Source organism: Vreelandella vilamensis (genome assembly GCF_031451755.1).
Taxonomy (GTDB): Bacteria; Pseudomonadota; Gammaproteobacteria; order Pseudomonadales; family Halomonadaceae; genus Vreelandella; species Vreelandella vilamensis.
This window is the reverse complement of sequence record NZ_JARWAN010000011.1, coordinates 1-55,595: the sequence shown is the minus strand read 5'-3', so window position 1 is coordinate 55,595 and position 55,595 is coordinate 1. Positions and strand designations below refer to the sequence as shown.

At 55.1% G+C, this 55,595-nt stretch carries 61 protein-coding genes, 4 tRNA genes, 1 pseudogene and 1 CRISPR repeat array; of the genes and pseudogenes, 57 read left to right on the top strand and 9 right to left on the bottom strand.

The window, feature by feature from the left end:
• Positions 1 to 270 precede the first annotated feature (270 nt).
• Positions 271 to 2,097, bottom strand: a complete 1,827-nt coding sequence (gene typA, locus QC823_RS08465; RefSeq protein ID WP_309655908.1) for a translational GTPase TypA — start codon at positions 2,095 to 2,097, stop codon at positions 271 to 273.
• A gap of 144 nt (positions 2,098 to 2,241) precedes the next feature.
• On the opposite strand from typA, the gene QC823_RS08460 reads away from it, so the two are divergent.
• From QC823_RS08460 to QC823_RS08225, 48 genes are all read left to right on the top strand, one after another.
• Entirely contained in the window at positions 2,242 to 3,228 is a 987-nt protein-coding gene (locus tag QC823_RS08460) for a biotin--[acetyl-CoA-carboxylase] ligase (protein WP_309655907.1), read from the top strand.
• The gene (locus QC823_RS08455; RefSeq protein ID WP_309655906.1) at positions 3,225 to 4,064 is read left to right on the top strand and encodes a type III pantothenate kinase; all 840 of its coding nucleotides are present in this window, start codon (positions 3,225 to 3,227) and stop codon (positions 4,062 to 4,064) included. The genes QC823_RS08460 and QC823_RS08455 overlap by 4 nt, the downstream gene beginning before the upstream one ends.
• A 129-nt stretch (positions 4,065 to 4,193) precedes the next feature.
• Positions 4,194 to 4,277, top strand: a tRNA-Tyr gene (locus QC823_RS08450).
• Positions 4,278 to 4,329: 52 nt separating this feature from the next.
• A tRNA-Gly gene (locus tag QC823_RS08445) sits at positions 4,330 to 4,403 on the top strand.
• A 94-nt stretch (positions 4,404 to 4,497) separates the two neighbouring features.
• Positions 4,498 to 4,572 (top strand) — tRNA-Thr (locus tag QC823_RS08440).
• Between the two features lie 174 nt (positions 4,573 to 4,746).
• A tRNA-Trp gene (locus tag QC823_RS08435) sits at positions 4,747 to 4,822 on the top strand.
• A 70-nt stretch (positions 4,823 to 4,892) separates the two neighbouring features.
• The gene (gene secE, locus QC823_RS08430; protein ID WP_309655905.1) at positions 4,893 to 5,276 is read left to right on the top strand and encodes a preprotein translocase subunit SecE; all 384 of its coding nucleotides are present in this window, start codon (positions 4,893 to 4,895) and stop codon (positions 5,274 to 5,276) included.
• Between the two features lie 8 nt (positions 5,277 to 5,284).
• Entirely contained in the window at positions 5,285 to 5,818 is a 534-nt protein-coding gene (gene nusG, locus QC823_RS08425) for a transcription termination/antitermination protein NusG (protein WP_309655904.1), read from the top strand.
• 111 nt (positions 5,819 to 5,929) lie between these two features.
• Positions 5,930 to 6,361 (top strand): 50S ribosomal protein L11, encoded by a 432-nt coding sequence (gene rplK / locus QC823_RS08420; RefSeq protein WP_309655903.1) that lies wholly within the window; start codon positions 5,930 to 5,932, stop codon positions 6,359 to 6,361.
• Between the two features lie 2 nt (positions 6,362 to 6,363).
• The gene (gene rplA, locus QC823_RS08415) at positions 6,364 to 7,056 is read left to right on the top strand and encodes a 50S ribosomal protein L1 (RefSeq protein WP_309655902.1); all 693 of its coding nucleotides are present in this window, start codon (positions 6,364 to 6,366) and stop codon (positions 7,054 to 7,056) included.
• 308 nt (positions 7,057 to 7,364) lie between these two features.
• Positions 7,365 to 7,868, top strand: coding sequence for a 50S ribosomal protein L10 (rplJ, locus tag QC823_RS08410; RefSeq protein WP_309655901.1), 504 nt, complete (start codon positions 7,365 to 7,367; stop codon positions 7,866 to 7,868).
• Positions 7,869 to 7,965: 97 nt separating this feature from the next.
• On the top strand, positions 7,966 to 8,337 hold the full coding sequence (gene rplL, locus QC823_RS08405; protein WP_309655900.1) for a 50S ribosomal protein L7/L12: 372 nt from the start codon (positions 7,966 to 7,968) through the stop codon (positions 8,335 to 8,337).
• Between the two features lie 205 nt (positions 8,338 to 8,542).
• Entirely contained in the window at positions 8,543 to 12,619 is a 4,077-nt protein-coding gene (gene rpoB / locus QC823_RS08400; protein WP_309655899.1) for a DNA-directed RNA polymerase subunit beta, read from the top strand.
• 10 nt (positions 12,620 to 12,629) lie between these two features.
• Positions 12,630 to 16,847: a DNA-directed RNA polymerase subunit beta' gene (gene rpoC, locus QC823_RS08395; RefSeq protein WP_309655898.1), complete on the top strand. Its 4,218-nt coding sequence runs from the start codon at positions 12,630 to 12,632 to the stop codon at positions 16,845 to 16,847.
• Between the two features lie 157 nt (positions 16,848 to 17,004).
• The gene (rpsL, locus tag QC823_RS08390) at positions 17,005 to 17,379 is read left to right on the top strand and encodes a 30S ribosomal protein S12 (protein WP_009098973.1); all 375 of its coding nucleotides are present in this window, start codon (positions 17,005 to 17,007) and stop codon (positions 17,377 to 17,379) included.
• Positions 17,380 to 17,534: 155 nt separating this feature from the next.
• On the top strand, positions 17,535 to 18,005 hold the full coding sequence (rpsG, locus tag QC823_RS08385; RefSeq protein ID WP_179929125.1) for a 30S ribosomal protein S7: 471 nt from the start codon (positions 17,535 to 17,537) through the stop codon (positions 18,003 to 18,005).
• Positions 18,006 to 18,128: 123 nt separating this feature from the next.
• Positions 18,129 to 20,252, top strand: coding sequence for an elongation factor G (gene fusA, locus QC823_RS08380; RefSeq protein ID WP_309655897.1), 2,124 nt, complete (start codon positions 18,129 to 18,131; stop codon positions 20,250 to 20,252).
• Between the two features lie 29 nt (positions 20,253 to 20,281).
• Positions 20,282 to 21,475, top strand: a complete 1,194-nt coding sequence (gene tuf, locus QC823_RS08375; RefSeq protein WP_309655896.1) for an elongation factor Tu — start codon at positions 20,282 to 20,284, stop codon at positions 21,473 to 21,475.
• Positions 21,476 to 21,646: 171 nt separating this feature from the next.
• Positions 21,647 to 21,958, top strand: coding sequence for a 30S ribosomal protein S10 (rpsJ, locus tag QC823_RS08370; protein ID WP_016419080.1), 312 nt, complete (start codon positions 21,647 to 21,649; stop codon positions 21,956 to 21,958).
• Between the two features lie 155 nt (positions 21,959 to 22,113).
• Positions 22,114 to 22,752 (top strand): 50S ribosomal protein L3, encoded by a 639-nt coding sequence (gene rplC, locus QC823_RS08365; protein ID WP_179929128.1) that lies wholly within the window; start codon positions 22,114 to 22,116, stop codon positions 22,750 to 22,752.
• Between the two features lie 14 nt (positions 22,753 to 22,766).
• On the top strand, positions 22,767 to 23,372 hold the full coding sequence (rplD, locus tag QC823_RS08360) for a 50S ribosomal protein L4 (protein ID WP_309655895.1): 606 nt from the start codon (positions 22,767 to 22,769) through the stop codon (positions 23,370 to 23,372).
• Positions 23,369 to 23,665 (top strand): 50S ribosomal protein L23, encoded by a 297-nt coding sequence (rplW, locus tag QC823_RS08355; protein WP_179929130.1) that lies wholly within the window; start codon positions 23,369 to 23,371, stop codon positions 23,663 to 23,665. The genes rplD and rplW overlap by 4 nt, the downstream gene beginning before the upstream one ends.
• A 17-nt stretch (positions 23,666 to 23,682) precedes the next feature.
• Positions 23,683 to 24,510: a 50S ribosomal protein L2 gene (gene rplB / locus QC823_RS08350; protein ID WP_309655894.1), complete on the top strand. Its 828-nt coding sequence runs from the start codon at positions 23,683 to 23,685 to the stop codon at positions 24,508 to 24,510.
• A 33-nt stretch (positions 24,511 to 24,543) separates the two neighbouring features.
• Positions 24,544 to 24,819 carry a 30S ribosomal protein S19 gene (rpsS, locus tag QC823_RS08345; RefSeq protein WP_013330996.1) on the top strand — a complete coding sequence of 92 codons (276 nt, stop codon included), beginning with the start codon at positions 24,544 to 24,546 and terminating at the stop codon, positions 24,817 to 24,819.
• A gap of 18 nt (positions 24,820 to 24,837) precedes the next feature.
• The gene (gene rplV / locus QC823_RS08340) at positions 24,838 to 25,170 is read left to right on the top strand and encodes a 50S ribosomal protein L22 (RefSeq protein ID WP_179929132.1); all 333 of its coding nucleotides are present in this window, start codon (positions 24,838 to 24,840) and stop codon (positions 25,168 to 25,170) included.
• Between the two features lie 11 nt (positions 25,171 to 25,181).
• Positions 25,182 to 25,880: a 30S ribosomal protein S3 gene (gene rpsC / locus QC823_RS08335; RefSeq protein WP_250081014.1), complete on the top strand. Its 699-nt coding sequence runs from the start codon at positions 25,182 to 25,184 to the stop codon at positions 25,878 to 25,880.
• 15 nt (positions 25,881 to 25,895) lie between these two features.
• Positions 25,896 to 26,309: a 50S ribosomal protein L16 gene (gene rplP / locus QC823_RS08330; protein ID WP_179929134.1), complete on the top strand. Its 414-nt coding sequence runs from the start codon at positions 25,896 to 25,898 to the stop codon at positions 26,307 to 26,309.
• Positions 26,309 to 26,500, top strand: a complete 192-nt coding sequence (gene rpmC / locus QC823_RS08325; protein ID WP_016915779.1) for a 50S ribosomal protein L29 — start codon at positions 26,309 to 26,311, stop codon at positions 26,498 to 26,500. The genes rplP and rpmC overlap by 1 nt, the downstream gene beginning before the upstream one ends.
• A 1-nt stretch (position 26,501) precedes the next feature.
• Positions 26,502 to 26,762: a 30S ribosomal protein S17 gene (gene rpsQ, locus QC823_RS08320; RefSeq protein WP_309655893.1), complete on the top strand. Its 261-nt coding sequence runs from the start codon at positions 26,502 to 26,504 to the stop codon at positions 26,760 to 26,762.
• Between the two features lie 51 nt (positions 26,763 to 26,813).
• Positions 26,814 to 27,185, top strand: coding sequence for a 50S ribosomal protein L14 (gene rplN / locus QC823_RS08315; protein WP_179929136.1), 372 nt, complete (start codon positions 26,814 to 26,816; stop codon positions 27,183 to 27,185).
• Between the two features lie 14 nt (positions 27,186 to 27,199).
• Positions 27,200 to 27,514: a 50S ribosomal protein L24 gene (gene rplX, locus QC823_RS08310; RefSeq protein WP_250081016.1), complete on the top strand. Its 315-nt coding sequence runs from the start codon at positions 27,200 to 27,202 to the stop codon at positions 27,512 to 27,514.
• Between the two features lie 18 nt (positions 27,515 to 27,532).
• Positions 27,533 to 28,072, top strand: a complete 540-nt coding sequence (rplE, locus tag QC823_RS08305) for a 50S ribosomal protein L5 (RefSeq protein WP_309655892.1) — start codon at positions 27,533 to 27,535, stop codon at positions 28,070 to 28,072.
• A 10-nt stretch (positions 28,073 to 28,082) separates the two neighbouring features.
• Entirely contained in the window at positions 28,083 to 28,388 is a 306-nt protein-coding gene (gene rpsN / locus QC823_RS08300) for a 30S ribosomal protein S14 (RefSeq protein ID WP_309655891.1), read from the top strand.
• A 33-nt stretch (positions 28,389 to 28,421) separates the two neighbouring features.
• Positions 28,422 to 28,814: a 30S ribosomal protein S8 gene (rpsH, locus tag QC823_RS08295; protein WP_309655890.1), complete on the top strand. Its 393-nt coding sequence runs from the start codon at positions 28,422 to 28,424 to the stop codon at positions 28,812 to 28,814.
• A gap of 9 nt (positions 28,815 to 28,823) precedes the next feature.
• Positions 28,824 to 29,354, top strand: coding sequence for a 50S ribosomal protein L6 (rplF, locus tag QC823_RS08290; RefSeq protein WP_309655889.1), 531 nt, complete (start codon positions 28,824 to 28,826; stop codon positions 29,352 to 29,354).
• 9 nt (positions 29,355 to 29,363) lie between these two features.
• Positions 29,364 to 29,714 (top strand): 50S ribosomal protein L18, encoded by a 351-nt coding sequence (gene rplR, locus QC823_RS08285; protein WP_309655888.1) that lies wholly within the window; start codon positions 29,364 to 29,366, stop codon positions 29,712 to 29,714.
• 12 nt (positions 29,715 to 29,726) lie between these two features.
• Entirely contained in the window at positions 29,727 to 30,227 is a 501-nt protein-coding gene (gene rpsE, locus QC823_RS08280; protein ID WP_250081026.1) for a 30S ribosomal protein S5, read from the top strand.
• A gap of 5 nt (positions 30,228 to 30,232) precedes the next feature.
• Positions 30,233 to 30,415, top strand: a complete 183-nt coding sequence (rpmD, locus tag QC823_RS08275) for a 50S ribosomal protein L30 (protein WP_179929144.1) — start codon at positions 30,233 to 30,235, stop codon at positions 30,413 to 30,415.
• 3 nt (positions 30,416 to 30,418) lie between these two features.
• Positions 30,419 to 30,853, top strand: coding sequence for a 50S ribosomal protein L15 (gene rplO, locus QC823_RS08270; RefSeq protein ID WP_309655887.1), 435 nt, complete (start codon positions 30,419 to 30,421; stop codon positions 30,851 to 30,853).
• Positions 30,854 to 32,185 carry a preprotein translocase subunit SecY gene (gene secY / locus QC823_RS08265; RefSeq protein WP_309655886.1) on the top strand — a complete coding sequence of 444 codons (1,332 nt, stop codon included), beginning with the start codon at positions 30,854 to 30,856 and terminating at the stop codon, positions 32,183 to 32,185.
• A 65-nt stretch (positions 32,186 to 32,250) separates the two neighbouring features.
• On the top strand, positions 32,251 to 32,364 hold the full coding sequence (gene rpmJ, locus QC823_RS08260; protein ID WP_009099023.1) for a 50S ribosomal protein L36: 114 nt from the start codon (positions 32,251 to 32,253) through the stop codon (positions 32,362 to 32,364).
• Positions 32,365 to 32,554: 190 nt separating this feature from the next.
• Positions 32,555 to 32,911 carry a 30S ribosomal protein S13 gene (rpsM, locus tag QC823_RS08255; protein WP_179929147.1) on the top strand — a complete coding sequence of 119 codons (357 nt, stop codon included), beginning with the start codon at positions 32,555 to 32,557 and terminating at the stop codon, positions 32,909 to 32,911.
• Positions 32,912 to 32,962: 51 nt separating this feature from the next.
• A complete protein-coding gene (gene rpsK / locus QC823_RS08250; RefSeq protein WP_009723883.1) occupies positions 32,963 to 33,349 on the top strand; it encodes a 30S ribosomal protein S11 in 387 nt (128 codons plus the stop codon).
• A 12-nt stretch (positions 33,350 to 33,361) separates the two neighbouring features.
• On the top strand, positions 33,362 to 33,982 hold the full coding sequence (gene rpsD / locus QC823_RS08245; RefSeq protein ID WP_250081034.1) for a 30S ribosomal protein S4: 621 nt from the start codon (positions 33,362 to 33,364) through the stop codon (positions 33,980 to 33,982).
• Between the two features lie 115 nt (positions 33,983 to 34,097).
• Positions 34,098 to 35,093 carry a DNA-directed RNA polymerase subunit alpha gene (locus QC823_RS08240; RefSeq protein ID WP_179929149.1) on the top strand — a complete coding sequence of 332 codons (996 nt, stop codon included), beginning with the start codon at positions 34,098 to 34,100 and terminating at the stop codon, positions 35,091 to 35,093.
• A 39-nt stretch (positions 35,094 to 35,132) separates the two neighbouring features.
• Positions 35,133 to 35,519: a 50S ribosomal protein L17 gene (rplQ, locus tag QC823_RS08235; RefSeq protein ID WP_309655885.1), complete on the top strand. Its 387-nt coding sequence runs from the start codon at positions 35,133 to 35,135 to the stop codon at positions 35,517 to 35,519.
• A gap of 335 nt (positions 35,520 to 35,854) precedes the next feature.
• The gene (locus QC823_RS08230; RefSeq protein WP_309655884.1) at positions 35,855 to 37,105 is read left to right on the top strand and encodes a D-alanyl-D-alanine carboxypeptidase; all 1,251 of its coding nucleotides are present in this window, start codon (positions 35,855 to 35,857) and stop codon (positions 37,103 to 37,105) included.
• Positions 37,106 to 37,179: 74 nt separating this feature from the next.
• Positions 37,180 to 38,055, top strand: coding sequence for a DMT family transporter (locus QC823_RS08225; RefSeq protein ID WP_309655883.1), 876 nt, complete (start codon positions 37,180 to 37,182; stop codon positions 38,053 to 38,055).
• Here the strand turns inward: QC823_RS08225 and thiE are convergent.
• Together thiE and QC823_RS08215 are read right to left on the bottom strand one after the other, a co-directional pair.
• Complete coding sequence (thiE, locus tag QC823_RS08220) at positions 38,033 to 38,683, bottom strand: thiamine phosphate synthase (RefSeq protein ID WP_309655882.1); 651 nt, start codon at positions 38,681 to 38,683, stop codon at positions 38,033 to 38,035. The genes QC823_RS08225 and thiE overlap by 23 nt on opposite strands.
• A 64-nt stretch (positions 38,684 to 38,747) precedes the next feature.
• Entirely contained in the window at positions 38,748 to 39,092 is a 345-nt protein-coding gene (locus QC823_RS08215; protein ID WP_309655881.1) for a hypothetical protein, read from the bottom strand.
• Positions 39,093 to 39,251: 159 nt separating this feature from the next.
• On the opposite strand from QC823_RS08215, the gene gloA reads away from it, so the two are divergent.
• Positions 39,252 to 39,785: a lactoylglutathione lyase gene (gloA, locus tag QC823_RS08210; RefSeq protein ID WP_309655880.1), complete on the top strand. Its 534-nt coding sequence runs from the start codon at positions 39,252 to 39,254 to the stop codon at positions 39,783 to 39,785.
• A 2-nt stretch (positions 39,786 to 39,787) separates the two neighbouring features.
• Positions 39,788 to 40,153 (top strand): DUF6164 family protein, encoded by a 366-nt coding sequence (locus QC823_RS08205; protein WP_309655879.1) that lies wholly within the window; start codon positions 39,788 to 39,790, stop codon positions 40,151 to 40,153.
• On the opposite strand, the gene QC823_RS08200 is transcribed toward QC823_RS08205, so the two are convergent.
• The 5 genes from QC823_RS08200 to QC823_RS08180 form a co-directional block, all read right to left on the bottom strand.
• On the bottom strand, positions 40,150 to 40,815 hold the full coding sequence (locus QC823_RS08200) for a cupin domain-containing protein (RefSeq protein ID WP_309655878.1): 666 nt from the start codon (positions 40,813 to 40,815) through the stop codon (positions 40,150 to 40,152). The genes QC823_RS08205 and QC823_RS08200 overlap by 4 nt on opposite strands.
• Before the next feature lie 213 nt (positions 40,816 to 41,028).
• Positions 41,029 to 42,054: a metal ABC transporter solute-binding protein, Zn/Mn family gene (locus tag QC823_RS08195; RefSeq protein WP_309655877.1), complete on the bottom strand. Its 1,026-nt coding sequence runs from the start codon at positions 42,052 to 42,054 to the stop codon at positions 41,029 to 41,031.
• 54 nt (positions 42,055 to 42,108) lie between these two features.
• Entirely contained in the window at positions 42,109 to 42,999 is an 891-nt protein-coding gene (locus QC823_RS08190) for a metal ABC transporter permease (protein ID WP_309655876.1), read from the bottom strand.
• Complete coding sequence (locus tag QC823_RS08185; protein ID WP_309655875.1) at positions 42,983 to 43,717, bottom strand: metal ABC transporter ATP-binding protein; 735 nt, start codon at positions 43,715 to 43,717, stop codon at positions 42,983 to 42,985. The genes QC823_RS08190 and QC823_RS08185 overlap by 17 nt, the downstream gene beginning before the upstream one ends.
• Entirely contained in the window at positions 43,714 to 43,863 is a 150-nt protein-coding gene (locus QC823_RS08180; RefSeq protein WP_309655874.1) for a hypothetical protein, read from the bottom strand. The genes QC823_RS08185 and QC823_RS08180 overlap by 4 nt, the downstream gene beginning before the upstream one ends.
• A gap of 235 nt (positions 43,864 to 44,098) precedes the next feature.
• Between QC823_RS08180 and cas1f the strand changes: the two genes are divergently transcribed.
• From cas1f to QC823_RS08145, 7 genes are all read left to right on the top strand, one after another.
• Complete coding sequence (gene cas1f, locus QC823_RS08175; protein WP_309655873.1) at positions 44,099 to 45,085, top strand: type I-F CRISPR-associated endonuclease Cas1f; 987 nt, start codon at positions 44,099 to 44,101, stop codon at positions 45,083 to 45,085.
• Positions 45,082 to 48,426 carry a type I-F CRISPR-associated helicase Cas3f gene (gene cas3f / locus QC823_RS08170; RefSeq protein ID WP_309655872.1) on the top strand — a complete coding sequence of 1,115 codons (3,345 nt, stop codon included), beginning with the start codon at positions 45,082 to 45,084 and terminating at the stop codon, positions 48,424 to 48,426. The genes cas1f and cas3f overlap by 4 nt, the downstream gene beginning before the upstream one ends.
• Before the next feature lie 84 nt (positions 48,427 to 48,510).
• A complete protein-coding gene (gene csy1, locus QC823_RS08165; protein ID WP_309655871.1) occupies positions 48,511 to 49,878 on the top strand; it encodes a type I-F CRISPR-associated protein Csy1 in 1,368 nt (455 codons plus the stop codon).
• Positions 49,871 to 50,833 carry a type I-F CRISPR-associated protein Csy2 gene (gene csy2 / locus QC823_RS08160; RefSeq protein WP_309655870.1) on the top strand — a complete coding sequence of 321 codons (963 nt, stop codon included), beginning with the start codon at positions 49,871 to 49,873 and terminating at the stop codon, positions 50,831 to 50,833. The genes csy1 and csy2 overlap by 8 nt, the downstream gene beginning before the upstream one ends.
• A 15-nt stretch (positions 50,834 to 50,848) precedes the next feature.
• Positions 50,849 to 51,874, top strand: coding sequence for a type I-F CRISPR-associated protein Csy3 (gene csy3 / locus QC823_RS08155; RefSeq protein ID WP_309655869.1), 1,026 nt, complete (start codon positions 50,849 to 50,851; stop codon positions 51,872 to 51,874).
• Between the two features lie 3 nt (positions 51,875 to 51,877).
• Positions 51,878 to 52,447, top strand: a complete 570-nt coding sequence (cas6f, locus tag QC823_RS08150; protein WP_309655868.1) for a type I-F CRISPR-associated endoribonuclease Cas6/Csy4 — start codon at positions 51,878 to 51,880, stop codon at positions 52,445 to 52,447.
• Between the two features lie 129 nt (positions 52,448 to 52,576).
• Positions 52,577 to 55,064: a CRISPR direct-repeat array (repeat unit 28 nt; unit sequence GTTCGCTGCCGCCCAGGCAGCTCAGAAA).
• Between the two features lie 44 nt (positions 55,065 to 55,108).
• Positions 55,109 to 55,447: a type II toxin-antitoxin system RelE/ParE family toxin gene (locus tag QC823_RS08145; RefSeq protein WP_309655867.1), complete on the top strand. Its 339-nt coding sequence runs from the start codon at positions 55,109 to 55,111 to the stop codon at positions 55,445 to 55,447.
• On the opposite strand, the pseudogene QC823_RS08140 reads toward QC823_RS08145, so the two are convergent.
• Positions 55,444 to 55,595 (bottom strand): annotated as a pseudogene (locus QC823_RS08140) (IS481 family transposase); the annotation flags it as partial. The gene QC823_RS08145 and the pseudogene QC823_RS08140 sit on opposite strands and share 4 nt — an antisense overlap.

Genomic DNA, 55,595 nt, shown 5'->3' with positions numbered 1-55,595 from the left:
TGGGTCGGTGGATGAGTGCTTGCCAAGGCGCTATTAAAACACCCGTATTGCACGCTACTTTGCGTCACTCGCGCGCGGCTTTCTAGTCGTTTTGCGTTTAGGTTTCGTTTATAGGCAGGGCTTGGCAAATGCACGCGAAAGTATGACCGAGTGAAGGGTGTCTGCTCAGCAAAAAGCCCGCGTTACGCGGGCTTTTGGGCGATAGTTGCACCGGCGTCGTGTTGACGACGCCGTTGACGCTGCTTTACTTAAGCAGCGCTGCATAAGCGCTTATTTTTTGTTGGAGCGTTTGCGTTCGTTTTCTTTGAGCAGCTTTTTACGTAGACGAATATGGCTCGGCGTGACCTCGACCAACTCGTCGGAATCCAGGAACTCGATGGCCTGTTCCAGGGTGAAGTTAATCGGCGGCGTCAACACGATGTTTTCATCGTTACCCGTTGAGCGCATGTTATCCAGCTTTTTCCCCTTGGTCGGGTTAACCACCATGTCGTTGGCGCGGTTGTTAATCCCGATCAGCATGCCTTCGTAGACTTCGGTCGCGTGATCGATGATCAGCTTGCCGCGTTCCTGAAGCGCAAAGAGGGCATAGGCCAGTGCTTTACCGTCGACCATCGACACCAGCACGCCGTTGCGGCGTTCGATAGAGGCATCCGGCTTCAGCGGGCCGTAGTGGTCAAAGCGGCTAGTCAAAATGCCGGTGCCCGACGTCAGGGTGAGGAACTGACCGCGGAAACCAATCAAGCCACGCGCCGGGATGATAAAGTCCAAACGAACGCGGCCCTTGCCGTCCGGGTTCATGTTGGTCATCTCGCCCTTACGATAGCCGAGCTCTTCCATGATGGCGCCTTGGTGCTGCTCTTCGCAGTCGATGATCACTTCTTCGTACGGCTCCTGCTTCTCACCGTCGATTTCTTTGATGATCACTTCGGGGCGGCCCACGGCCAACTCAAAGCCTTCGCGGCGCATGGACTCAATCAAGACCGACAGGTGCAGTTCGCCGCGTCCGGAAACTTTAAATTTCTCCGGCGTTTCGCCCTGCTCAACCCGCAAGGCCACGTTGTGAATCAGCTCTTGTTCCAGACGGTCTTTGATATTGCGACTGGTCACGAACTTGCCGTCTTTGCCCGCAAACGGTGAATCGTTGACCTGGAACGTCATCGAGACAGTCGGTTCGTCGACGGTCAGCGGCGGCAGCGCTTCGATGTTATTAACATCGCAAAGCGTGTCGGAAATCGCTAGGTCTTCAATGCCGGTGATGCAGATGATGTCACCCGCCGTGGCTTCGTCGGTCTGGACCCGGTCTAAGCCCATGTGGGTCATGACTTGGCCGATTTTGCCTTTGCGGGTTTGACCCTCTTTGGACACCACGGCAATTTGCTGGTTGGGTTTCACGCTGCCGCGGGAAATGCGCCCTAGGCCGATAACGCCCACGTAGCTGTTGTAATCCAGCGCCGAGATTTGCATCTGAAAAGGACCGTCGACTTCAACCTTCGGGGCGTCGACGATATCGACGATAGACTGAAACATGGGCGACATGTCGTCAGCCAGTTCGTCGGGGTCGGGGCCGGCGATGCCGTTGAGCGCCGAGCAATAAATGATCGGGAAGTCCAGTTGCTCGTCAGACGCGCCGAGGTTATCGAACAGGTCAAAAATTTGGTCGATAACCCAGTCAGGTCGTGCCCCGGGGCGGTCGATTTTGTTGACCACGACAATCGGCTTCAAGCCGCGGTCAAAGGCCTTTTGCGTCACAAAGCGGGTTTGCGGCATGGGGCCGTCAACGGCGTCAACAAGCAGTAATACGGAGTCCACCATGGACATCACGCGTTCGACTTCGCCGCCAAAATCGGCGTGTCCTGGCGTGTCCACGATATTGATGTGGTAGTCAGTGCCGTTAGGGTCTTGCCACTTAATCGCCGTGTTTTTGGCCAGGATGGTGATGCCGCGCTCTTTCTCCTGGTCGTTGGAGTCCATGATGCGCTCTTGGCCTTCGGCCTTGCGGTCGAGCGTCCCAGACTGGCTTAACAATTTGTCGACCAAGGTGGTTTTACCGTGGTCAACGTGGGCGATAATGGCAATGTTGCGAAGATTCTCGATCACGAAGCGATCCTGCTAAAAAAATAGGGCAGCATTATAAGGGCTGGGGGCGGTCGACTGCCAGTGTTGTCTTGATTATGGTGCGGGTTTGTTTTCGCGCCGTGAGCGCTTCCGGTAAGATATGGCTTTTCCCAGGTGGGGCAGACTATGACCATCGGCAATCTGATGCGTTTATTAAGCGATGGCGATGTCCACTCCGGCGAGCAGTTGGGTAAAGCGCTGGGTATCTCCCGCGCGGCCGTGTGGAAGCAATTGAAAAAATTAGAGGCGCTAGGCGTTGAGGTGGAGGCGGTCAAAGGCCGTGGTTACCGTCTAGCGCAGGGGTTAGAGCCGCTAGACGGTGCCAAGGTGGTAGCGCATCTTCCGGCAAGTGCCCGGCATCATCTCGCGCGATTGTTCGTCGAGGATCAGCTGCCCTCAAGCAATGCGTATCTGCGCGAGCGCTTTCAGCAAGGCGCCGGTCACGGTGAAGTGTGCTTGGTAGAACTGCAAACGGCAGGGCGCGGTCGTCGTGGACGAACCTGGACGACGCCCTGGGGGCAGAGCTTGATGCTTTCTGTCGGCTGGCGTTTTGAGAGCGGTGTGGTGGCGCTTGAAGGGTTAAGCCTTGCGGTCGGGGTGGTCGTGGCACAAGTGTTGGAACAGCGCGGCGCGGCGCCTCTGCTGAAATGGCCTAACGACGTTTTGCTTAAAAATCGCGACGGTGAGCTGGCGAAGTTGGCCGGTATTTTAGTGGAAGTCACCGGCGATGCGGCAGGCCCCTGTGAAGTGGTGATCGGTATCGGCATGAACCTTTGGCTGCCCGACGCATTACGCGAAGCGATTGATCAGCCGGTCGCCGCCCTAGCGGATGCCTGTCCGCAAATCTCGCGTAACCCGCTGGCGGCCGATATGGTGGCCGGGCTTTTGGACATGCTTGCGACCTTTGAGGCGCGCGGGTTTGGCGCCTGGCAAGCGCCATGGAATCAGCGTCATGCCTTTGCGGGTCAGCCGATCACTGTGCTTCAAGGCGAGAAAAAGTGCGACGCGACGGCAGGGGAGGTGGATGCGAGCGGCAATCTCTGGATAACGGAAGTGGCAGGGCAGTCTCGGCGTCTAGCCGGTGGTGAGATCAGCATACGCAGGCGCTTATGATTCTTGACCTGGATATTGGTAATACGCTGTCTAAATGGCGCCTCAAAGACACGCAAAGCAGTGAGATTCGCTCGCGCGGAGCGGTGTGGACGCGCGAAGAGTGGCGCCCGGGGGCGGATATTCCTGACTTAGATGTGGTGGAGTCAGTGCGTATCTCCAGTGTTGCGCGGGCAGCGGTGCTGGACGAAACGGTGAGTTTGTTACGTCACCGAGTGCCGCATGTTTACGTGGCGCGCTCAACGCGAGAAACGCTTGGTGTGGTTAACGGCTATGATGAGCCAGGGCGTTTGGGGGTTGATCGTTGGATGGGGGCGCTGGCGGGGTATCAATTAGCCGGTGGCTGCTGCGCGGTGGATTGCGGTAGTGCCATTACCGTGGATTTCGTGCTACCGGGCGGCAATCATTTGGGTGGCTATATCATTCCTGGTTTGCGTCTGATGAAAGAGAGCCTAAAACTGGGTACCCGTAATGTGGCGATTGACCCTGAAAGCGAGGCCGAAGCGCTTCTAGAGCCCGGGCGGCGTACCGTCGAAGCCGTCAATCACGGCATTTATATGGCTGCAGTCAGTGCAATCAACCGAATATATAGTGAAGTTTGCGACCAGCAAGCAGTGGCGCTGCCGATGTTGCTCACCGGCGGGGATGCGCGGGTGGTATCCCGTGGTGTGCACGTGCCCCACGCGGTATGGCCTGATATGGTGTACGGCGGATTGGAGGCGTGCTTTCCGTTAACGCTTGCCGAGCGTGCCGGAAAAATGTCGGGGGCGCCTCGTGTGCCTGAACCGGTATCGCTAGAAAAAATACGCGCAGGACTTGCATTCTCTATGCTGCTTTGACAGAATGCAGCGCGTTCCAAGGCGGAAAGGCGATTATGTCTTTCGTGCAAGTTGATGATTTATATTGCTTAGTGCAAAAAACATGGCTTGACACTGTTTTGGAGGGTGGCATAATGTGCCGCCACAGTTGGAGGGGTTCCCGAGTGGCCAAAGGGAGCAGACTGTAAATCTGCCGCGAAAGCTTCGAAGGTTCGAATCCTTCCCCCTCCACCAGATTTAATGATTGGCAGCCATAAGTTGCTGAGCGGGTAAGTAGTCTAGTTAAGCGGGCATAGTTCAATGGTAGAACCTCAGCCTTCCAAGCTGATGATGCGGGTTCGATCCCCGCTGCCCGCTCCAAACGCTACTACTTAGTGAAGTTGTATATTCCGCTGCGAAGTTGTGCTAATCATTGTTCGCGTAAACTTTTATTTATAGAGTTTTGCGGCAATATGCTCATGTAGCTCAGGGGTAGAGCACACCCTTGGTAAGGGTGAGGTCGACGGTTCAAATCCGTCCATGAGCTCCACATTGCGATAAAGGCGAGCATAGCTCGCTTTTTTTGTCTCTGCTTTTGGGTTGAGCGATTTAATGCCTGGAGGTGGGGAAAAGGGTTGTCAGTTAGAGGTGTATTCGCTATCATGGCGCCCGCTGTTGCGTAGAGCTAACCAGGTAAAGGCTGGAAGCAGCGCAAACACAATACAGGCCAGTAGCTCAATTGGCAGAGCAGCGGTCTCCAAAACCGCAGGTTGGGGGTTCGATTCCCTCCTGGCCTGCCAACCTTCCCCAGGTTGGTGTGCCCTCAAAGAATTCCTTTATCGTTCGCTGCACCCTGAGGAGTCTCGTTTTATGAAGCCTAGTCCTGTGAAGCATGGCGCTGAAGTGCAACAGTCGCGTCATGACGGGCTCAAGTGGGCAGCGGTCGTAGCGCTATTGGTTGTTGCGATTATTGGTAACACTTATTTTGCCGATGTGGCTCTTTTGTATCGCGTGTTAGGTGTGGTTGTGCTGTGTGTAATTGCCGGTGCAGTCGCGTTGACCACCACAAAAGGGCGCAACTTAGTTATTTTGGCGCAAGAGTCTAAAAAAGAGATTCAGCGCGTCGTCTGGCCAACGCGCCCCGAGACGGTGCAGACCACGGCGATCGTGCTGGCAGCTGTTTTTGTTGTTGGTTTGGCGTTGTGGTTGATTGACACGCTTCTCAGCTGGGCGATGTCCGGCGTCATTGGTTAGGAGTTTTCATGTCCAAGCGTTGGTACGTCGTACACGCCTACTCCGGTTTTGAAAAGCACGTCATGCGCTCGTTACTTGAGCGCGTGAAGCTTTATGGTAAAGAAGATCGCTTTGGCGAGATTCTTGTGCCAACTGAAGAAGTGGTTGAAATGCGTGACGGCAAGCGCCGTAAGAGTGAGCGCAAGTTCTATCCCGGCTACGTGCTAGTGGAGATGGAAATGGCCGACGATACATGGCACTTGGTCAATGAGACGCCGCGTGTCATGGGCTTTATTGGCGGCACTAAAGAGAAGCCCGCGCCGATCACGACCCGCGAAGCCGAAGCGATTCTGCATCGCGTGAAAGACGGAACTGATAAGCCTCGGCCCAAGACCGTTTTTGAGCCGGGTCAATCCGTGCGCGTGGTTGATGGGCCGTTTGCTGACTTTAACGGTGTCGTCGAAGAAGTTAATTATGAGAAAAGTCGTCTTCAGGTGAGTGTGCTGATTTTTGGTCGTGCGACACCTGTTGAGCTTGAGTTTGCTCAGGTTGAAAAAGAATAGTTATTTAAAGTTACTGTCATATCGTTATTAAGTGTATTTCGCGAGTCGGCCGAGCGCCGGCTGGTTGTCACCGGGGAGCCGCAAGGCGTTATGACCCAATAGGAGTAAGAAATGGCCAAGAAAGTACAGGCTTATATCAAACTGCAGGTTGCTGCAGGTAAAGCCAACCCAAGTCCCCCCGTGGGCCCGGCACTGGGTCAGCACGGCGTTAACATCATGGAGTTTTGTAAGGCGTTTAACGCTGAAACTCAAGATATTGAGGCTGGCTTGCCGACGCCGGTTGTGATCACCGTTTATTCGGATCGCAGCTTCACCTTTGTCACCAAGACGCCGCCTGCGGCTGTGCTGCTGAAAAAAGCAGCGGGCATCAAGTCCGGTTCTGGTGAGCCGAACAAAAAGAAGGTGGGCACGGTAACCCGTGAGCAGCTCGAAGAGATCGCCCAAACCAAAGAGCCGGATTTAACGGCTGCTGATCTTGATGCGGCTGTGCGTACCATTTCTGGTACCGCTCGTAGCATGGGCTTAAACGTGGAGGGTCTCTAATCATGGCTAAACTGTCTAAGCGCGCGCAGCAAATCCGCGCAAAAGTCGACCCGAACAAAGCCTACACGGTAGAAGATGCCGTGGCGCTGCTGTCCGAGCTGTCAACGGTTAAGTTTAAAGAATCTGTCGACGTGGCGATCAATCTTGGCGTTGATCCGCGTAAATCTGACCAAGTTGTACGCGGCGCTACCGTAATGCCGAACGGCACTGGTAAAGACGTCCGTGTGGCAGTATTTACCCAGGGCGCTAATGCCGATGCGGCGAAAGAAGCCGGTGCGGATATTGTCGGCATGGAAGATTTGGCTGAGCAGGTCAAAAAAGGCGTAATGGATTTTGACGTCGTGGTTGCATCGCCTGACGCCATGCGCGTCGTGGGTCAGCTGGGTCAGATTTTAGGTCCGCGTGGCCTGATGCCAAACCCGAAAGTGGGTACCGTCACGCCAGACGTCGCGACCGCGGTGAAAAACGCCAAAGCCGGTCAGGTGCGTTTCCGTACCGACAAAAACGGCATTATCCACACCACTGTGGGTAAGGTAGATTTTGATGCCGACGCGATTAGAGGTAACCTTGATGCGCTCGTGGCTGATCTAAAAAGGCTCAAGCCGAGCACCTCAAAGGGTATCTACTTTAAGAAAATGACACTGTCCACCACGATGGGGCCGGGTCTGACTGTCGATCATACGGCCTACATTTAAGGCGTGATCAAAAAAGGCGTATTCTCTTCGAGGATGCGCCTGTATAGGGCAAGAACTTTGCGGTCCCCGCACGGACGAAACATCAGAGCGGGGCGCCGTCAAAGACCGCAGGTGCCGAGCCAATAAGCCCGGCTTAATGCTTTATACGCCTGCGCAGATGGTGTCGCCGCCAGTTGGTTTATGCTTCTTAGCAAAACGGCTTTCTGGTGAGCACCATCCCTTAGGCTTCTTGGTAGCAGTAATCGGCCGAGAAGAGATGGTAACCACCGGGACCTGACTTAAGGTTTCGGCACGAAGGAGTGATCACTGTGCCACTAGCACTTGAAGGCAAGAAAGCGATTGTTGCCCAGGTCAGTGAAGCGGCTAAAGACGCTCTCTCCGTCGTAGTGGCCGATTCTCGCGGTGTAGCGGTCAGCAAAATGACCGATTTGCGCAAGCAAGCACGTGAGAACGGTGTAGAGTTGCGTGTTGTTCGTAACACGCTGGCTCGTCGCGCTTTGGAGGGCACTCAGTGGGAGTGTCTGACCGAAAGCTTTGTCGGTCCGACTTTGCTAGCTTTCTCTACGGATCATCCGGGCGCTGCCGCTCGTTTGTTCAAAGAGTTCGCCAAGCAAGATCAGAACTTCGAAGTGAAAGCGTTGGCCTACGAAGGTGAGCTGATTCCGGCTGCTGATATCGACCGTTTGGCAACGCTGCCGACTTACGACGAAGCAATTGCTAAGCTGATGTCGGTCATGAAAGAAGCCTCTGCTGGCAAGCTGGTTCGTACTCTGGCCGCCTTGCGCGACCAGAAGCAAGATGAGGCGGCATAAGCCCCCTTCCTTGCTGGCAGTGTGATGCTGCCGACTACGAGCAATGAATCCTGAGTCATCGGGTGACCGAGACTCCCGCAAAGTTAGGAATGAAACAATGGCACTGACCAAAGACGATATTATCAACGCCGTTTCCGACATGACCGTAATGGAAATTGTCGAGTTGATCGAAGCAATGGAAGAAAAATTCGGTGTTTCTGCCGCCGCAGCTGTTGTCGCTGGCCCGGGTGGTGGTGAAGCGGCTGTTGAAGAAGAGCAGACCGAATTTGACCTGGTGCTCACAGGTGCTGGTGACAAGAAAGTTAACGTCATCAAGGCCGTTCGTGAAATCACCGGCCTTGGCCTGAAGGAAGCTAAGGGTGCCGTTGACGGCGCTCCGGCGACCATCAAAGAAGCAATGTCCAAGGAAGATGCTGAAGCAGCGAAAACAAAGCTGGAAGAAGCAGGCGCAAGCGTCGAGCTCAAGTAATTATTGTGCCGGTTGCTTTACGCGCTGCGTAAGCTTCCACGGCTGGCGGCGGGGACTTCCTGCTGCCGGCCTTTTTCTGTTGAAACAGATCAAAGAATTTTGACGGCGAGCTGCCCATTCAGGAGCTTGCTGTCTGCGTCTGAAACGCCCGCGGGGAAGATGACCACGCATCGGTCACCCATGGTGAACAAGCTGGGGAAAACAGATGGCTTACTCATACACTGAGAAAAAACGCATCCGCAAGGATTTCGGCAAACTGCCCCAAGTAATGGATGTGCCCTACTTGCTGGCCATCCAGCTTGATTCCTACTATGACTTTCTCCAGCAAGACCGTTCGCCCGATGAGCGCCACGAAATTGGCCTGCACGCGGCGTTCAAGTCAGTGTTCCCGATCGAGAGCTTCTCCGGTAACGCGGCGCTGGAATATGTTAGTTATCGTTTTGGCACACCTGCGTTTGATGTGAAGGAGTGTCAGCTTCGCGGCGTGACTTACTCCGCACCGCTACGCGTCAAGGTGCGTTTGATTATTTATGATCGTGATTCATCGAACAAAGCGATCAAAGATATCAAAGAGCAAGAAGTCTACATGGGGGAGATTCCCCTGATGACAGAAAACGGTACCTTTGTGATTAACGGTACCGAGCGCGTTATCGTGTCTCAGTTGCACCGCTCGCCGGGGGTGTTCTTTGACCACGATAAGGGCAAGAGCCATTCGTCCGGTAAACTGCTTTATTCGGCGCGCGTGATTCCTTATCGTGGCTCCTGGCTCGACTTCGAGTTTGATCCCAAAGACAACGTCTTTGTGCGTATCGATCGCCGTCGTAAACTGCCAGCATCGGTATTGATGCGGGCTCTGGGCATGAGCACCGAAGAGATCCTCGACGAGTTCTTCGAAACGAGCGTGTTCCACATTGAGAAGTCTGGCTTCTCTGTGGAGCTCGTGCCCTCGCGTCTGCGCGGTGAGACCGCGACGTTCGATATCAAAGATGGCGACGGCAATGTCATTGCGGAAGAAGGTCGACGCATCACCCAGAAGCATATTCGCCAGCTAGAAAAAGTCGGCCTTGAGCGTCTGGACGTGCCAATGGAGTACCTGTTCGGCAAGACGTTAGCCAAAGATCAGGTGGACAGCAAAACCGGCGAGTTGATTGTCCCGTGTAACACGGAGATCACCCCGGAAGTGTTAGAGCACATCGCGCAGGGTGGCATCCAGCGTATTGAAACGCTCTACACGAACGACCTTGACTGCGGTTCGTTTATTTCCGACACCTTGAAGCTCGATACCACGGGCTCGCCGCTTGAGGCGCTGGTCGAGATTTACCGCATGATGCGCCCCGGTGAACCGCCGACCAAAGAAGCTGCCGAGACGCTTTTCCATAACCTGTTCTTCACCGAAGACCGCTACGACCTGTCCAACGTCGGCCGGATGAAATTCAACCGCCGCTTGCGCCACGAGACGGATACCGGCTCTAGTGTGTTGGATAAGAAAGACATCCTCGATGTACTGCGTGAGCTGATCAATATCCGTAATGGCTTCGGTGATGTCGACGATATCGACCACCTAGGTAACCGTCGTATCCGCTGTGTCGGTGAGATGGCGGAAAATCAGTTCCGCGTTGGTTTGGTGCGCGTTGAGCGTGCAGTGAAAGAGCGTCTTTCCATGGCGGAAAGCGAAGGCCTGATGCCGCAAGACCTGATCAATGCTAAGCCGGTAGCGGCAGCAGTGAAAGAGTTCTTCGGTTCTAGCCAGCTCTCTCAGTTTATGGACCAAAACAACCCGCTTTCTGAGGTTACCCACAAGCGTCGTGTGTCGGCACTCGGCCCAGGTGGTTTGACCCGTGAGCGTGCAGGCTTCGAAGTGCGTGACGTTCACGCCACGCACTACGGTCGCTTGTGCCCGATCGAGACGCCGGAAGGGCCCAACATCGGGCTGATCAACTCCTTAGCGACTTACAGCCACACTAACAGCTATGGCTTCCTGGAAACGCCTTATCGTAAGGTCAATGCCGGTCAGGTAACTGATGATATCGTTCACCTGTCAGCGATCGAAGAGGGCGACTTTGTTATCGCCCAGGCGTCTGCTGCCGTGGATGAGTCCAATAAGCTAAGCGATGACCTGGTTCAGGTGCGCCACCGTGGCGAAACCACCTTTATGCGTCCTGAGCAAGTGACGCTGATGGACGTGTCGCCACGCCAGGTAGTGTCAGTGGCTGCCGCGTTGATCCCGTTCTTGGAGCACGATGACGCTAACCGCGCCTTGATGGGGGCGAACATGCAGCGTCAGGCCGTTCCCACCCTGCGCGCGGACAAGCCGCTGGTGGGTACGGGGATGGAGCGCTTCGTGGCGCGTGACTCCGGTGTTTGTGCGGTAGCCAATCGCGGTGGCGTCATCGACTCGGTCGATGCGCGCCGTGTGGTGGTCCGGGTGCATGAAGATGAAATCATCGGCGGTGAGGCCGGGGTGGATATCTACAACCTGACCAAATACACCCGCTCGAATCAAAACACCTGTATGAATCAGCGTCCGATCGTACGGCCTGGCGATAACGTAGCGCGTGGCGATATTCTTGCCGACGGACCGTCGGTGGATATGGGCGATCTGGCCTTGGGTCAGAACATGCGCATCGCGTTTATGCCTTGGAACGGCTACAACTTCGAGGATTCGATTCTGCTCTCGGAGCGTGTCGCACAAGAAGACCGTTTCACCACGATCCATATCCAGGAACTGACCTGCGTGTCCCGCGACACGAAGCTTGGCTCCGAAGAGATTACCTCGGACATTCCCAACGTAGGTGAATCGGCCCTGGGTAAGCTAGACGAAGCAGGCGTGGTCTACATTGGTGCCGAAGTCGGCCCAGGCGATATTCTGGTGGGCAAGGTGACGCCGAAAGGTGAAACCCAGTTAACACCAGAAGAGAAGCTTTTGCGTGCCATTTTCGGTGAGAAAGCGTCAGACGTGAAAGATACCTCCTTACGTGCCCCGACCGGTATGAAAGGTACGGTTATTGACGTGCAAGTCTTTACTCGTGACGGTGTCGAGAAGGATTCGCGTGCGCTGGCTATCGAGCAAATGCAGCTTGATGAGGTGCGTAAAGACCTGCAGGAAACGTACCGTATCGCGGAAGATGCCACCTTTGAGCGCCTCAAGCGCACGCTGGATGGCCAGGTGGTCAACGGTGGTCCAAAACTCACTAAAGGTGACGTGCTGGATGAAGCGTACCTTGATGAGCTGCCGCGTCAGCAGTGGTTCAAGCTGCGTATGCAGGATGAGACCTACAATGAGCTACTGGCTCAGGCAGACGAGCAGCTGGAAAATCGTCGTAAAGAGATGGACGAACGCTTTGAAGATAAAAAGCGTAAGCTGACCCAAGGCGATGACCTTGCACCGGGCGTGCTCAAAATCGTCAAGATTTACATGGCGGTTAAGCGTCGTATCCAGCCGGGCGACAAGATGGCGGGTCGTCACGGTAACAAGGGTGTTATCTCGGCGATTATGCCGGTGGAAGATATGCCGTTCGACGAGCATGGCGAGTCGGTTGACGTTGTCCTCAACCCGCTGGGTGTCCCGTCACGTATGAACGTGGGGCAGGTATTGGAAACCCACTTGGGCATGGCGGCGCGCGGGTTAGGCTTTAAGATTAATGCCATGTTGCGCGACGCGCGCGAGCAGCAAGTGGCGGAAATCCGCGACTTCCTCGGCGAAATTTACAACACGCCGGGCACTCGCGTTGAGGATATTAGTACGCTAACGGATGACGAAGTGATCGCCTTGGCGAAAAACCTCAAAGGCGGTGTGCCGATGGCAACGCCCGTGTTTGACGGTGCTCAAGAGCACGAAATTAAGCACTTGTTGCGCCTGGCGGATATACCGGATTCCGGTCAAATGACGCTTTATGATGGTCGTAGCGGCGATGCCTTTGATCGCCCGGTCACCGTTGGTTATATGTACATGCTGAAGTTGAACCACTTGGTAGACGATAAGATGCACGCGCGTTCTACCGGCTCTTACTCGCTGGTGACCCAGCAGCCGCTGGGCGGTAAGGCGCAGTTCGGTGGTCAGCGTTTCGGTGAGATGGAAGTGTGGGCGCTAGAAGCCTATGGCGCCGCGTACACGTTGCAAGAGATGCTTACCGTCAAGTCGGACGACGTCGAAGGCCGTACCAAGATGTACAAAAACATCGTGGATGGCGACCACACCATGCAGGCAGGCATGCCGGAATCCTTTAACGTTCTCGTGAAGGAAATCCGCTCGCTGGGCATCGATATCGAGTTAGAGAGCTAGGAGCCGTCCAATGAAAGATTTGGTAAAAGTCCTCAAATCGCAGTCTCAAACCGAAGAGTTTGACGCGATTAAGATTACCCTGGCATCGCCGGACATGATTCGCTCCTGGTCTTTTGGCGAGGTGAAGAAGCCCGAGACCATCAACTACCGTACCTTTAAGCCGGAGCGGGACGGTCTGTTCTGCGCCAAAATTTTTGGCCCGGTGAAAGATTACGAGTGCTTGTGCGGCAAATATAAGCGTATGAAGCACCGCGGCATCATCTGCGAAAAGTGCGGCGTCGAAGTCACCAAGGCCGCCGTGCGCCGCGAGCGCATGGGCCACATCGAACTGGCGTCGCCGGTCGCGCACATTTGGTTTTTGAAGTCGTTACCGTCGCGTATCGGTATGTTCCTCGACATGACGCTGCGCGATATCGAGCGCGTGCTGTATTTTGAAAGCTTCGTCGTGATCGACCCTGGCATGACCACGCTGGAGCGTGGCCAGCTTCTCAACGACGAGCAGTATTTTGAAGCGCTAGAAGAGTTCGGTGACGACTTCGATGCCCGTATGGGTGCCGAAGCCGTTCAAGAATTGCTCAAAGATATTGACCTTGAAGAAGAGATTAACCATCTGCGCGAAGAGATTCCGCAGACTAACTCCGAAACCAAGATCAAAAAGCTTTCCAAGCGCCTAAAACTGTTGGAAGCGTTTTACCACTCCGGCAATGCGCCGGCGTGGATGGTCATGGAAGTGCTGCCCGTGCTGCCGCCGGATCTGCGTCCGCTGGTACCGCTGGACGGTGGCCGCTTTGCGACCTCGGATCTTAATGACCTTTACCGTCGTGTGATCAACCGCAACAACCGCCTGAAACGTCTGCTGGATCTCAACGCGCCGGATATCATCGTGCGCAACGAGAAGCGGATGCTGCAGGAAGCGGTCGATGCGCTGTTGGATAACGGCCGTCGTGGCCGTGCCATCACCGGCTCTAACAAGCGCCCGCTGAAATCGCTCGCCGACATGATCAAGGGTAAGCAGGGGCGTTTCCGTCAGAACTTGCTGGGTAAGCGTGTTGACTACTCAGGCCGTTCGGTAATTACCGTAGGTCCGACCCTGCGCCTTCACCAATGCGGTTTGCCTAAGAAAATGGCGCTGGAGCTGTTTAAGCCGTTCATCTACTCCAAGCTGCAGTCGCTGGGCTACGCCTCGACGATTAAAGCGGCGAAGAAGATGGTCGAGCGCGAACTGCCGGAAGTGTGGGACATTCTTGCCGACGTTATTCGCGAGCACCCGGTACTGCTCAACCGCGCGCCGACGCTGCACCGTCTGGGCATCCAGGCGTTTGAGCCGCTGCTCATCGAAGGCAAAGCGATTCAGCTGCACCCGCTGGTGTGTGCGGCCTATAACGCCGACTTTGACGGTGACCAGATGGCGGTCCACGTACCGTTGACGCTGGAAGCGCAGCTTGAAGCGCGCACCCTGATGATGGCAACCAATAACGTTTTGTCACCGGCGAACGGCGACCCGATTATTGTGCCGTCGCAAGACGTTGTTCTGGGTCTGTATTACATGACCCGGGAGAAAATCAACGCCAAAGGCGAAGGCATGGTTTTCTCTGGCCTTGACGAGGTTGAGCGCGCCTTCGGTAATCAGTCGGTGTCGCTACACGCCAAAGTGAAAGTGCGCCTTGACGAAGTGGATGTGGTGGAAGAAACCGGCGAGCGGTCTGCGCATCGTCGTCTTTACGACACAACGGTTGGTCGCGCGCTGCTGTTCCGCATTCTGCCGGAAGGCGTGCCGTTTGATTTGATTGATCAGCCGATGAAGAAAAAGGCGATATCTAACCTAATCAATGAGGTATATCGCCGCGCCGGGCTCAAGCCGACGGTGATTTTTGCCGACCAACTGATGTACGCCGGTTTCCGCTGGGCCACGTGGTCGGGCGCTTCGATCGGGGTGAATGACTTCGTCATTCCTGACTCGAAGACCGAGATCGTCGATGCGGCGGAAGCGGAAGTGAAAGAAATCGAAGATCAGTTCTCCTCGGGGCTTGTGACCGCGGGTGAGAAATACAACAAGGTCATCGATATCTGGTCCAAGGCCAACGATAAAGTGGCTAAGGCCATGATGGCCGGTATCTCAAAAGAGACCGTCATCGATCGTGATGGCAATGAAGTCGAGCAAGATTCGTTTAATAGCGTCTTTATCATGGCCGATTCCGGCGCGCGTGGCTCGGCAGCCCAGATTCGTCAGCTTGCCGGTATGCGGGGTTTGATGGCCAAGCCGGACGGCTCGATCATCGAAACGCCGATCGTCGCCAACTTCCGTGAAGGCTTGAACGTACTGCAGTACTTCATCTCGACTCACGGCGCGCGTAAAGGTCTCGCGGATACGGCGCTGAAAACCGCGAACTCGGGTTATTTGACGCGTCGTTTGGTCGACGTGGCGCAAGACTTGGTGATTACCGAGAGCGACTGCGGCACCGAAAACGGCTTGACGCTACACCCCATCATCGAAGGCGGCGATATTATCGTGCCGCTCTCCCAGCGCGTGCTAGGCCGTGTTGTCGCGCAGGATGTGGTGGACCCAGGTACCGACGAGGTGTTGATTGCTCGCGGAACGCTGTTGGATGAAAAGTGGTGCGCCGATCTGGATACCATGGGTGTCGATGAGATCATTGTGCGGTCGACTATTACTTGTGATACGCCTCACGGTGTGTGCTCGGCCTGCTACGGGCGTGATCTTGCGCGGGGCCACCAGGTCAATATCGGCGAGTCTGTCGGTGTTATTGCCGCGCAGTCGATCGGTGAGCCGGGCACGCAGCTGACCATGCGGACGTTCCACATCGGTGGGGCGGCATCGCGCTCTTCAGCGGTGGATAGCGTACAGGTGAAGCACGGCGGCAAGGTACGCCTGCACAACATCAAGCACGTAGAGCGCGGCGACGGCAAGTTGGTCGTTGTGTCGCGTTCAAGCGCGCTGGCAGTAGCCGATGACCATGGTCGTGAACGCGAGTACTATAAGCTGCCTTATGGGGCTGAGCTTGACGTACGCGATGGTGATGTAGTCGATGCCGGTGCGACGGTAGCGAAATGGGATCCGCATACGCACCCGATCGTCGCTGAAGTCGAAGGTCAGGCGCAGTTCATCGACCTTGATGAAGGTGTCACCATGCACCGCACGGTTGATGAAATGACCGGTCTCTCGTCTATCGAGGTCATTGAGTCAGCGGCGCGCCCAATGGCAGGTCGCGACAAACGTCCGATGATCATGCTGAAAGACGCCAGTGGCGAGTATGTCGCGGTGTCGGGCTCCAATACACCGGTACAGTACCTGTTGCCGGGTAAGTCGATCATCTCGGTAGATGATGGCGCGACCATTGGTGTGGGTGAAGTCGTCGCGCGTATTCCGGTAGAAGCCTCGGGCAACAAAGATATTACCGGTGGTCTACCGCGTGTCGCGGATCTGTTCGAAGCGCGTAAGCCGAAAGAGTCCTCGATTCTGGCGGAAATTAGCGGGGTGCTCAGCTTTGGTAAAGAGACTAAAGGCAAGCGTCGCTTGACGATCACGCCGGAAGAGGGTGATCCGTTTGAAATGCTTATTCCAAAGTGGCGTCAAATCGCTGTCTTTGAAGGTGAAAACGTCGAGAAGGGTGAGGTAATCTCCGATGGCCCAAGCAATCCGCACGATATTTTGCGTTTGTTAGGTGTTGCGGACTTAGCCAAATACATCACCGCTGAGGTTCAGGACGTTTACCGCCTGCAAGGTGTTGGCATCAACGATAAGCACATCGAAGTGATCGTGCGTCAGATGCTGCGCAAGGTCGAAATTACCGACTCGGGTGATTCTGATTTCATCACCGGCGATCAAGCAGAGCTTGTCCGCGTGCTGGAACAGAATGCACGCTTGGAAAAAGACGGTAAATTCCCTGCTAAGTACCAGCGTCAGCTACTGGGTATTACTAAGGCAAGCCTGGCAACCGAGTCGTTTATTTCTGCGGCCTCGTTCCAGGAGACGACACGAGTGCTGACCGAAGCGGCAGTGACAGGTAAGCGGGATTACCTCCGCGGCCTGAAAGAGAACGTGGTGGTGGGTCGATTGATTCCTGCGGGTACCGGTTTGACTCACCATGCCGAGCGTCGTCGTAAGCGCGATGACGTTGATCGACTGCTCAATCCATCGGCGATGGAAGTCGAGCAGGAGCTTGGGGCTCAGCTAACGGCGTTGGATTCCGACGACGATGAGCTCTAACCCTCGTTAGCTTCAGCGTAAGGTCATGGCGATAAAACCGTCGCCATGACTTGACGGTGACTGGGGCAAACTATTAGAATGCGCAGCCTTTAACAGTGGGGCGGGTGCGCCCGCATCCATTGAAAGGCCAGGCAACCATTGGAGTCAGCTACAGACTATGGCAACGATTAATCAGCTAGTGCGCAAGCCGCGCAAGCGCCCCGTCACGAAAAGTGACGTGCCAGCGCTGCAGGCCTGCCCGCAAAAGCGCGGCGTATGTACGCGCGTTTACACCACCACTCCGAAGAAGCCAAACTCGGCGTTGCGTAAGGTTTGCCGTGTGCGCCTGACCAACGGCTTTGAAGTGTCTTCTTATATCGGCGGTGAAGGCCACAATCTGCAAGAACACTCTGTCGTGTTGATCCGCGGCGGTCGTGTTAAAGATTTGCCAGGTGTGCGTTACCACACTGTGCGCGGTGCGCTGGATACCTCGGGTGTTCAGAACCGTAAGCAAGGTCGTTCTAAATACGGTACCAAGCGTCCGAAGTCTTAATTCGGTTGCGTTGGTTCGAGTGTGGCGGCTACGTAAAAGCTGCCAAGCGGTCAATACGAATATGTTGGTCTGATAAGAGTAAGGTCGAGCGGTGCTGTGGTATCACAGGGCGAGTCTTGGGTTTACCTGAAGGATCCTTAAATTGAGGGCTTATCATGCCTAGAAGAAGAGTTGTAGCGAAGCGCGAGATTCTGCCGGATCCGAAATTCGGAAGTGAGCGCCTAGCCAAGTTCATGAACCACCTGATGTTCAGCGGTAAAAAGTCCGTAGCTGAGCGCATTGTTTATGGTGCGCTGGACAAGGTTGCCGAGCGCAGTAAAGAAGAACCGCTGGAAATCTTCGATAAAGCGCTGGAAGCGATCCAGCCGATGGTCGAAGTAAAATCGCGCCGCGTCGGTGGTGCGACTTATCAGGTGCCAGTAGAAGTTCGTCCATCTCGCCGCCAAGCGCTAGCTATGCGCTGGTTGGTTGATGCGGCGCGTCGTCGCGGTGAAAAAACGATGGTGCAGCGTCTGGCGGGTGAAATGCTGGACGCCGCAGAAGGTAAAGGCTCTGCGGTTAAGAAGCGCGAAGACGTACACCGTATGGCAGAAGCCAACAAGGCGTTTTCTCACTATCGTTTCTAAGCTCGAATGTGCTTAAGGTGTTGCTTGGATGTAGGGTGTTGGTTGCTTCACAATCAGTAAGCCTAAATTCAAGCTCACCTTGTTTTACATTTCGCGCATTGCCAACCAACGGGAGTTATCACCGTGGCACGCAAGACTCCATTAAATCGCTACCGTAATATCGGTATCGTCGCTCACGTTGACGCGGGTAAAACCACGACAACAGAGCGTGTATTGTTTTACACCGGCCTTTCACACAAGGTGGGTGAAGTTCATGATGGCGCCGCCACGATGGACTGGATGGAGCAGGAGCAAGAGCGTGGTATTACTATCACCTCTGCAGCGACCACCTGTTTCTGGCAGGGCATGAGCAAGCAGTTCCCTGAGCACCGCGTCAACATCATCGACACGCCCGGGCACGTCGATTTCACGATCGAAGTTGAGCGTTCTTTGCGCGTACTTGATGGTGCCGTTGTTGTGCTGTGTGGTTCCTCCGGCGTTCAGCCGCAGACGGAGACCGTATGGCGTCAGGCCAATAAGTACGAAGTGCCGCGCATGGTCTTTGTCAACAAAATGGACCGCACCGGTGCTGATTTCTTCATGGTGGTTGACCAGTTGAAAGAGCGCCTTGGTGCCAACGCTGTGCCTATTCAGATCAACTGGGGCACAGAAGAGAACTTTAAGGGCGTTATCGACCTGATTCAGATGAAAGGTATTCTTTGGGATGAAGAAAACCTGGGGATGAATTATGAATTGGTCGATATTCCCGAAGAGCTCCAAGAGACCGCTGAGAAATACCGCGAAGAAATGATTGAAGCGGCGGCCGAAGGCTCTGATGAGTTGATGGAAAAGTATCTCGAAGGTGGTGAGCTGACTACCGAAGAGATCAAGGCAGGTCTGCGCGCGCGCACCCTGGCCAACGAAATCGTCCTCATCACTTGCGGGTCTGCCTTCAAGAACAAGGGTGTTCAAGCGGTACTGGATTGCGTTATCGAATACATGCCTTCGCCGACAGAAGTTAAGGCGATTGAAGGTGAGTTGGACGATAAAGACGGTACCGTCGATACGCGTAAAGCGGATGACAGTGCGCCGTTTGCGGCGTTGGCGTTTAAAATCGCCACGGATCCGTTCGTGGGTACTTTGACCTTTATTCGCGTTTACTCGGGCGTTTTGAACTCCGGCGACGGTGTTTTTAACTCGGTTAAGAGTAAAAAAGAGCGTGTGGGGCGTATCGTTCAGATGCATTCCAACTCGCGTGAAGAGATCAAAGAAGTTCGCGCCGGTGATATTGCCGCTTGTATCGGTCTAAAAGATGTGACGACCGGCGATACGCTGTGTGACATCAATCACAAGATCGTTCTTGAGCGCATGGAATTCCCCGATCCGGTTATCTCGGTTGCGGTTGAGCCGAAATCCAAGGCGGATCAGGAAAAGATGGGTGTTGCGCTGGGTAAGCTTGCCCAAGAAGACCCTTCTTTCCAAGTTAAGACCGACGAAGAAACCGGTCAGACCATCATTTCCGGCATGGGTGAGCTACACCTGGATATCCTCGTTGACCGTATGCGTCGCGAGTTTAAGGTGGAAGCCAACATCGGCAAGCCGCAGGTGGCCTACCGTGAAACCATTCGCGGCAGTGTCGAACAGGAAGGTAAGTTTGTTCGTCAGTCCGGTGGTCGTGGTCAATACGGTCATGTTGTGATGCGCATCGAACCGCTGACTTATGAAGAAAAAGGTGAAGGAGATGACGAAATCTTCTTCAAGTTTATCTCTGAAATCGTGGGCGGCGTGGTTCCCAAGGAATACGTCCCGGCGGTAGAGAAAGGGGCTTACGAGCAGCTGCAAAACGGCGTCATCGCGGGTTACCCGATGATCGACGTTAAAGTCACGCTGTTTGATGGCTCCTACCATGACGTAGACTCTAACGAGACTGCGTTTAAGATTGCTTCTTCTATGGCAGTGAAAGAAGGTGCCAGGAAGGCCAAGGCCGTGCTGCTGGAACCGGTGATGAAGGTCGAGGTCGTGACCCCCGAAGAGTTTATGGGTGACGTCATGGGCGACCTAAACCGTCGTCGCGGTCTGGTGCAGGGCATGGATGATTCTTCCTCTGGTAAGATCATCCGCGCAACGGTGCCGCTGGGCGAGATGTTCGGTTACGCAACCGACCTTCGTTCTCAAACCCAGGGCCGTGCGAGCTACTCCATGGAGTTCGCGAAGTACGACGAGGCGCCCTCCAGCGTCGTAGAAGCCGTCATCAACCAAAACGGTTAACAGTTAGCTAACGTAAAGAGGTTATAGCAGTGGCTAAGGAAAAATTTGAACGCTCCAAACCGCATATCAACGTCGGTACCATCGGTCACGTTGACCACGGTAAAACGACCCTGACTGCGGCCCTAACTCGCGTTTCCGCTGAAGTATTCGGTGGTGACTGGAGCGAGTTTGACGCTATCGACAATGCTCCGGAAGAGCGTGAGCGCGGTATTACCATCGCCACCTCGCACGTTGAGTATCAGTCAGAGACGCGTCACTACGCTCACGTCGACTGCCCAGGGCACGCTGACTACGTCAAGAACATGATCACCGGTGCGGCGCAGATGGACGGCGCAATTCTGGTATGTTCTGCCGCCGATGGGCCGATGCCGCAAACTCGCGAGCACATCCTGCTGTCTCGCCAAGTTGGTGTTCCGTTCATCGTTGTGTTCCTGAATAAAGCGGACATGGTCGATGATGAAGAGCTGCTTGAGCTGGTAGAGATGGAAGTTCGCGAACTTCTGGATCAGTACGACTTCCCGGGTGACGACACGCCGATCATCACCGGTTCGGCGCTGATGGCGCTGGAAGGTAAGGACGACAACGGTATGGGTACTACCGCCGTTGCTAACCTGATCAAGGCGCTTGACGAGTACATTCCAGAGCCGGAGCGTGCTATCGATCAGCCGTTCCTGATGCCGATCGAAGACGTATTCTCTATCTCTGGTCGTGGTACTGTTGTGACCGGTCGTGTAGAGCGCGGCGTTGTGAAGGCGGGTGAAGAAGTGGAAATCGTGGGCATGCGCGATACCACCAAAACCGTCGTTACCGGTGTCGAAATGTTCCGCAAGCTGCTCGACGAAGGTCGTGCAGGTGAGAACGTTGGCGCGCTGCTTCGCGGTACCAAGCGTGACGACGTTGAGCGTGGTCAAGTATTGGCTAAGCCGGGCACCATCACGCCGCACACGGTTTTCGAAGCCGAAGTGTACGTGCTGTCCAAAGAAGAAGGCGGTCGTCATACCCCGTTCTTCAAAGGCTACCGTCCGCAGTTCTACTTCCGTACTACCGATGTTACCGGTACGTGTGAACTGCCGGAAGGCGTTGAGATGGTCATGCCGGGCGACAACGTGAAAATGGTTGTTACCCTGATCGCTCCGATCGCAATGGACGACGGTCTGCGCTTCGCAATCCGTGAAGGTGGACGTACTGTCGGTGCTGGCGTTGTCGCCAAAATCGTTAAGTAAGTCGATCCACTAGGATCAAAGGGGGCTCTTTAGAGCCCCCTTTTCTACGCATCAGCGAGACGTGTCGCTGAGAAACGTTTGACATGCCTCGCTGGCGTGCCTATAATGCGCATCCTTTGAATGCGTGGGTAGACGGCTCGCGCCGTCGACATCCATTGGAGTTTAGGGCAAATGCAGAACCAAAAGATTCGCATTCGGTTGAAAGCATTCGACCACCGCCTGATCGATCAGTCTGCAGCGGAGATTGTTGAAACCGCTAAACGTACTGGTGCTCAGGTCCGTGGGCCGATTCCGCTCCCGACCAATCGCGAGCGTTATACCATCCTGATTTCTCCGCACGTTAATAAAGACGCGCGAGATCAGTATGAGATTCGCACTCATAAGCGTGTGCTCGATATCGTTGAGCCCACTGAGAAAACAGTTGACGCGCTGATGAAGCTCGATCTCGCTGCTGGCGTAGACGTGCAAATCAAGCTCGACTAATTACACTAGACACTCGCGGCCCAGCGCTTTTCGGGTTATGACAGAGAAAGGCAGCAGCCGCCGCGCCGTGAGGCGCCACACAATGTGCTAGTGGAATGCTCTGGAAAGGGCAGCCATAGCGGGTGATAGCCCCGTACACTATAGGAGAACTGAGAATGACTATCGGTTTGGTCGGTAAGAAGGCCGGGATGACCCGTGTCTTTACCGAAGACGGTGCATCAGTGCCCGTAACCGTTATTGAAGTTGATCCTAACCGTGTTACACGCGTTAAGTCTGTCGAGTCTGACGGCTACGCGGCGGTTCAGGTAACAACTGGCTCTCGTAAAGCTAAGCACCTTACCAAAGCGCAAGCGGGACAGTTTGCCAAGGCAGGTGTTGAAGCTGGTCGTAAGCTGATGGAGTTTCGTCTGGAAGAAGGCGAGGAAGCTCCTGAAGTAGGCGGCGAACTCACCGTATCCCTCTTCGAAGCTGGTCAGATGATTGACGTGACCGGCACCTCTAAGGGTAAAGGTTTCCAAGGTGCTGTTAAGCGTTGGAACTTCCGTACCCAAGACATGACCCATGGTAACTCTTTGGCGCACCGCGCTCCGGGTTCTATCGGTATGTGTCAAACTCCGGGTCGCGTATTTAAAGGCAAGAAAATGGCCGGTCAAATGGGTAACGCCCGTTGCACCGTACAAAGCCTTGAAATCGTCCGTGTCGACGCCGAGCGCAATCTGCTGCTTATTAAAGGCGCCGTTCCGGGAGCAACCGGTAGCGACGTTGTCGTTCGCAGCGCCGTGAAAGCTGGCTGAAGGGGATATTACCAATGAATCTGAATCTTGCTGCAGGCGCGGGTACCGTTGAAGTAGCCGATGCCACTTTTGGCAAAGAATTCAATGAGGCGCTGGTTCATCAGGTTGTCACCGCTTATTTAGCCGGTGGTCGCCAGGGAACACGCGCACAGAAAAATCGTTCTGACGTTCGCGGTGGCGGTAAAAAACCGTGGCGCCAGAAAGGTACCGGTCGTGCACGCGCCGGCACCATCCGTTCTCCGCTGTGGCGCAGCGGCGGCGTTACCTTCGCGGCACGTCCGCAAGACTACACCCAGAAGGTAAACCGTAAAATGTACCGCGCGGCAATGCGCTCCATTCTGTCAGAGCTAGTGCGTCAAGAACGCTTAGTGGCAGTGGATGAGTTCGTTGTTGAAGCACCGAAGACCAAGCAGGTCGCCGCCAAGCTGAAAGAGCTGGATCTGGAGAAAGTACTAATCATCACGGAAGACCTTGATGAGAAGCTTTACTTGGCCGCGCGCAATCTTCCGCATGTTGATGTGGTGGATGTTGCAGCTGCTGATCCGGTGAGCCTGGTTGCCTTTGATAAGGTGTTGGTCACCGTCTCCGCCCTGCGTAAATTCGAGGAGAAGCTGGCATGAACCAAGAACGCGTATTCAAGGTTCTGCTTGGGCCACACGTGACCGAAAAGGCCGCGATGGCAGCAGAGCGCAATCAGTACGTTTTCAAAGTCGCGAGCGACGCTACTAAGCCCGAGATCAAAAAAGCTGTTGAAGCGCTTTTCGGCAAGAAAGTCGATCGCGTTCAAGCGCTAAACGTCAAAGGCAAGACCAAGCGTACCGCAAACGGTGTTGGCATGCGTAAAGGGTATCGCAAAGCGTATGTCACCCTCGCCGCAGGTGAAACGCTCGAAGACTTCTCTGGCGCCGAATAAGGGCAGGAGTACGGATAATGGCAATCGTCAAGACCAAACCCACATCCGCCGGTCGTCGCCACGTCGTTAAGATTGTTGGCGAAGCGCTTTACAAAGGCCGTGCTTATGCACCGCTTTTGGAAAAGCAGTCCAAGTCCGGTGGACGTAATAACTACGGTCGTATCACTACCCGTCACGTTGGTGGTGGTCACCGTCAGCACTACCGGTTGATCGACTTTAAACGCACCAAAGATGGCATTCCGGCCACCGTTGAGCGTTTGGAGCACGACCCCAACCGTAGCGCGCATATCGCGCTGTTAAAGTATGCCGATGGCGAGCGTCGTTACATCATTGCGCCGAGAGGCGTCAGCGCGGGTGACGTGCTGGAATCTGGTGTTAACGCGCCCATCAAAAAAGGCAATGCCTTGCCGCTGCGCAACATCCCGCTGGGTTCTACCGTTCACGGTATCGAACTGAAACCGGGTAAAGGCGCGCAGATTGCTCGCAGTGCCGGCACAAGCGCCCAGTTGGTCGCTCGTGAAGGTAACTACGCGACCCTGCGTCTTCGCTCTGGCGAGATGCGTAAAGTCCTGGCGGAATGTCGTGCGACCTTGGGTGAAGTGAGCAACTCCGAGCACAGCCTGCGTCAACTTGGCAAGGCCGGTGCGAAGCGCTGGAGAGGCGTGCGCCCAACCGTTCGCGGTGTCGCAATGAACCCGGTAGATCACCCACACGGTGGTGGTGAAGGTCGCTCTAGTGGCGGGCGTCACCCGGTTACACCTTGGGGTGTGCCGACTAAGGGTCATAAGACGCGTAAGAACAAGCGCACCGACAAGCTAATCGTCCGTCGCCGGAAGGCACGGTGATTAAAATCGCCAAGATATTAAGGGGTAACGGCTGTGCCACGTTCACTTAAGAAAGGTCCTTTCATTGACCTTCATCTTTTGAAGAAGGTCGAGGTAGCAGTGGAAAAGAACGACCGTAAACCGATCAAGACCTGGTCGCGTCGTTCGATGATTCTGCCGAATATGGTAGGTCTGACCATTGCAGTACATAACGGTCGCCAACATGTCCCGGTGCATGTCTCCGAGGAAATGGTTGGTCACAAGCTAGGCGAGTTCGCTGCCACCCGCACTTATCGCGGTCATGCGGCGGACAAGAAAGCCAAACGGTAAGCCAAAGAGGATTGAGAGATGGAAGTCACAGCTAAGCTGCGTGGCGCTCGTTTATCCGCCCAGAAGGCCCGTTTGGTGGCTGACCAGGTGCGCGGTAAACCTGTCGCCGAGGCACTTGACCTTCTGACCTTCTCACCGAAGAAGGCTGCTACATTGGTCAAAAAAGTGCTGCAGTCCGCCATTGCAAACGCGGAAGAAAACGAAGGCATGGATATCGACGAGCTGCGTGTCTCGACCATCTGCGTCGATGAGGGCATGACGCTCAAGCGTATCAAGCCGCGTGCCAAAGGGCGTGCGGACCGTATCTTGAAGCGCACCTGCCACATCACCGTTAAGGTAGCCGAGAAGTAGGAGTCGACCAGATGGGTCAGAAAGTCAATCCAACAGGCATTCGACTGGGCATCGTCAAAGACCATGCTTCTGTCTGGTATGCCGAGCGCGGCGCTTACGCCGATAAGCTCAATAATGATCTCGTGGTGCGTAGCTTCCTGGAAGAGCGTCTTAAAAACGCTTCCGTAAGCCGCATTAACATCGAGCGTCCAGCAAATAACGCCCGCATCACCATTCACACGGCCCGTCCGGGTATTGTGATTGGTAAGAAAGGGGAAGATGTCGACCGTTTGCGTCGTGATCTGACCGAGATGATGGGTGTCCCGGTGCATGTGAACATTGAAGAAGTTCGCAAGCCGGAGCTGGATGCCAAGCTGGTAGCTGCTAACGTTGCGGGTCAGCTAGAGCGTCGCGTTATGTTCCGTCGTGCAATGAAGCGCGCGGTACAAAACGCTATGCGTCTAGGTGCCGGCGGCATCAAGATTCAGCTGTCAGGTCGCTTGGGTGGTGCTGAAATCGCACGTACCGAATGGTATCGCGAAGGTCGCGTTCCGCTGCACACGTTGCGTGCGGATATCGACTACGCCACTTACGAAGCTCACACCACCTACGGCGTTATCGGCGTCAAAGTGTGGATCTTCAAGGGTGAAATCCTCGGCGGTATCGAGGAAGTTCGTGCCAAGGCGAAGCAGCCTACCGGCAACGCGCCCAAGAAGAAAGGTTCCAGGTAAGGGGAGAGCGAGTCGATGTTACAGCCCAAGCGTTTAAAATTCCGCAAGGTGCAAAAGGGTCGCAACCGTGGCCTAGCGCATCGCGGAAGCAAGATTAGCTTCGGGGAATATGGCCTCAAAGCGACTGGTCGCGGACGTATTACCGCGCGCCAGATCGAAGCTGGCCGTCGTGCGATCACACGTCACGTAAAACGTGGCGGTAAGATTTGGATCCGCGTATTCCCGGATAAGCCGATCTCGAAAAAGCCGCTCGAAGTTCGTATGGGTAAGGGTAAAGGCTCCGTCGAGTACTGGGTCGCTCAGATTCAGCCGGGTCGGGTCTTGTACGAGATTGAAGGTGTGTCAGAAGAGCTCGCGCGTGAAGCGTTTGAGTTGGCCGCCCAGAAAATGCCCATATCCACCACCTTTGCGAAACGGACGGTGATGTGATGAAAGCCCAGGAAATTCGTGAAAAGTCAGTCGGTGAGTTGCAAGAACAGCTCCTCGAACTCCTCCGCGAGCAGTTTAACCTGCGCATGCAGAAGGCCACCGGCCAACTGAGCCAGACTCATCTGCTCAAGCAGGTCCGTCGGGATATCGCCCGCGTGAAGACTGTGCTTAACGAGAAGGCAGGTGATTGAGATGGCCGAAGAAAAGAAAACTCGTACGCTCACCGGAAAAGTGGTGAGTGACAAGATGGATAAATCCATCGTCGTGATGATCGAGCGTCGTGAGCGTCACCCGATCTACGGTAAATACGTAAAGCGCTCCACTAAGCTGCACGCCCATGATGAGGCGAACCAAGCGAAGGCTGGCGATACGGTCTCTATTGAAGAGTGCCGTCCGTTGTCCAAGAAAAAAGCTTGGACGCTGATCGAGGTGGTCGAGCAGGCCAAAGGTTAACATCCTGCGTCTGTTCAACCAGTGCAGTCAGATTAGGTTTGGAGAAAACCGATGATTCAGACTCAGACAATGCTGGATGTCGCTGACAACAGCGGAGCGCGCCGGGTGCAATGCATCAAGGTGCTAGGCGGGTCACACCGTCGCTACGCTCGCGTTGGTGACATCATTAAAGTGTCAATAAAAGAAGCGATTCCGCGTGGCAAGGTCAAAAAAGGCCAAGTCATGAAAGCGGTAGTCGTTCGTACAAAGAGCGGCGTCCGTCGTCCTGACGGTTCGCTGATCCGTTTCGACGGAAATGCGGCGGTTCTGTTGAACAACACCAACGAACAGCCGGTCGGTACCCGTATTTTCGGGCCGGTCACTCGTGAACTGCGTAATGAAAAGTTCATGAAGATCATTTCCTTGGCGCCTGAAGTGCTGTAAGGAGCGAGGCGGATATGCAAAAGATCAAACGTGACGATGAAGTCATCGTCATCGCCGGGAAGGATAAGGGCAAGCGCGGTACGGTTAAGCGTGTGTTAGAGAATCGCTTTGTCGTATCCGGTGTGAATATGATTAAACGTCACACCAAGCCAAATCCCATGGCGGGAAATCAGGGCGGTATCGTGGAGCGTGAGGCTCCGATTCACGCGTCCAACGTAGCCATCTTCAATTCGGAGACCGGTAAGGCGGATCGCGTCGGCTTCCAAGTGAGCGAAGACGGTACCAAGGTACGTATCTACAAGTCGACGCAAACGCAGATCGACGCCTAACGTGAGTCGGGTAGCAAAATGGCGAACTTGAAAGAACGTTATCAAAACGAGGTGGCAGCTCAACTCAAAGAAGAGTTTAGCTACGCCAACGTAATGCAGGTGCCGCGGATCACAAAAGTGACTCTGAACATGGGCATCGGCGATGCGGTCAGCGATAAAAAGCTGATCGACAATGCCATCGGTGACTTAGAGAAACTCTCGGGTCAAAAGCCGTTGGTGACCAAGGCACGTAAGTCCATCGCGGGCTTCAAGGTTCGCGAAGGCTGGCCGATCGGTATCAAGGTGACCCTGCGCGGTGAGCGCATGTGGGACTTCCTGGACCGCTTGGTCAACATCGCGATTCCTCGCGTGCGTGACTTCCGTGGTCTCAACCCGAAGTCTTTTGACGGTCGCGGCAATTATTCTATGGGTGTACGTGAACAGATCATCTTCCCGGAGATCGAGTATGATAAGATCGATCGCATTCGGGGGCTTGATGTCACCATCACCACTACCGCCAACACCGACGAGGAAGGCCGTGCGCTGCTGCGCGCGTTGAGCTTCCCGTTCAAAAAATAGGGCTGGGATCATGGCAAAGAAAAGCATGGTAGAGCGTGAGCTCAAGCGCACTAAGTTGGTCGAGAAGTACGCGGCCAAGCGAACTGAACTCAAAGCGATCATTCAAAACGTGAACGCTTCCGACGAAGAGCGCTTCGAGGCGCAGCTTAAGCTGCAGCAACTGCCGCGCGACTCAAGTCCGGTACGTCAGCGTAACCGCTGCCGCATTACCGGCCGTCCGCACGGTTTCTACAACAAGTTCGGCCTCGGCCGTAATAAGCTGCGTGAAGCCGCCATGCGTGGCGACGTCCCTGGGCTGAAAAAGTCCAGCTGGTAAGTGCCACGTAGTATCATCAGGAGCGCACATTAAATGAGCATGCAAGACACTCTGGCGGATATGTTTACTCGTATCCGCAATGCGCAGATGGCCACCAAAGAGACGGTTACCATGCCGTCCTCCAAGCTGAAAGTGGAAGTGGCCCGCGTGTTGAAAGAAGAGGGTTACATCACCGATTTCACGGTGGCTGAAAGCACCAAGCCCGAGCTGACCGTGACTCTCAAGTACTTTGAGGGTAAGCCGGTTATCGATCACATTCAGCGGGTTTCCAAGCCGTCTTTGCGCCAGTACAAGGGCAAAGACAATTTGCCCAAGGTCGCCGATGGTCTGGGTATCGCGATTGTCACTACTTCCAATGGAGTAATGACCGATCGTGCCGCGCGCCAGGCGGGTGTCGGTGGCGAAGTCATCTGCACCGTATTCTAGGAGGCTGGAATGTCCCGCATAGCGAAATATCCGGTTAAAGTGCCTGCCGGCGTTGACATCAAAATTGATGCTGATCAGCTGACCGTAAAAGGCAGCCAAGGCACGCTGTCTATGCCGATCCACGCAGATGTCGTGGTGGGTCAGGAAGACGGCCAGCTAACCTTTGCCCCGAGTGAGTCGGCGAAGAGCTGGGCGATGGCCGGCACTACCCGTGCGTTGGTTCAAAATCTGGTCACGGGCGTATCCGAGGGCTTTACCAAATCCCTCGAAATTGTTGGCGTTGGTTATCGTGCTCAAGCGAAGGGCCAGACGCTCAATCTTTCACTGGGCTTCTCGCACCCGGTCGACTACGAACTGCCTGACGGTGTCTCAGCGGAAACGCCAAAGAACACTGTTATCGTGCTGAAAAGCGCGGACAAGCAGAAGCTCGGCCAGTGCGCCGCGGAAATCCGCGCCTTCCGTCCGCCAGAGCCATATAAAGGCAAAGGTGTCCGGTACGCCGACGAGCAGGTGCGTCGCAAAGAAGCCAAGAAGAAGTAAGGCAGGGTTATGAACGCGAAGAAAGAATCTCGTCTCCGTCGTGCCCGCCGTGCTCGCGCCAAAATTCGCGAGCTAGGCGCGTTCCGCCTGTGCGTCAACCGTACCCCACGTCACATCTACGCGCAGATTATCTCGCCGGATGGTGGCAAAGTGCTCGCCAGTGCTTCTACGCTGGACAAGGCACTTCGCGAGGGTGCAACCGGTAACACAGAGGCAGCCACAAAAGTGGGTGCCCTGATTGCCGAACGCGCAAAAGAAGCAGGCATCACCCAGGTGGCCTTTGACCGTGCTGGTTTTAAGTATCACGGTCGCGTCAAGGCTTTAGCCGACGCCGCTCGTGAAGGCGGCCTGGAATTCTAAAGGGTTTTTACGATGGCGAAGAACGAACAGCAAAACGGTGACCTGCAAGAGAAGTTAGTACAGGTCAACCGTGTCGCCAAGGTGGTCAAAGGGGGTCGTATTTTCGGCTTTACCGCCCTGACCGTCGTTGGTGATGGTAAAGGTCGTGTCGGCTTTGGTCGTGGTAAGGCGCGTGAAGTGCCAATTGCCATTCAAAAGGCGATGGATCAAGCGCGTCGCAACATGGTCAAGGTTAATCTCTCAGGCCACACGCTGCAGTATCCGGTGAAAGCCCGTCACGGCGCTTCTAAGGTCTACATGCAGCCGGCTTCTGAAGGTACCGGTATCATCGCCGGTGGTGCTATGCGCTCTGTACTAGAGCTTGCTGGCGTCCACGATGTATTGGCCAAGTGCTACGGTTCCACCAACCCGGTCAATGTTGTACGCGCTACCGTAAACGGTCTCGCGTCCATGCAAGCACCGGAAGACGTGGCCGCTAAGCGCGGTCTGTCTGTCGAAGCGATCACGGGGTGAGCACCATGGCAGCAACGATCAAGGTTACCCAGATCCGCAGCACCATCGGCGTTCTGCCCAAGCACAAGGCTAATATCCAAGGCTTGGGCTTACGTCGCATCGGTCATACGGTTGAGCTGGAAGACACCCCCGCCGTACGCGGCATGATTCACAAGGTGAACTACCTTGTGCGCGTTGAGGGAGAGTAATCCATGAAACTCAATACCTTAAGCCCAGCACCGGGCTCCAAACAGGCTGAAAAGCGTGTTGGTCGTGGTATCGGTTCCGGTCTAGGCAAGACCGGTGGCCGTGGCCACAAAGGCCAGAAGTCACGCAGTGGTGGTAGCGTTAAGCCAGGTTTCGAAGGCGGTCAAATGCCGTTGCAGCGTCGTCTGCCGAAGTTTGGTTTTACCTCTGCTAAATCACTGGTGTCTGAAGAAGTGCGTCTGGCGGAACTGGCGAAAGTGGCCGGTGACGAAGTGACAATGCAGACGCTGAAAGATGCCAACGTGCTGAAGGATGCGACGCGTCATGCGAAGATCATCCTTTCTGGCGAATTGAATAAGGCAGTTACTGTTCGTGGTATTAAGGTCACCAAAGGTGCCCGTGCTGCGATTGAAGCTGCCGGCGGCAAGGTAGAGGACTAAATGGCCAAGTCAGGAAATATGCCGGCGACGGGCAGCGGTTTGGGTGAACTCTGGGCGCGTCTGCGCTTTGTACTCATCGCCATTGTGGTGTACCGCATCGGTGCCCACATCCCCGTGCCTGGTATCAATCCTGACCAGCTTGCTGCCTTGTTTAGGGAGCAGCAGGGTACCATTCTGGGCATGTTTAACATGTTTTCAGGCGGTGCCCTGGAGCGCATGAGTGTCCTCGCCCTGGGTATTATGCCCTATATATCGGCGTCGATTATCATGCAGCTGATGACTGCGGTCTCGCCCCATCTTGAACAGCTCAAGAAGGAAGGCGAGTCCGGCCGCCGCAAGATTAGCCAGTACACTCGCTACGGCACGGTGCTACTGGCGCTTGTTCAGGCCATCGGTATGTCCGTGGGCCTGGCTAGCCAAGGCATCGCTTACAGCGCTGACTTTAGCTTCTTTTTCACTGCCGTGGTGACGTTTGTCGCCGGTGCAGTGTTTATGATGTGGCTAGGTGAGCAGATCACCGAAAAGGGAATTGGCAACGGCATTTCGCTGCTAATCTTCTCGGGGATCGTCGCTGGGCTACCCAGCGCCGTGGGGCAAGCCTTTGAGCTTGCCCGCAATGAAGGGGCCTGGAATGTTCTGCCGCTGTTAGCGTTGACCGTGCTGGGTGTTGCGACGGTGGCGTTTGTGGTCTTCATTGAGCGCGGTCAACGCCGGCTCAAAGTCAACTACCCACGTCGCCAAGTTGGCAACAAGATGTACGCTGGGCAGAGCAGTTATCTGCCGCTGAAGGTAAATATGGCAGGTGTAATCCCCGCCATTTTTGCTTCCAGCATTCTGCTCTTCCCCGCCTCCATCGGCCAATGGGTCGGTGCAGGGGATGGCATGGAGTGGCTCCAGCGCGCCTCACAGGCGTTAGGGCCAGGTCAGCCGCTTTACATCTTGCTTTTCGGCGCGGCGGTGGTATTCTTCTGCTTCTTTTACACAGCGCTGGTCTTCAATCCCAAGGATGTAGCTGACAATCTGAAAAAGTCAGGTGCTTTCTTGCCGGGTATTCGCCCTGGTGAGCAGACCGCTCGCTACATCGACAAAGTCATGACGCGTTTGACGTTGTTCGGTGCACTGTACATTACTGCCGTCTCTTTGATGCCTCAATTCCTGATTGTAGCGTGGAACGTACCGTTCTTCTTTGGCGGAACATCGCTACTGATTGTGGTGGTGGTGATCATGGATTTCATGGCGCAGGTGCAGTCGCATCTCATGTCGCACCAGTATGACTCGGTAATGAAGAAGTCCAACCTGAAAGGCTACGGTAGCGGCGGCATCATGCGCTGAGGCGCCGCCTTATCTTGTTAATATAGTGCTGGGGCGCGCCGCGAGCCGTTTTTGGAGAAAGAACGATGAAAGTTCGAGCTTCCGTAAAGAAGATGTGCCGTAACTGTAAGATTATTCGTCGCAATGGTGCTGTCCGCGTCATTTGCATCGAACCGCGGCACAAGCAGCGCCAGGGTTAATCTCTGGGCTGATGATTAAGCCGGTGCTGGCATATCCCTAGCACAGAGTGTAAATCCGTTCTGATGCACACGTGTTATCAACACGGCATTAGGAACATAGAGATTTGCATCTGTGCGCTTAAAGGGATATGCTATTGCGCCTTTTGTAGATGAACACACGAGCAAGCCGCTCAAACTTCGGAGTAAGCTGATGGCCCGTATTGCAGGCGTCAATATCCCGGATAACAAGCATGCGGCGATCTCGCTGACCTATATCTTCGGAATCGGTCGTACCCGCGCTGAGCACATCTGTGCTGCTGCTGGTATCGCGCCGACTGCCAAGGTTCAGGACCTGTCTTCTGAAGAAGTTGACACACTACGTTCTGAAGTTGGTAAGTACACCGTAGAAGGTGACCTTCGTCGTGATGTCACGCTTAACATTAAGCGTCTCATGGACTTAGGTTGCTATCGTGGTCTGCGTCATCGCCGTAGTCTTCCGCTGCGTGGTCAGCGGACTAAGACTAACGCGCGTACCCGTAAGGGCCCGCGTAAGCCGATCCGCAAATAACACGCACGTTCGGACGTAAAGTCTGACGTAAAGACAGGAATAGACATCAACATGGCTAACCCGCGCAGTAACCGTAAAAAGGTTAAAAAGCAGGTAGTGGATGCCGTTGCGCATATCCATGCCTCTTTTAACAACACGATCGTGACGATCACAGACCGCCAGGGCAATGCTCTTTCTTGGGCAACTGCCGGTGGTTCGGGTTTTCGTGGTTCTCGTAAGAGCACCCCGTTCGCTGCTCAAGTGGCAAGTGAACGTGCAGCGACTGCTGCAGCCGAGTATGGTGTGAAAAACGTCGACGTGCTGGTCAAAGGCCCCGGTCCTGGCCGTGAATCCGCCGTGCGCGCACTGAATGCCGCCGGCTTCCGCGTGCAAAGCATCACCGACGCGACGCCCATTCCCCATAATGGTTGCCGTCCGCCGAAGAAACGCCGCGTTTAAGGAGACAGATTCATGGCCCGTTATATTGGACCGAAGTGCAAATTGTCTCGTCGTGAAGGCACCGACCTCTTTTTAAAGAGTGGTGTGACTCCCTTCGAGAAAAAGTGTAAATCCGAGCAAATCCCGGGTGTACACGGCCAGCGTCGTCAGCGTCTTTCCGACTACGGCTTGCAGCTTCGTGAGAAGCAGAAAGTACGCCGTATGTATGGCGTACTCGAAAAGCAATTCCGCAACTACTACAAAGCCGCTGCTCGCCTGAAAGGCGCCACCGGTGAAGTGTTGTTGCAGTTGCTTGAATCCCGACTGGACAACGTCGTCTACCGGATGGGCTTCGGCTCGACACGCTCTGAAGCGCGTCAGCTGGTCAGCCACAAGGCGATTGTCGTGAACGGAAAAACCGTTAACGTGGCTTCTTATCAAGTGAAGCCGGGTGACGTCGTTTCAGTTCGCGAAAAGGCGAAGAACCAAGCTCGCATCCAAAACGCTCTGGCACTTGCTGCTAATCGTGGCGATGTAGTGTGGATCGAAACCGACGCCAAGAAGATGGAAGGCACTTTCAAGGCTCTGCCTGAACGCGGTGACCTGTCTGCCGACATCAACGAAAACCTGATCGTCGAGCTGTACTCGAAGTAAGCCATTAATTGCTTCTTCAAGCCCGGGCGGAGTAGCGCTGCTTCCCGCCCGGATACTCTTGAGTTGAATGCTCTTGAGTACTCAGTATCCGTTTGGCAGCCTGAAAGGTGTTCTTATGCAGCGTTCAGTGACCGAGTTTCTCCGTCCTCGCGACATCAAGGTCGAAGAAATCAGCGCACATCATGCCAAAATCGTTCTCGAACCGTTCGAGCGCGGCTTTGGTCACACCCTGGGGAATGCACTGCGTCGCATTCTGCTTTCATCCATGCCCGGCGCCGCTGTGGTAGAGGCTGAAATTGCTGGTGTCGAGCACGAATATAGTGCGCTCGAAGGGGTGCAGGAAGATGTCATTGAAATCCTCCTGAATTTGAAAGATGTTGCGATCAAGATGCACAGCCGCGATGAGGCGGTGCTCTCGCTGAACAAGCAGGGCCCAGCCGTCGTCACCGCTGGCGACATTGCGCTTGATCATAGCGTCGAAATCGTTAATCCGGACCACGTGATTGCCCACGTCAATGAAGGTGCCGAGCTGAAAATTCAGCTAAAGGTAGCGATGGGTCGTGGTTACGAGCCGGCAGACGTTCGTGGCTCTGATGAAGAGTCTCGCACGATTGGTCGCCTGCAGCTGGATGCCACCTTCAGCCCTGTGCGTCGTGTTTCCTACGCCGTTGAAGCCGCTCGTGTCGAGCAGCGTACCGACCTCGATAAGCTGATTATCGATTTGGAAACTGACGGTACTTTGGATCCGGAAGAGGCTATCCGCCGCAGCGCGACCATTCTGCAAGAGCAGCTGGCCGCCTTCGTCGACCTGGAAGCTGATAAAGAACAGGAAGTCGAAGAGGAAGAAGATCACGTTGATCCGATTCTACTGCGCCCCGTAGACGATCTTGAGTTGACCGTTCGTAGCGCTAACTGCCTGAAAGCCGAGAATATTTATTACATTGGTGACCTGATTCAGCGTACAGAAGTTGAGCTGCTGAAGACGCCCAATCTCGGTAAAAAATCTTTGAACGAAATCAAAGACGTTTTGGCAGCACGCGGCTTGTCCCTCGGCATGCGGCTAGAAAATTGGCCGCCCGCTAGCCTGAAGGATGACAAGGCCTCTGCGTGAGCGTCGACTTGAGTCCCAGTTTGGTAAGGAATCACAACCATGCGTCATCGTAAGAGTGGTCGTCAATTAAATCGTAACAGCTCGCATCGTCAGGCTATGTTTAAAAACATGTCTGTGTCGCTAGTTGAGCACGAAGTGATTAAGACAACCCTACCCAAAGCCAAAGAGCTGCGTCGTGTTATCGAGCCGCTGATCACGTTGGCTAAGCAAGACAGCGTTGCCAACCGTCGTTTGGCATTTGCCCGCACGCGCTCTAAAGAAGCCGTCGGCAAACTGTTCAACGAACTAGGTCCGCGTTACGTCGAGCGTCCGGGCGGTTACGTCCGTATTCTCAAGTGCGGTTTCCGCACGGGTGACAACGCGCCAATGGCATACGTTGAGCTTGTCGACCGCCCGGTAATGGAAGAAGCTGTTGCCGAAGAGTAAGTCTTAGTCGACACTTTTTCACTGCTGGTAAAACCGGCCTTATCTAAACGCTGTTAGCGTTAAAGGATAAGGCCGGTTTTTTTTGCTTTATTGATTAGCCGTAGCTTATTTAAAGCTTTGTTTCGTGCTAAATCATATTCCACGTATTTACGCTTGCTTTGTTATGGCATTTAAGGCGAAGCTGACCATAATAAAAAAATTGAGCCGTTAAATTGGCATCGTCACGGGGGCATCACATGCAAGGGGCATCGGCATACGCATTCCAGTTGCGCGTTCATTCACGTAGCTTGTGTTGGGTCTGGTTAGTTTTATTTGTTTCATGCTTGGCACTTCTTGTGTCCTCCAGCGTCCACGCGAACCCGCGTTATGCGGGCATCGTAGTCGATTTGGACAATGGCGAGGTCCTCTACGCTGAAAATGCCGATGCGCGGCGTTATCCTGCCTCGTTAACCAAAATGATGACGCTCTACTTGGCGTTTGAAGCATTGGAAGAGGGTACCCTGCGTTTAGATCAAGCGCTGCCCGTGTCGCGTTATGCCGCCGCTAAACCTGCGGTAAAACTATGGCTTGCCGCGGGTAGCTCGATTCCGGTCGACACGGCTATTCGGGCACTGGCGGTACGCTCGGCGAATGACGTCGCTGCGGTGGTAGCCGAAGCGTTAGGCGGCACGGAACCGCGTTTTGCGCAAATGATGACCGCCAAAGCACGCGAGATGGGGATGCACGCCACTACCTTTCGCAATGCCTCAGGCTTACCAGATGACGCTCAGGTTACGACGGCGCGGGATATGCTGACGCTCTCAGTACGCGTCATGCAGGACTTTCCCCAGTATTATCACTACTTTGGCCTGCAAGAATTCGTTTATCGCGGGACCAAACACAAAAGTCATAATCGCTTGGTCAAAAACTATCCAGGTGCCGATGGGTTGAAGACCGGCTTTATTCGCGCCTCGGGTTTTAATGTTGCGACCACGGCCACGCGCGGTGAACGTCGGTTGGTTGGCGTGGTGATGGGCGGATTTAGCTCCCAATCCCGCGATACCCACATGGCGGACTTGCTCAATCGCAGCTTTATGCGCGCCGGTTTGCGTGACCACCACACATGGTTAGCCGATGCCAGCTTCTCGCGTGATTTTATGCGCTTTGGTCAGCCCCGGGTGGTTGAGCCTGTAGAGCCCGCGCCTGCCGCGCGCTCGCTTGAGCTGTTAGCGTCGCTGGAAACGTCGGTTAATACGGTTCAAGATAGTCGCGCGGAGATAAACGCGTTTGAGTCCCCGATCACTGAGCGAAATGACCCGTTGCGTGCCTTGATTGAGCGCGAGTCGACACTGCTTGGCTCGCGAGCAACGCAGGCGTGGGGCATACAGGTAGGTGCCTTTAGTCATGCTGATCAAGCGCAGCAGTTTGCACGACTTGCCGCTGAGCGTTTACCGCATGCAATGAATGGCCGGATTGCGGTCGATGCACTGGATAACTCGGTGTTTCGCGCTCGACTGATGGCGTTACAGGAAGGGCAAGCGCGCCAAGCTTGCCAACAGCTTAAGGCCCAAGGAATGGATTGCATGGTGGTTAACGCCAGCCTTTAAAAGTCGCATTGCCACAGCGCACCCCGTCAGGACAGCTTGGCGGGGTGTTTTTTGTTGAATTAATGGGGGAGAGGATGAGTTCATCGTTAAAAGGGATCGGTTGTATGTGTCTCGGTGTGCTATTTCTTGCGTTAGGGGATGCGGTTTCTAAATGGTTGGGCGAGGTGCATTCGCCACTGCAAATCATTTTTTTTCGCACCCTGGTGTCGCTCCCATTAATCGCGCTATTGGCTTACTTCGCAGGGGGAATGCGTAAACTACGTACCAAACGGCCTAAAATTCATTTGCTGCGTGGGTTAATTTATACCGGCACGATGGGGTTTTTTGTGTTGGGGCTGACGCTTCTGCCGTTGGCGGAAGCCACGGCGATTGCGTTTGTCGCACCGCTTTTTGTCACGCTGCTGTCGGTGCCACTGTTGGGTGAGCGTATCGAGCGGCCCGTTCTGGTGGCGTCGTTGGTTGGCTTTCTTGGGGTGATAATCGTGGTGCGACCCGGCGGCGATGCCTTTGGTGTGGGCGCTTTGGTATTGATAGCCGCTGCCCTGTGTTATGCCTTGATGATGATTACGGCCAGGCGCTACGGCGGTCGCGAGCATCTTTGGGCGATGGTGTTTTACATGACTGTGGTGCCGCTTGTATTAACCACTGCCGCTTTGCCGTGGGTGTGGCAAGCGCCGCAGCCGTGGCACTGGTTAGGGTTTCTGGGCTCGGGCATATTTGGCGTCGGTGCGACGGCGTTTATTACCTTAGCGTTTCGCTTTGCGCCGGCGGCTATCGCTGCTCCGTTTGACTACAGCGCGATGCTTTGGGCCGTGCTCTTAGGCTGGTGGTTCTGGGGCGAGCTGCCCGACGTTTGGGTATGGGTGGGGAGTGTGCTGATTATCGGCAGCGGCTTGGCAATCGCCTATATTGAACGCCGCACCAGCCTCAAGCGCCGCCCGAGTGCATAGCCTCGCGTTGGCGCCAGCGCGTTGTCAGTTCCCGTGCGGCACTTTGTGGTGAGGGGTGGCCGCAAATGGCTGAAATGACGGCCATGCCGTGTGCACCACTGCGTTGCACCGCGTCAATGTGCTGTGCTTTCAATCCGCCAATCGCCACGCTCGGAACGGCGCTTGCCTCTACCAAGGCGGCCAAGCCATCAAACCCCAAAGGAGCCGCGTGATCCTGCTTACTTGCGGTGGCAAACACAGGCCCCAGGCCAACGTAATCCAGTGCTTCGCTGGGAGCGGCGTGGAGCTGCTCAAGGGTATTGACCGACAAGCCGATAATGGCATCCGGCCCAAGCGCGTCACGCGCCTCGCGCACGGTGGTGTCGCTCTGGCCGACGTGTAACCCTTCGGCGCCGCTGGCGAGGGCGACATTTAAGCGGTCGTTGATAATTAAAGGAACACCTTTTGGTTTGAGTATCGCGCTAAGCCGTTTGGCCTGCTCAACCATGGTTTTTTCGCTGGCGTACTTGTCACGCAGCTGCACCATTGTCACCCCGCCGGCGACCGCCTCTTCCACGGTGCGCTCAAGGCCATAGGATTGGCACAATACAGCGTCTGTGACGAGATAAACCGAAAGGTCAAAGCGCATCGATAAACTCCAGCGGGGAAGGTTGGGCAAAATCTTGCCAGCAGAAGATATCGTAGCGAATCGATTAGCGAAAGGCGATACGTGTGCCGTAAGCGAGCATTTCGTCAGGCGTTAAAGCGTGCCCTGGGACGCCGATCATTTCATCCCCGCATTGATCGCTAAAGGTTAAGATACCGTGCTTCAGACCTAATTGACCAAGCTTATCGCGAATTTCGCCGGTGCCAAGAAACGTGCAGGTTTTGCCCTGCTCATTGCTCAGTTCGGAAACCCCTTGGGGATGGTGGAAGCGAACCGTGTAAATGCCATCCATCGACTCCACCTCCACGATAGGCGAAAACCCATTGTGAATTGCATGGGCCAGTTCTTTATAGGTAATACGCTCACTCAGGGCATAATCGCTGGTTGGCATGACAATTTCCTCGTTAGGTTAAGTTGTATAGACTGTACTTTTTAACTGTAGAGGTTTTGTGTCATTTTTCCAGCCCGGAATGCATGAAAGCGATATTTGTGCTCATGGCGCAGGCTGATAAAGTCATTTCTTTCGACACATCACAAAAGGAGGGACGCGATGTCTTTTCAAGGGGAGCAGCATCCTGGTGTAAAAACCGTACCCGCTGAGACACAAGGGTTTCGTCTTAACCACACGATGCTGCGGATCAAAGATCCCGAACGTTCGTTAGCGTTTTATTCGCAAGTATTTGGTATGCAGGTCATGCGGCGGCTAGATTTTGAAGAGATGAATTTCTCGCTTTATTTTCTCGCCAAGTTAGAAGAAAACGACAAAGTGCCAGAGGAGACAGAGGCGCGCACCGTTTGGACGTTCAGCCAAAAAGGGCTATTAGAGCTCACGCATAACTGGGGCACGGAGAATCAGGACGGTTTTGCCTACCATGACGGCAACGCTGAACCGCAGGGTTTTGGTCATATCTGTTTTTGCGTGCCTAATTTAGAGGCCGCACAAGCGTGGCTTGACGAGCACGATGTCACCTTCGTCAAACGCGCCGATCAAGGCAAGATGAAAGACGTCATTTTTGTGAAGGACCCTGACGGCTATTGGATCGAAGTAATCCAAGCCGACCGCATGGCGACTAAGGGCGATTAACGATGGCCCATTTGCTGTTTCGCCTACGCCACGTCACCGAAGAAGAGGCTATGGAGGTTCGCCAACTGCTAGAGGCCCATGGCATGGAAACTTACGAGACGCAGGCGGGATTTTTTCGACTGGGCGTGGATGCTATTTGGTTGCGCGATGCTTCCCAGCTAGATGAGGCGAAGGCACTACTTGCTGATTACCAAGCACAGCGCCTGGCGCAGGCGAGACGGGAGCATCATGACGCCCTCGCGCGTGGTGAAGCCCCGACTCTATGGAAACGCTTCACCGCCCACCCGTTGCAAGTTCTCTTGGTGTTCGTGGCGGTGGTCATCATTGCGCTCCTTACGTTGCTGCCGTTCATGGGTCTCGCTCGCTAGGTGGCGGGCAAATGCCCGCGCTTTAGATAGAACATGGCGCCCTCTTTGCCGGTACGAAGTTGCGGTGATTCACCCACGGGATAACGGCACCAGGTGCCCACCGGGTACTCGGTGTTGCTGCCCCAAAGCGTTCCTTCTAGAACGAAAAGTTCTAATCCGCCGCTAAGTGGCGGGTATTCCACCAACACATCCTCTTCCCAGCGCTCAAGGCTCACGCGCTCCTGACCAAAGGTGTGCAGCATTTTGTAGGTGATGCCGTGGCGTCGGTCGGGCTGCCAGGGCAGTTGGTGCGCGGGGATGGCGAGTTGCAGCGTGTCGTCGGGGTCAAACTGGTGTAGCTTGACGAAAATCAGTGCGCCCTCTTCGCCTATGTGCGGAGCATGGCCTGTTCCGATGGGGTTGCGAAGGTAGCTTCCGGCGGGGTAGGCGCCGTGTTCATCGGCGAAAACGCCCTCTAAGACCAAAATTTCCTCGCCACCCTCGTGGGTGTGGCGGTCAAACTGACTATGCGGTGCATAGCGCACGAGACTCGTCGCACGCGCCACCTCATCGCCAATACGGTCTAACATCATGCGTTCAACGCCAGGGCTAGGGGAGTCCACCCAACGGTATTCGTCGGGCGTGATGACGGCAAACTGAGAAAAATCCGCGTTTAAACGCATAAGGGCGGCTCTTGCTAGGAAAATGGAGGCCCTTAGTTTCCCTGATCGGCGGTTCAAAATGCAATCCGCGTTCTTCCTCCTTTTGCTAGGTTTATCCCGCGACAGGCTCAGAATATACGCCGTGAGACCCGTTCACTCTGTTCCTATAAAAGAGTGAACAGGTCTTGCGTATTGTGAATGAGCTCCCGCACTATCCAGCGTGAGATGAGCTACTTAATGGGTATGATCGTCGTGGTCTTGACCATGATCATCATGCCCAGCCTGTGCCAATGCATCATTCAGCACGTGCGCATTGTGGCGCATCATGCCTAAATACGTGCTGGCCTCGCCGCTGCTTGTTAGCGCGTCTGCATACAGCGTACCGGCAATAGAGATGCCGGTTTCTTCGGCTAACTGCGTGATTATTGATTGGTTGGTCATGTTTTCATGAAACAGGGCTTTGACGTTTTCTTCGGCGATCACATCCACCAGGCTGGCCATATTGGCAGCGCTGGGTTCGGTTTCAGTGGATAAGCCAGTGGGCGACAGAAAACGCACGCCGTATGCCGCAGAGAAGTAGCCAAACGAATCGTGACCGGTAATGACGCTGGTGGACGCTGGGATTTCAGCGATCAGCGCGCGGATCTCAGCATCCACAGCAGCCATTTCTTGCAAGTACTGCTCGGCATTGGCGCGGTAGGCATCGGCATTGTCAGCATCGGCGGCAATTAGCCCATCACGGATATTGGCCACATACACCTTGGCCTGCTGCATGTCCTGCCAAGCGTGGGGATCCTCATCGCCATGAGCGTGATCGTCATGATCTTGATCGTCGTGCCCGTGGCCATCGTGCCCGTGATCGTCATGATCTTGATCGTCGTGCCCGTGATCGTCATGATCGTTGTGACCTGCGAATGAGAGCGGCTGGATGCCATCGGTGGCAATGACCAGTGGGCCTGCATAGTCGCTGGCGTCGATTAAGCGCTCCATCCAGCCCTCAAACCGCAGGCCGTTAAACACCACTAAATCAGCGTCTGCCAAGGCACGGGCATCGCCAGGTCTAGGCGAGTACACGTGCGCGTCGCCATCGGCACCCACCAGGGAAGACACCTCAACATGCTCGCCCCCCACGTTTTCTACCATATCGGCGAGAATCGAAAAGCTGGTGACGACCTGAACGCGCTCATTAGCGATGGCGGCTGGTAGCGCCAACATAGTGGAAACACCCACTAACCAGCGCGATGAGGAGGCAAGAGTCATATGACCCTCCTTATTGGTTACGCATAAAAAAGAGTTACGCAGGAACAAGACAAATCAATACCCTTGCTCTACGGCTAAGGGCGTTGTTTTACGTCGTAGCTTGGCTGCCAGGCTGTGGTAACGGCCAAACAGCGCTGAAAAAAAGTAACCTGCGCCCGCGAGTAAAATAATGCTTGGCCCGGAAGGAATATCGAGGTGAAACGAGAGCAACAGCCCGCCAGTGCTGGCGATCATAGCCAACACCACCGCAATGCCAATCAAGCCTTCCAGCCGTTTGCTCCAAAAACGTGCCGAGGTCGCGGGTAACATCATGAGCCCCACCGCCATCAAGGTACCGAGCGTTTGAAACCCGGCGGTCAGGTTGAGGACCAAAAGCCCTAAAAAAACGCTATGCACCCAACCGCTGTGACGGCTTTGGCCGCGTAAAAAAAGCGGGTCTAAACACTCCACCACCAGCGCGCGGAAAATCACCGCCAGGGTGATCACAATCAGCGTGCTGATGCCGGTAATTAACAGCAGCGCGGTGGAGTTGATGGCCAATACCGAGCCAAACAGCACATGAGTGAGATCAACGCTGCTGCCGCCGAGCGAGATCAACATAACGCCCGCCGCCAGAGAAATAATGAAAAAACTCGCCATGGCCGCGTCTTCGCGCTGGCCGCCCATTTTCGACACCGCTCCCGCCAGCAGCGCGACCATCAACCCAAATAGCACTCCGCCAACGCTCATCACTGGCAACGAAAATCCCGCCAGCAAAAAACCTAATGCCACGCCGGGCAAAATCGCGTGGGCCATGGCATCACCAATCAGGCTCATGCCGCGCAGGACCAAAAACACCCCAAGCGGCGGCGCGGCAAGTGACAGCGCCAAGCCTCCCACCACCGCCCGGCGCATAAAACCGTAGTCAAACGGTGCAATCAACCAGGCATTAAACAGATCCCACATGGTGCTCTCCTAATGTAAATGGCACCACTTGAGCCGTCGCCGGCGAGTGGGTTAGGGCGCTCGGCGCCATCCACCGGCCGTGACCCCCACTGAGCATGAGCACGTCATCGGCCAAGCGCTGCAGGTGATCCATATCGTGTAGCACCACAATAATGGTCACGCCGTCATCCGCCATTTGACGCAGAATGCGAATCAAAATATCCACCGTCTCGCTATCCACGTTGGCAAACGGCTCGTCGAGCAATAACAGCTCGGCTTCTTGCATTAGCGTACGACCAATCAGTGCGCGCTGCCGCTGGCCGCCGGAAAGTTCCCCGAGCGGGCGGTGGGCTAAGTTCGAAATCCCCAGCCGCGCCATAATTTCGCGGCCCTTGCGGTAATGCGCCGCACAATAGCCTTTCATCGCTCCGTGGCTTGGCCAGCTGCCGGTCATCACCAGCTCTTCCACACTCATCGGGAAGGTCAAATCCAGCGCTAGCTGCTGCGGTAGCCACGCCCGGCGTTTTTTGGGAACGGTACACACCACTTCTCCGTTGATCGGGCGAAGCTCACCCATCAAGGCTTGAATTAGGGTGCTTTTCCCGGCGCCGTTCGCGCCAATCAGGGCTGTAATCGCGCCGGGTTGAAAGCTGCCGTCCACATGTTCAAGCACTGAGCGCTGACCTTGGGCCAGGTGTAAGTCATGAAGCTGTAAGCGTGCCGGTGGTGTTGCTTTCATAACGCCCACCCACCGGCCCACGCCACTAACAGCCAGAGCCCCACCAGCGGTAGCATCACGAGCCACAGCCGTTTTATCGCCGACAGCGACATTAACGAAAAATGGCAAGGCCCTTCTTTATTGTGGCGGTGCGTTCGCTCGCTCATGATGACTCCGTTATGGCTTAATAAGTTATAACATAACATTTTAGATGCAGGAACAGTGGATCATTTGATTGGTCGCGAATTGTACCCGTTGTGGGCGCGCAAACAATGTGTATAGGCCATCAGCATGCGGATATTAGCGCAAGCAGCCAGGTGTGAGAAAAGCTGATGAGTGTCAATGGTTATTATGAATGAAGAATGATTAGATGGTGAAAGCCTTAAGGATTAGGAACTGAGCATGGATGACTTTTCACCTTCGGATCTCAAGACGATCCTTCACTCAAAACGCGCCAATCTTTATTACTTGCAGCATTGCCGGGTGCTGGTGAATGGTGGCCGGGTAGAGTACGTCACCGATGAGGGCAGCAAGTCGCGTTATTGGAATATTCCCATTGCCAATACCACCTCGATTCTGCTCGGCACCGGCACCTCGATTACTCAAGCGGCGATGCGCGAGCTTGCCAAGGCCGGTGTATTAGTCGGGTTTTGCGGCGGCGGTGGCACGCCGCTGTTTGCTGCCAATGAAGTCGATGTAGACGTTGCCTGGCTGACCCCGCAAAGCGAGTACCGACCCACGGAGTACCTGCAATACTGGGTGCGCTTCTGGTTTGACGATGCAAAACGTCTGAATGCCGCCCGCGCCTTTCAGCAAGCCCGCCTTGCCCGCATCGAAGCCCTGTGGACAAGCCGCGTGATGAAAGACGCAGGCTTTAGTATTTCCACCGATCACCTGCATAGCGCACTCAACCACCATCGCGAAGCGATCAAAAAAGCCTTCAGCACCGTTGATTTACTTACCTTAGAAGCACGGTTAACCAAAACGCTGTTCAAGCTGGCGGTGAACGCGGTTGACTACGGCGACTTCACCCGTGCTAAACGCGGTGCGGGGGTTGATCCCGCCAACCGCTTTCTCGATCACGGCAACTATTTAGCCTACGGCCTGGCGGCGACTGCCACCTGGGTGCTGGGTATTCCCCACGGGCTTGCGGTACTCCACGGTAAAACCCGCCGGGGTGGGCTGGTTTTTGATGTGGCGGATTTAGTCAAAGACGCAGTGATTCTGCCCCAGGCGTTTATTTCCGCCATGCGCGGCGATGAAGAGCAGGAGTTTCGCCAAGCCTGCATCGAGCGCTTAACCCGCACCGAATCCCTCGACTTTATGATCGATACGCTCAAGGAAGTTGCCCAGGAATTGGGGCAAGAACAGGGGAGCGGCGAATCATGAACGTGCTGCTGATCTCTCAGTGCAACAAGAACGCCCTTAAACAGACCCGGCGCGTACTAGATCAGTTTGCCGAACGCCGCGGCGACCGCACCTGGCAAACGCCGATTACCCAAGCCGGGCTTGATACCTTGCGCAAACTACTACGCAAAACTGCCCGCAAGAATACCGCCGTCGCCTGCCACTGGATTCGAGGCCACGATCACAGTGAACTGATGTGGGTGGTGGGTGATGCCGCCCAGTTCAATCTCAATGGCGCGGTGCCGACCAATACCACTACCCGCGATATTCTGCGCCGCCAGGATGAAAACGATTGGCACAACGGCGAAGATATTCTTCTGCTCACCGCTATGGCCGCGTTACTGCACGACCTGGGCAAAGCCTGCGACGCCTTTCAGCAGCGGCTCACAGGCAAGCTGGAAGGGCGCAACTTATATCGCCATGAGTGGGTATCGTTACGGCTGTTCCAAGCCTTTGTAGGCAGTGACGACGACGCCACCTGGCTGGCGCGCTTGGCCGAAGGCGACTATCAAGAACAGGACTGGCTGGAAGGCGTTGAGCGTGACGGATTGGATAACCCCACGTCGGCGGTGTTTAGTCGTCTCCCTCCGCTGGCGGCCGCAGTGGGTTGGCTGGTGCTTAGCCACCATCGCCTGCCGTTAAAACCGCCGGACAAAGAGGATGACGCCCCAAGGCGCTGGGGACGAGGGAGCACTAGCCTGCAAGCAGAGCAGCTTCCCCAGTTATTCGCCGCCATCAACGCTGAATGGAATGAGATTCCCGAGATCCAAGACCCTAAGCGAATTTGGCCCTACTGGCAGTTCAAGGGCGGATTGCCCGTTAGTACGCCCCGCTGGCGCGAGCGCGCCACCAAACTGGCAAGGCGGTTGCAGGCACGGCTGGAAACGAATCGCCACTGGTTGGAAAGTCACTACGTCATGCACTTGGCGCGGCTAAGCTTAATGCTCGCCGACCATTACTACTCAAGCCTGGAAGACCCCCAGCATCGCGTGCGCGGCGAACCCAACTATCCGCTAATAGCCAACACCGTGCGCAAAACCGGCAAGCCCAATCAGCCGCTTGATGAGCATATCCTGGGCGTGGAAAAACACGCCGCTACGATTGCGCGCGCACTGCCTAGCGTCGACAGCCACCTGCCGCGTTTAGCGCGCCATAAAGGCTTTCGTAAACGCAGCAGTCACCCGCGCTTTCGCTGGCAGGATAAAGCGTTTGACCTGGCCCAATCGCTGAGAGAACGCAGCCAACGACAAGGCTTTTTTGGCATCAATATGGCCTCCACCGGCTGCGGTAAAACCCTGGCGAATGGGCGCATTATGTATGCGCTGGCCGACCCTCAGCAGGGGGCGCGCTTTAGCATTGCGTTGGGGCTACGCACGTTAACGCTGCAAACCGGCCAAGCACTTCGCGAGCGCTTGCATCTTGGGGAAGATGAACTCGCCGTGCGCGTGGGTGGCAGTGCCAATAAAACGCTGTTTGAGCACTACGAGCAAGAAGCCGAAGCCAGCGGCTCGGCGTCTCAACAGGCGCTGATCGAAGAAGACGCCCACGTGGTGTTTGATGGTAACTTTGATAACCACCCGGTGCTGCGCCGCCTGAATAATGAGCCGGGCACCCGCGCGCTGATCGCTGCACCCATTTTGGTGTGTACCGTTGACCACTTGGTGCCTGCCACAGAAAGCACCCGTGGCGGGCGGCAGATCGTACCCATGCTGCGGCTAATGAGCAGTGATTTAGTGCTCGATGAAATCGACGATTTCGATATCAACGACCTGCCCGCGCTGACTCGATTAGTGAATTGGGCGGGGCTGTTGGGCTCGCGGGTGCTGCTGTCATCCGCCACCTTGCCGCCCGCCTTGGTGGAAGGGCTGTATGAAGCCTACCGCAGCGGTCGCGAAGCCTTTCAACGCCACCGAGGCGAGCCGGGCTTAGCGGTGGATATCTGCTGCGCCTGGTTCGACGAGCACGATCGTCAGCATGACAACTGCCCCAGTAGCGAGACCTTTAAGGCTGCGCATCACGCCTTTGCCAAGCGGCGGTTAGAACGCTTAGCCACCAGCCCGGTGCGCCGCCGCGGCGATATTTTAGCGTTGCCAGCGTTAGGCAAACGCCCGGAAGAGATCAGGCCCGCCGTTGCTGCGCTGTTGCGCGAGCATGCGTTAGTGCTACACCACCAGCACCACTCTGTTGACCCGCACACCCGCAAGCGCGTCAGCTTTGGCCTTGTGCGTATGGCCAATATCGACCCCTTGGTGGATGTGGCCAGGGCTCTGTTTCAGGAGGGCGCGCCGGAAGGGGCACGCATTCACCTCTGCGTTTACCACTCCCGCCACCCTTTGGTGATGCGCTCGGAGATTGAGCGCCGGTTAGATACAACGCTGCAACGCGCCGAGCCAGAGCGCGTGTTTCAGCAGCCGGATATCCGCCGTTTACTGGATGGCAGCGAAGAAAATGACCACTTGTTTATTGTGCTGGGCTCGCCGGTCACTGAAGTTGGCCGCGACCACGATTATGACTGGGCGATCGTAGAGCCTTCTTCCATGCGCTCGATTATTCAGCTAGCGGGCCGGGTACGCCGCCACCGTGAGCAGGCCTGCGAAGTGCCCAATATTTTACTGCTCGATACCAACCTCAAACATTGGGAGCAATCTGGAAAGCCCGCGTTTCATAAGCCTGGCTTTGAAACAGACGGTGATTGGCGGCTAAGCAGTCACTCTCTGAGTGAGTTGTTAACTAAAGATGAATACCAGGTGATTGACGCGCGCCCCCGCGTACTGTCGCGGGAAACGCTGCATGCCAAGGAAAGCCTCGTCGATCTGGAGCATGAGCGGCTGCATCAACTGATGATCGAACAGCCCGCTGAACCGTTAACTAAAAAAGAGATCAGGCTTGGCAAGCAGCCCAAGCCGCCACCGCTGGGGGCCTATAGTTGGTACGCCGTACCACAGGTGCACTTAACCGGTGTATTGATTCAGCGTGACCCATTTCGCAAGCAACTCGAACCCGAAATAACCCTAGCACTGCTGCCCGATGAGGGCGGTGAAAGCTGGACGCTACACCGAGTAGACGATGGCGCAAGGCGGGGTGAAAAGCTCTATGTGCCGGTAGAAGAGAGCCTGCTGGTACGGGTAGACCTAGCAAAAGAGCAGGGCGAGCGGATTCAACCCTGGGGCGCCAGCGACTACTTAACGGCACTGGCCGATTTGGCGGAAGACCTGGACATCTCCCTTGATCGCGCCGCCCGAACCTTCGGCACGGTCACGGCCTCGGCTAGAAATCAGCGGTGGGGGTATCACCCAGTGTTGGGATTTTGGCGGAGTAAATAAAATTTAGCATGCTCCGTAATTTCTACGAGGTTCACGTACAAGCACTTGTATGCCAGCAGGTTTCGATAATCAAAAGGAAAACGTATGGCAGATAATAGTAGAGCAGCAGAAATTCGCTCTGGGATCGAAGCTTTCTTAAAAGAGCGCTTCGATACCAAAGCGGAAAAGCTAGCTCCCGATGACCCGAAATACCAAGCACTGGTTGAGCAGTTCCAGTTCGATACCTGGATAAACGATGCGGCAAAGCGAGTCGGTCAGTTGCAGGTCGTTACCCACTCACTAAAACCTATCCACCCCGATGCCAAAGGCTCCAACCTTTACGCTCCACCCGAGTCGCTACATACCCACAACCTAGTGGGTAGTCATTTGTTACCTGCCGATTTTGCAGGCGATGTCGTGGGGAACGCCGCAGCCTTGGATGTTTATAAGTTCTTGAAGCTGCAATTCGAGGGAAAATCGCTGCTTGAGCGTGCCCTGGAAAATGACACTGAACTGGCAAAAGCGTTAAGCGATAACCCCGAGCAAGCTCAGGCGTGGATCAGTGCCTTTGCGGCGATTACCGAACCGCGCGGCGAACACGCCTCACATACCCGAGGCAAACAGCTTTATTGGTTAGTGGGTGATGATGCAGCAGACTCAGAGAATGAAGCCGAGAACTTTCATCTCTTAGCCCCGCTGTATGCCACCTCGCTGGCGCACCGCTTATTTCAAACCATTAACCATGACCGCTTTAGTGAAGAAGCCAAAGAGGCACGTAAAGCTAAGCGGGAAGGCAAATATGCCGAGCAATCGGTGCACAGCTACCCCAACCTAGCCGTACAAAAAATGGGCGGCACAAAGCCACAAAACATCTCGCAACTAAATAGCGAGCGGGGAGGGAATAATTACCTATTGGCATCGCTTCCGCCCAGTTGGAATGTCCGTGATATTCGCCCACCACTGAAAGTCGCATCGGTTTTCTCCCACCCAGGAGTATTTGGCAGCCGTTCAGAAGTGCGCTCCCTTGTTACAGACCTCAAGCGCTTTCTGGAGGCCAACACTTCCACCAATATGCACACCCGCGACCTGCGCGATGACTACACCGCTATGTTGATGGATGAGCTGGCGCTATTTGCGATGCAAATGCATAGCCTGCCTGCCGGTTGGAGCGACGATGAAAAATGCGAATTGGTCGCTGAAGAAGCCTTCTGGCTAGACCCTGGTCGTGCCGAAGAAGATGCCGCTTTTCGTGAAGCGCGAAACAGCGTGGAGTGGGCCGATGACATTCGCCACCGCTTTGCTAACTGGCTCAATGCGGCGCTGGGTGAAAAGCTCCCGTTAGGTGATGTGGAATTTCGCCACTGGCAGAAAACGCTGGCAAAAGATGCGACTCATCAAGGTCGTGACCGCCGCTGGATGGAAAGCCTAATGGAAGACTTAACCAACCTGCCAGGAGGTGATGACGATGAGTAAAGTGAAAAACCTCCTGGTCTTGCCGCGCCTGCGGGTACAAAACGCCAACGCGATTTCCAGCCCGATGACCTGGGGCTTCCCTTCCATGAGTGCGTTTGTGGGTTTGATGCACGCCCTGGAGCGCAAGCTTTTGGTGGCAGGTATCAACGTTGCGCTGGAAAAAGTCGGCGTTATTTGCCACGACTTTGAAGCCCAAGCCACTGAAGGCGGCTACATCCGTGGCTTTCACCTTACCCGTAACCCGGTAGATAAAACGGGAGGCACGGCAGCCATTGTGGAAGAAGGGCGTATCCATCTGGATATCACGCTGATCTTCACCATTGATACGGCCGCTGAAGAAAGTGAACTTATTGCTGAACAAATCGGTGAAATCGTCGCGGGTATGCGTATCGCCGGGGGCAGCGTGGTGCCTAACCACAGCGTTCCAAATCACAAACAGCGCCCGCAATGGGTCACGCTTGATGACGATGAAGAGCGGCGTCAAAAGCAGTTCGCGCGCCTGAAGCGTCGCTGGTTGCCAGGCTTTGCGCTCACCCTGCGCGATGACTACCTCACCGAACACCACCAGACGCTGCAACAGCAAAACCCGGAAGCCAGTTTGCTGGATGCGTGGTTGGATCTTTCACGGCTCAATCACCACTGTGCTCTGGAAAATGAAGGCCAACCCAACGAGAAACCCGTTTGGCAGGTGCAGCGCCCCTATCGCGGCTGGCTGGTGCCTATCCCCGTGGGTTACGGCGCAATCTCTGATCTTTTCCAGCCAGGAGAAGTAACCAATGCCCGCGATGCCAAGACCCATTTTCGCTTTGTTGAAAGCCTTTACTCCATGGGCGAATGGGTCAGCCCGCACCGCATGAAGCAACCTGAAGACCTGCTTTGGTACGTTGATAACGACGAAGAAGCGGGACTCTACCGACTCAACAACGATTACCACCTTCGCGCCTCAGCACAGTAAAAAAGGAGCTTTATCATGGCTAAAAACGACACCCTTAAAACCGCTTCCGTCCTCGCCTTTGAGCGCAAGCTTGACCCCTCTGATGCCCTGCTTTACGCCAGCAGCTGGGAAAAGCGCCAAGATAATCAGCAGTGGCAGCCGGTAGAAGTGCGTGAAAAATCGGTGCGCGGCACCATCTCCAACCGCCTGAAAGCCAAAGACCAAGACCCCGCTAAGCTAGACGCGGCGATTGAAAATCCCAACCTGCAAACCGTCGATGTCGCCACGCTGCCTCACGATGCAGACACCTTAGTTGCGCGTTTTACGCTGCGCGTATTGGCCGGTGCTGGAACGCCCTCTGCCTGTAATAACGCTGAGTACCAAGCCAAGCTGGAGCAGGCAGTCGCCGAATATAAACAGGCGCAAGGCTTCGGCGAGCTGGCGCATCGCTATGCCAATAATCTGGCGAACGGTCGCTTTCTGTGGCGCAACCGCATGGGCGCCGAGCAAGTCGAGGTTAGTGTTCGTCAATTGGCCCAGGGAAAAACCACCAAAGAGTGGACGTTTGATGCACTGTCGCTCTCGTTGCGGTCTTTCGAGGACACCGCCGAGCTTAAAGAACTCGCCAGTGTTATCGCCTCCGCGTTGGCGGGTGAGCAGCACTTGCTGCTAGAGGTAGTGGCCTATGTGCACGTAGGCAGTGGCCAAGAAGTGTTCCCGTCCCAAGAGTTGATTCTTGATCGGGGCCGGGGCGATAAGAGCAAAACGCTTTATCACGTCAGCAAGATTGCCGGTATTCACTCGCAGAAACTGGGTAACGCCATTCGTACCATTGATACCTGGTACCCCAACGAGAACGATGAAGACCTTGGGCCTATTGCCGTTGAACCCTATGGCTCCGTGACTACCCAGGGCAAAGCGTACCGCCAGCCCAAGCAGAAGGCCGATTTCTACTCACTGCTGGATAACTGGATGATCAAGGATTCAGTGCCGTCCACTGAGCAGCAACACTTTGTCATGGCGACCTTGATTCGCGGCGGTGTGTTCGGCGAAGCGGGGTAAACCATGGATCACTATATCGATATCCGCCTGAGGCCCGACCCTGACTTTGCCCCGGCAATTTTAATGGGCGCGCTTTATAACAAGCTTCACCGGGCACTGTTTGATTTACAGGCTGCGGACGTAGGCGTCAGTTTCCCTGACCATAAGCACGGTTTACGCGCGCGCACGCTGGGTGATCATCTTCGCCTACACGGCACACAAGCGCGTTTGCAGCAGCTAATGAATGCAGTCTGGCTAACCGGTATGCGCGATCACGCCCAGGTGAGCGAGGTGCTTGCAGTGCCTGCGGGTGCTCAGCATATCAACGCGGCGCGTAAGCAGTTCAATACGGGCAGTCCAAGTCGTGCCAAGCGCTATGCCAAACGGCATGACATTTCAGAAGAAGAGGCGCAGCAGATTTACGCCAAGTTGGCCGAACGGCGCATTGAGCTCCCTTTTGTGCAGATCAATAGCCGCTCCACCCAGCAGCGTTTTAGCCTGTTTATTGAACACTGCAAGCCGCAGGAAAAGCCAGTGGCGGGCACGTTCAGCCATTACGGCCTAAGCCCCAACGCCACGGTGCCCTGGTTTTGACCCTTTTTTCTAGTATCAAAATAGGCCGCCAATAATCAATCACTTAGCGGTGTTACTCAAAAAAGGGTGATACCGCTTTTTTCGGTTAAAGCTCTTTAACAATCAGCACATTAATTTTGATATGCTCTTGTTCGCTGCCGCCCAGGCAGCTCAGAAAAAGTCATGCAGGTATGCTCAGCCTCAATAACAGTTCGCTGCCGCCCAGGCAGCTCAGAAAAAACCAAGCCCATATAATCTAAGCAGTGCTTAGTTCGCTGCCGCCCAGGCAGCTCAGAAAGTTATTAAACAACACCAAGCCCGCCATGTTGTGTTCGCTGCCGCCCAGGCAGCTCAGAAAGTATTCAGCAGCTAGCTAAGCAGGGCATTATCGTTCGCTGCCGCCCAGGCAGCTCAGAAAAGGGCGCTTCCCTTCCGCGCCGGTCGCAAATCGTTCGCTGCCGCCCAGGCAGCTCAGAAAAAAGAGTTGATCTACAACCGGCTCAAGCTGCAGTTCGCTGCCGCCCAGGCAGCTCAGAAACCAGGTCATGCCCCCATGTTTTTGTAGATTGAGTTCGCTGCCGCCCAGGCAGCTCAGAAAATATCGAGCAAGCCTTTTTTATGCGCCTCCTTGTTCGCTGCCGCCCAGGCAGCTCAGAAAATGTTGTTATAACCGGCGGCGAGCCTTGCCTTGTTCGCTGCCGCCCAGGCAGCTCAGAAACATGCTTTGCTTGCTGTTGATAGCGCGATACCGTTCGCTGCCGCCCAGGCAGCTCAGAAAACATTAAAAAGAGTGTCTTTGTTTGTTGATGAGTTCGCTGCCGCCCAGGCAGCTCAGAAATCGCCGCCCGCCGTTGCGCTCGTTGCTGTAATGTTCGCTGCCGCCCAGGCAGCTCAGAAAGAGTGGCTTCGTTTATAGAATATCCTGACAAAGTTCGCTGCCGCCCAGGCAGCTCAGAAATTCCATGATTGCCGTTGCCGCTTTAAGCATAGGTTCGCTGCCGCCCAGGCAGCTCAGAAATGATCCTCGCCACAGCCCTGATGTGTGGGACGGTTCGCTGCCGCCCAGGCAGCTCAGAAAATTATGCCCCCTTAGTAACTAGCGCTAAAAACGTTCGCTGCCGCCCAGGCAGCTCAGAAAAATCGGCCATTTAATTTCGTTAGCCCGGTTAAGTTCGCTGCCGCCCAGGCAGCTCAGAAACCACCAATCGCTGCACCCAGCGGGCCACCTAGGTTCGCTGCCGCCCAGGCAGCTCAGAAAGTGACGATATGCTGCGGGAATATGCGTCAAACGTTCGCTGCCGCCCAGGCAGCTCAGAAATGAGTATGCCATGTCTGATCCTCGCCACAGCCGTTCGCTGCCGCCCAGGCAGCTCAGAAAAAAATCGCTTGTCATTGTGTCTATAACGGCAGGTTCGCTGCCGCCCAGGCAGCTCAGAAACGCCGAAAAAGTTTGGCATGATTGCAGGAGCTGTTCGCTGCCGCCCAGGCAGCTCAGAAAAATCCCACGCCACCATTTCTTGGCGGGGGCACGTTCGCTGCCGCCCAGGCAGCTCAGAAAATGAAAGCGCAATTTGTTTCTAAAGATCAAAAGTTCGCTGCCGCCCAGGCAGCTCAGAAATGGCCCCGTTTAGTGTGGGCAATCAATTCTTTGTTCGCTGCCGCCCAGGCAGCTCAGAAACAGGGCAAAGGCCAACACATCACCATCGAACAGTTCGCTGCCGCCCAGGCAGCTCAGAAATTTAGCGAGTCTCACCAGTGAGACATTTGGCCGTTCGCTGCCGCCCAGGCAGCTCAGAAAAAGATAGCGTCGATCACATTAGCGTGGAAGCTGTTCGCTGCCGCCCAGGCAGCTCAGAAAAAAACCGCAGTAACATCACGGCGGTAACGGTAGTTCGCTGCCGCCCAGGCAGCTCAGAAAAATTTTCAAATGTCGGGCTATGGCGTTGACGTGTTCGCTGCCGCCCAGGCAGCTCAGAAAATACGGGTCACGATATTATCGTGATAACGCAGGTTCGCTGCCGCCCAGGCAGCTCAGAAAAAGCGCATAGGGGAACCATATTCCAGCCGAAAGTTCGCTGCCGCCCAGGCAGCTCAGAAACTCGGCCGTGATGCGCTGCGGGATTTGGGATTGTTCGCTGCCGCCCAGGCAGCTCAGAAAAGGCTGGTCAGCGCTCCGCGAGCTGGGTGCAGGTTCGCTGCCGCCCAGGCAGCTCAGAAAACCGTCATACAGCCGCCCACAGCGGATAGGAGGTTCGCTGCCGCCCAGGCAGCTCAGAAAGTACATTTGCGTGACACTTAGTGCGGTTTCGAGTTCGCTGCCGCCCAGGCAGCTTAGAAATTGGCGGGAGCGCACTAGCTTTAACAGCAGCAGTTCGCTGCCGCCCAGGCAGCTCAGAAAATGCCCGCGCTGCTTGGCTCTTCTTCCACTGGGTTCGCTGCCGCCCAGGCAGCTCAGAAAGAAGCGCCCACAACCGCAGCAAGCGCGCATCTGTTCGCTGCCGCCCAGGTAGCTCAGAAATAAATTCCCTTTTGCTCAGCTTCGCAGCGAATGTGCGCTGCCGCCCAGGCAGCTCAGAAAATGTGCTATCTCCTTGCACAGATTGCCCCACGGTTTGCTGCCGCTCAGGCAGCCTAGAGACAAATAAGCTCTTCATGACACGTTAATTCAATATAATAATTGATGTGCGTAACGTTGCGCGATACATTTTGCTGGCGTTTTGCAGTAAGGGAGAAAAGCAATGCGATGATAAAAAAATCAAACACAAAGGGCTTAAACGACTCTATGAGAAGGGGCAACCTCAAGGAGTACAACCGAATCATGTCGACGATCTAAAAGACATACTTGCGGCACTGGACGCAGCCACCAAACCAAATGATATGGATTTTCCAGGCTTTGATTTCCACAGTTTGAAAGGTGATAGAAAAGGTTTCTTTTCGGTGCATGTAAACGGCAATTGGGTAGTGATATTTACGTTTGATGGGGAAGATGCACACCTTATTGACTATTTAGATTATCACTAACTGTCGGGTCCCGTGTGATTAACCACCTTCTTGGTAAATAACTCAGGACGCTTGGTTTGCCATTCCTTCATTATCGCAATCGGTGATTGATGGTGCAGCGCCTTTTGCGGAATGTGGTGATTATACAGCCAATTGTAGCGTTTGAGCG

Coding starts and splice junctions, on each gene's coding strand:
- QC823_RS08460 (WP_309655907.1), top strand. CDS start 2,242: ATGACCATCGGCAATCTGATGCGTTTATTAAGCGATGGCGATGTCCAC.
- QC823_RS08455 (WP_309655906.1), top strand. CDS start 3,225: ATGATTCTTGACCTGGATATTGGTAATACGCTGTCTAAATGGCGCCTC.
- secE (WP_309655905.1), top strand. CDS start 4,893: ATGAAGCCTAGTCCTGTGAAGCATGGCGCTGAAGTGCAACAGTCGCGT.
- nusG (WP_309655904.1), top strand. CDS start 5,285: ATGTCCAAGCGTTGGTACGTCGTACACGCCTACTCCGGTTTTGAAAAG.
- rplK (WP_309655903.1), top strand. CDS start 5,930: ATGGCCAAGAAAGTACAGGCTTATATCAAACTGCAGGTTGCTGCAGGT.
- rplA (WP_309655902.1), top strand. CDS start 6,364: ATGGCTAAACTGTCTAAGCGCGCGCAGCAAATCCGCGCAAAAGTCGAC.
- rplL (WP_309655900.1), top strand. CDS start 7,966: ATGGCACTGACCAAAGACGATATTATCAACGCCGTTTCCGACATGACC.
- rpoB (WP_309655899.1), top strand. CDS start 8,543: ATGGCTTACTCATACACTGAGAAAAAACGCATCCGCAAGGATTTCGGC.
- rpoC (WP_309655898.1), top strand. CDS start 12,630: ATGAAAGATTTGGTAAAAGTCCTCAAATCGCAGTCTCAAACCGAAGAG.
- rpsL (WP_009098973.1), top strand. CDS start 17,005: ATGGCAACGATTAATCAGCTAGTGCGCAAGCCGCGCAAGCGCCCCGTC.
- rpsG (WP_179929125.1), top strand. CDS start 17,535: ATGCCTAGAAGAAGAGTTGTAGCGAAGCGCGAGATTCTGCCGGATCCG.
- rpsJ (WP_016419080.1), top strand. CDS start 21,647: ATGCAGAACCAAAAGATTCGCATTCGGTTGAAAGCATTCGACCACCGC.
- rplC (WP_179929128.1), top strand. CDS start 22,114: ATGACTATCGGTTTGGTCGGTAAGAAGGCCGGGATGACCCGTGTCTTT.
- rplD (WP_309655895.1), top strand. CDS start 22,767: ATGAATCTGAATCTTGCTGCAGGCGCGGGTACCGTTGAAGTAGCCGAT.
- rplW (WP_179929130.1), top strand. CDS start 23,369: ATGAACCAAGAACGCGTATTCAAGGTTCTGCTTGGGCCACACGTGACC.
- rplB (WP_309655894.1), top strand. CDS start 23,683: ATGGCAATCGTCAAGACCAAACCCACATCCGCCGGTCGTCGCCACGTC.
- rplV (WP_179929132.1), top strand. CDS start 24,838: ATGGAAGTCACAGCTAAGCTGCGTGGCGCTCGTTTATCCGCCCAGAAG.
- rpsC (WP_250081014.1), top strand. CDS start 25,182: ATGGGTCAGAAAGTCAATCCAACAGGCATTCGACTGGGCATCGTCAAA.
- rplP (WP_179929134.1), top strand. CDS start 25,896: ATGTTACAGCCCAAGCGTTTAAAATTCCGCAAGGTGCAAAAGGGTCGC.
- rpmC (WP_016915779.1), top strand. CDS start 26,309: ATGAAAGCCCAGGAAATTCGTGAAAAGTCAGTCGGTGAGTTGCAAGAA.
- rpsQ (WP_309655893.1), top strand. CDS start 26,502: ATGGCCGAAGAAAAGAAAACTCGTACGCTCACCGGAAAAGTGGTGAGT.
- rplN (WP_179929136.1), top strand. CDS start 26,814: ATGATTCAGACTCAGACAATGCTGGATGTCGCTGACAACAGCGGAGCG.
- rplX (WP_250081016.1), top strand. CDS start 27,200: ATGCAAAAGATCAAACGTGACGATGAAGTCATCGTCATCGCCGGGAAG.
- rplE (WP_309655892.1), top strand. CDS start 27,533: ATGGCGAACTTGAAAGAACGTTATCAAAACGAGGTGGCAGCTCAACTC.
- rpsN (WP_309655891.1), top strand. CDS start 28,083: ATGGCAAAGAAAAGCATGGTAGAGCGTGAGCTCAAGCGCACTAAGTTG.
- rpsH (WP_309655890.1), top strand. CDS start 28,422: ATGAGCATGCAAGACACTCTGGCGGATATGTTTACTCGTATCCGCAAT.
- rplF (WP_309655889.1), top strand. CDS start 28,824: ATGTCCCGCATAGCGAAATATCCGGTTAAAGTGCCTGCCGGCGTTGAC.
- rplR (WP_309655888.1), top strand. CDS start 29,364: ATGAACGCGAAGAAAGAATCTCGTCTCCGTCGTGCCCGCCGTGCTCGC.
- rpsE (WP_250081026.1), top strand. CDS start 29,727: ATGGCGAAGAACGAACAGCAAAACGGTGACCTGCAAGAGAAGTTAGTA.
- rpmD (WP_179929144.1), top strand. CDS start 30,233: ATGGCAGCAACGATCAAGGTTACCCAGATCCGCAGCACCATCGGCGTT.
- rplO (WP_309655887.1), top strand. CDS start 30,419: ATGAAACTCAATACCTTAAGCCCAGCACCGGGCTCCAAACAGGCTGAA.
- secY (WP_309655886.1), top strand. CDS start 30,854: ATGGCCAAGTCAGGAAATATGCCGGCGACGGGCAGCGGTTTGGGTGAA.
- rpmJ (WP_009099023.1), top strand. CDS start 32,251: ATGAAAGTTCGAGCTTCCGTAAAGAAGATGTGCCGTAACTGTAAGATT.
- rpsM (WP_179929147.1), top strand. CDS start 32,555: ATGGCCCGTATTGCAGGCGTCAATATCCCGGATAACAAGCATGCGGCG.
- rpsK (WP_009723883.1), top strand. CDS start 32,963: ATGGCTAACCCGCGCAGTAACCGTAAAAAGGTTAAAAAGCAGGTAGTG.
- rpsD (WP_250081034.1), top strand. CDS start 33,362: ATGGCCCGTTATATTGGACCGAAGTGCAAATTGTCTCGTCGTGAAGGC.
- QC823_RS08240 (WP_179929149.1), top strand. CDS start 34,098: ATGCAGCGTTCAGTGACCGAGTTTCTCCGTCCTCGCGACATCAAGGTC.
- rplQ (WP_309655885.1), top strand. CDS start 35,133: ATGCGTCATCGTAAGAGTGGTCGTCAATTAAATCGTAACAGCTCGCAT.
- QC823_RS08225 (WP_309655883.1), top strand. CDS start 37,180: ATGAGTTCATCGTTAAAAGGGATCGGTTGTATGTGTCTCGGTGTGCTA.
- thiE (WP_309655882.1), bottom strand. CDS start 38,683: ATGCGCTTTGACCTTTCGGTTTATCTCGTCACAGACGCTGTATTGTGC.
- QC823_RS08215 (WP_309655881.1), bottom strand. CDS start 39,092: ATGCCAACCAGCGATTATGCCCTGAGTGAGCGTATTACCTATAAAGAA.
- gloA (WP_309655880.1), top strand. CDS start 39,252: ATGTCTTTTCAAGGGGAGCAGCATCCTGGTGTAAAAACCGTACCCGCT.
- QC823_RS08205 (WP_309655879.1), top strand. CDS start 39,788: ATGGCCCATTTGCTGTTTCGCCTACGCCACGTCACCGAAGAAGAGGCT.
- QC823_RS08200 (WP_309655878.1), bottom strand. CDS start 40,815: ATGCGTTTAAACGCGGATTTTTCTCAGTTTGCCGTCATCACGCCCGAC.
- QC823_RS08195 (WP_309655877.1), bottom strand. CDS start 42,054: ATGACTCTTGCCTCCTCATCGCGCTGGTTAGTGGGTGTTTCCACTATG.
- QC823_RS08190 (WP_309655876.1), bottom strand. CDS start 42,999: ATGTGGGATCTGTTTAATGCCTGGTTGATTGCACCGTTTGACTACGGT.
- QC823_RS08185 (WP_309655875.1), bottom strand. CDS start 43,717: ATGAAAGCAACACCACCGGCACGCTTACAGCTTCATGACTTACACCTG.
- QC823_RS08180 (WP_309655874.1), bottom strand. CDS start 43,863: ATGAGCGAGCGAACGCACCGCCACAATAAAGAAGGGCCTTGCCATTTT.
- cas1f (WP_309655873.1), top strand. CDS start 44,099: ATGGATGACTTTTCACCTTCGGATCTCAAGACGATCCTTCACTCAAAA.
- cas3f (WP_309655872.1), top strand. CDS start 45,082: ATGAACGTGCTGCTGATCTCTCAGTGCAACAAGAACGCCCTTAAACAG.
- csy1 (WP_309655871.1), top strand. CDS start 48,511: ATGGCAGATAATAGTAGAGCAGCAGAAATTCGCTCTGGGATCGAAGCT.
- csy2 (WP_309655870.1), top strand. CDS start 49,871: ATGAGTAAAGTGAAAAACCTCCTGGTCTTGCCGCGCCTGCGGGTACAA.
- csy3 (WP_309655869.1), top strand. CDS start 50,849: ATGGCTAAAAACGACACCCTTAAAACCGCTTCCGTCCTCGCCTTTGAG.
- cas6f (WP_309655868.1), top strand. CDS start 51,878: ATGGATCACTATATCGATATCCGCCTGAGGCCCGACCCTGACTTTGCC.